Source organism: Flagellimonas halotolerans (assembly GCF_035818535.1).
Taxonomy (GTDB): domain Bacteria; phylum Bacteroidota; class Bacteroidia; order Flavobacteriales; family Flavobacteriaceae; genus Flagellimonas; species Flagellimonas halotolerans.
The window spans coordinates 57,672-115,342 of sequence record NZ_JAYKYV010000005.1; the positions used below are offsets into that span (position 1 = coordinate 57,672).

The window sequence follows — 57,671 nt, forward strand, 5'->3', positions numbered from 1 at the left end:
CCCGTTGATGTAGGTGGTCATGGATTTTGAGGGAATGTCCAGAACCAAGGCAAGATGTACCCACTCGCCAGTTTCTATTTTTGAATCTGGTGAAAGTGCTTCGTATTCTTTCTTGTCTTCTTTGATGATGACCGACTGAAATGCTTCATTTTCCCCAATGCCCGATGGTGCCACAAAAAGATGTGTCCTGTCATCCTTTCCAAAATCAAAAAGTCGTTGTCCGGGTTCCAAGGATTTAAAATTGACCCAAGCAGTGATGCTCAGGGATTCTTCCCCTTCCAAGGATTCACCGGGGACTGAAACGTAAGATTCGCCATCCCCTGGCAAAACAAGTACCTTACCGAACTTTTCATCCTCGGCAAAACTGGCATTGGGACCGTGAATCCTTCCATGCAAATTGTTTCGTGACCAATCCTTGGCATCGCCATCAAAAATGTACCGGGCAATCATTGCGGTCTCACCAATTCCGTCCAAAATCTGATTGCCGCTCTGCGCTTGTACAAAACTTGTACACCAAGCGGAAAAAAACAATATCGTACCAACGAACAACTTACATAACTTCATAATAAATCTTTTCTCCAATATTTATACTAACCTTTGGTTCTATGTGTTTTCAATTTTTCCATTCGTAGATTTCTTCCCAAGACGGGGGATCGACACCCATCAAGTGTTTTACAAAAAAGTCCTTGCGTTTCCGTTCCCCAAATTCCCCACCGGAAGAATGTCCCATCCCGGGAATGGTGATCAACTCAAAATCTTTGTTGGCTTTGATCAAGGCATTGGCAAACTGCATGGTGCTGGCCGGATCTACGTTGTCGTCCACCTCGCCCAAAATGAGCATGAGGTTACCGCCCATTTGGGCCGCATTCTCCACATTGGAACTGGCTGCGTAATGGGGGCCAATGGGATAGCCCATGAACTGTTCATTCCACCAGATCTTGTCCATCCTATTGTCGTGGCACCCACATGAGGAGACCGCTACATCATAAAAATCCGAATTGAAGACCAAGGCTGCCGCCGCGTTCTGTCCACCAGCGGATGTACCAAAAATCCCAACCCTTTCAGCGTCCATATAGGGATACTTTTTGGCCGCTTCCTTGATCCATATCTTCCGATCGGGAAAACCACCATCCTTTAAATTCTGCCAACATACGTCATGAAAAGCCTTGGAACGGTTGGAAGTGCCCATCCCATCTATCTGAACCACAATGAAACCCAATTCGGCCAAGGAGGACATGGACCAGTTGTAGGCCCTGAAATCCTTGGGCACAAAGGAACTGTGGGGTCCAGCGTAAATATATTCAATGACCGGGTATGTCTTGTTGGGGTCGAAAGAGGTCGGCCGGATGATAATGCCCCAGATATCGGTTACGCCGTCCCGGCCCTTTGCCGTAAACACTTCGGGGGCGATCCATCCTTCTTTCAGCAAAGCGGAATGGTCGGCCTTTTGCAACTGCATGATGGCCTTGCCGTTTTGTGATGATTTCAAAAGGGTGATAGGTGGTGCATCGACCCGGGAGTATTGATCTACATAATATGCATAATCCTCGGAAAACGTGACCTCGTGGTTCCCATTTTCCTTGGTGAACCGAGTGAGGTTCTTTCCATCAAAACCAACTTTGAAGTAGTGCTGAAAGTATGGATCCTGATCCTTGTCCAGTCCACTCGCGGTGAAATACACTTCCCTGTTTTTCCCATCCACATGAATGACCTTGCGCACTACCCATTCACCTTTGGTGAGCTGCTTTTTCACCTGTCCGATCGCCCCGTCATAAAGATATATGTGGTTCCAGCCGTCCCGCTCGGAAGTCCATATAATTTCCTTGCCGTCGGCAACATCGTATCGGTATTTTTTACTGCTGTAATCGATGAAGGTCTTGCTGGTCTCATTCACCAACACCTTCACCTTTCCAGTGATGGCATTTACCTCGATCACTTTGTACGCTTGGTGCCCCCTTTGGTTATATTCGAAGGTAAATGCGCGGCTGTCCTCCCTCCATTCCATATTGTTCAGTCCAAATTGATGGTTGAATTCGTCCGTTGGAATCGGGATATGTTTATGGGCATCTACCAAAAATAGTTGTGGGCTTTTGAAGGGAAGTTCATCCCCTGGCTTCAAATAATCCCTGGATTGCAACTTGGGCTGAAATTGGTCCTCTGGGCTGGATTCCACAAAGTAAATTTTACGGTCGTCACCAGGGCGCACCTTGTAGGCCATGATTTTTTTGCCGTCGGGGGACCATTTGATATAAGTGGAATAGAAAAACCCGGGAGCGCCATCATAGCTCAACTGGGTTTCCTCTTTGGTCTTGTTGTCCTTAATGTATAAGTTGTTGTTTTTGATGAATGCGGTCATAGTGGAATCCGGGGAAACCACGGGCGGATTGTTTTTCTCATCAAACCTACTGCCCCAATAGCCTCTGTCCCTGCTTCTATCCTCAACACTCGCTTCAATTACCGTCAGTTTATTGGCATTGGGACGGTAGGAAACCCTTGCCTTGTCAAAAATGAATTTCAACTCTTTCAGGTCCGTATCGAACTCCAACCCACTAATCCCCATGTTCTTTGGATCGACATCCGTATCAAATTCTTCAGAAAGCAATTTGGCCAAGACCTCATGATCAAAACATTTTGCTTGCGTTTTTTTTGCAGGATCGACCCACAGGTACTCTTTTCCCTCAGCAGTATTGTTCACATACCATAACAGGTTATTTTCAAGCCAATGAAAAGTCGAGGGCGAGTTGGTGACCTTGTCCCGGAACAGGGAATCCAACGCTATCGCCTTTTTATATTCCGCTAAAGTTCCTTGGGCAAATGATGTGCTTACCGTTACAAGTATAAAAAATACACTTATTTTTTTGACAAAAGATTCCATAGTTTAAATAAGTCTAAAACTAGAGATAATCTCCCGTTGTACGCCAATCCAAATTATCATATACTTATACTATATTACCCTTAACACCACTTTAAGCACAAAAAGATGCAAGTTTACAGTAATGTAGTCTGGATATTGCGGATTTGGTTATTTGAACCTGTCCGGTGAAAGAGATGCAAGGTTTACCATGGTTTTTGCCTTGGCTATTTCTTGTGCCACCAACTTTCCGGTTACAGGTCCCAAGCTCCACCCCATCATGGCATGACCGGCGGCAATGGTCAAATTTTGGTATTTTGAGGTTTTGCCAATGTAGGGCAACCCATCTGGGGACACAGGCCTGAGCCCGGATGTTGCCCTGTTCAATTCGTCTGGCTGTATTTCAACATCCCGATAGTGGGTCTTGACAGCCTTGGCCAAGGCTTCCACCCTTTCTTTTTTGATGGTATTGTTGTTACCGGAAAACTCCATGGTTCCCGCAAAACGGGTAAAACCATCCATAGGGGTTATGGCCATTCTGGCATCTACCAAAATGGTGGGCAACGTAATATCCGTAGGCCTATGCACATCCGTGCTATATCCCTTTCCACCTTGAATGGGAATATCCAAACCAATGGATGAAACCAGTTTTGAAGTCCAGCTTCCACTGGCCAAAACAAATTCATCGGCCTCAAAAATGGAGTCTTGCGTTTTCAAGGAGACTATTTTTTTCCCCTTAACGGTAAAACCCCCAACCTTTTGGTTGAACTTAAACTCCACACCTTGGGACAGTAGCCAAACCTTTAGTTGCTGCATAAAATGGTTGGGGGTCATGTGGGCATCACATTGGTAATGTACGGCTCCCTTTACCTTATCGGAAAAAACGGGCTGGATTTCTTGCAGCTTTTCCTTGGAAAGTATGGACGCCTCCAGCCCTTCCCTTATGGCCTGTTCGGCTACCTTACGTTCTTCATGTTCGGCTTTGTCAGAGCAATAGGCCATCAGCACACCTTTCCTTTCATAATGAAAATCAAAATCGTGGGAAGCCAATAGCTCTTCGTACAAACCCCTGCTCTTCAGGTTGAGTTCCTTGAGTACCGGAATGGCTTTTTTGACCTTGGAGGTGGTCGCCGATTTTTTAAAAAGCAGGGCCCATTTAAAGAATTCCATATCCCATCTGGGCTTTATATACAAAGGACTGGAACTGTTGAGCATCCATTTAAGGCCTTGGGTAATGATTCCCGGTGCGGCCAATGGAATAAAATGGCTTGGGGTGATGTATCCTGCATTGATAAATGAGGCGCCATTGGTCATATCGGTTTGGTCCAATAGTGTCACTCCATATCCTTCCTTTACCAAATAATAGGCACTACAAAGGCCGGAGATTCCTCCCCCTACAACAATCACTTTCTTCATTTTGGAAAATCGTTTATAAAACCTGGAACCCGTGTGCATAAGGGTCGTCATCATCTATAATGATGTTGTTGTAGCCCGTTATCTGGGCCCACCCTTGAATGCTGGGCACTATGGCTTGTTTGTCCGCCAGTGTGGTTTCCTTTTCCACCCTGCCAATGAATTTGCTGCCAATAAAGCTCTCATGGATGAAAGGTTCACCTATCTTCAGTTTGCCCTTGGCATACAATTGCGCCATTCTTGCAGAGGTTCCCGTACCGCATGGGGAACGGTCTATGGCCTTGTCTCCATAAAAAACGGCGTTCCTCCCTGACGAGTTCGGGTCTATGGGATCTCCTGTCCAGAGCATGTGGCTGACATCCCTGATGGTGCTGTTTTCGGGGTGGATAAAGATATCTGGGTATTTTTCATTGATCCTCCTCCTCACCACTTGGGAATAATGGATGATCTGCCCTGCTGAAAAATTATGCACGCCCTTAAAGTTTTCCTGCGGATCTACAATGGCATAATAGTTTCCTCCGTAGGCAACATCAAAAGTGATTTCACCCAGTTCCGGGCATTCCACCGTCAAATTTTCGGCGGCCAAATAGGATTTTACATTGACCAAACGGACCCAATCCACTTTCTTTCCGGTTTGTTTGTATTCAATTTCCACCAACCCTGCTGGAGCTTCCATCCTAATTTTTCCCGGTGTTTTGGGTACAATCAAGCCTTCTTCCATGGCCACGGTAATGGTTCCGATAGTCCCGTGTCCGCACATGGGCAAACAACCAGAGGTCTCGATAAAGAGAATGGCAAAATCATTTTCGGGTTCATGAGGTGGGAGCAAAATGCTCCCACTCATCATATCATGTCCCCGAGGCTCAAACATTAACCCTTTTCTAATCCAGTCAAATTCCTTTAGGAAATGCTGTCTCTTTTCACTCATGTTGGCCCCTATCAAATTGGGGCCGCCCCCTGCCACAACCCTTACCGGATTCCCGCAGGTATGGGCATCAACACAAAAAAAAGTTTTTCTTGCCACTCGTTGTCTTTAAAACTGACTCATTTATTTTAATAGATCATTGCCTGTGCACCTTATCCATTTAAATGGTCGGGCAACAGATTTTTGGGAAAAGACTGATAGCTTACAGGCCTTACCCATCTTTTAATGGCGTGTGTACCCACGGCAGTAAAACGGGAATCCGTAGATGCCGGATATGGACCGCCGTGCTGCATGGACGGACAAACTTCCACTCCTGTGGGAACTCCATTGTAGATGATTCTACCCACTCGATTCTCAAGGGCGTCCACGATTTCCACTAAATCAAGGGAATCATTTTCTTCCGCAATGAGGGTCCCGGTGAGCTGTCCTTCCAGTCCTTCTATAATCTGCAAAAGCGCTGCTTCGTCCTTGCATTGGACCACCATGGAAAAGGGTCCAAAAACTTCTTGGTGCAATTTGGGGTTGGCCAAAAATTCTGTTCCAGAAACCGTTGCCACTACTGAGGCTGCATAATTGGGCTCCAAGTCTCCTTCAACTTTGCCTACGACCTCAACTCCCAATTGCGAAGTTACATCGCCACCCTTTTTCTCATACCCGCTTTTAATATTGGGGTGCAACATACACTGTGGATCCAAAGCAATGGTCTCTTTTGCCAATTCATTGACAAAATCTTGGGTGTTTTCATCCTTTATCGTCAATAAAAGTCCAGGATTGGTACAGAATTGACCTGTTCCCAAGGTAATGGATCCCGCATAGGTCTTTGCTATTTCATTCCCCCTTTTGGCTATGGCACTTGGAGTTATGATAACCGGGTTGATGCTTCCCATTTCCGCAAATACGGGAATAGGTTCTTCCCTTTTTGCCGCTAGGTCAAACAGTGCTCTTCCTCCTGTGATGCTTCCCGTAAAACCGACCGCTTTTATCTTGGGATGGTTCACCAAATCAACCCCTGCCTGAATACCTCCATTGATACTGGAGAACACTCCTTTTGGCATTCCGGTTTTCCCTGCAGCCCTTACAATGGCAGAGGCCACCAATTCGGATGTACCTGCATGCATGGGGTGCGATTTGACAATTACCGGACAACCTGCGGCCAAAGCACTTGCTGTGTCACCTCCTGCCGTGGAATAGGCCAATGGAAAGTTACTGGCTCCAAAAACGGCCACTGGCCCCAAGGGAATCATTGTTTTTCTCAAATCGTCCTTTGGCAATGGTTTTCGGTCCGGCTGGGCTGCATCAAAGGTGTTTTCCCTCCAATGATCGTTGGAGACCAATTCGGCAAAGGACCTCAATTGGCCCATGGTACGTCCCCTTTCTCCCTTTGCCCTTCCTTCGGGAAGGCCTGACTCTGTAACGTACATATCCACCAACTCTTGGTCCAAGGCCAAAATCTCATCGGCTATGGCATTCAAAAATGCGGCCCTTTGTTTGCCGGGCACATTTCGAAAAATTTTAAAGGCACTCCATGCCGAGGAAACGGCTTCCTCGATTTCCTCTTTTGTGGCTTCCACAAAAGCTGTTGGGTTTTCAATGTTCAATTTGGGATTGGTCGTTTTGAAAACAACACTTCCCTTTGCGCTAAAATCTCCTGCTATACAGTTTTTTCCTGTAATCATACTTCACTTTTTAGGTTTTTATATTCCGGGAGTACCGGTCTGTTTTTCATGGCATCGTCGATAACCTTGATCACCCGCTCCCTTTCTTTACCCTGCAAGGGCAATCTTGGTGCCCTGACATGTTCGGTCCCGATTTCTGTGGCCACTTCGGCCAATTTGATGTTCTGCACCAACTGCGGGCTTATGTCCAACTCCAGCAGGGGCATAAACCAACGGTATATATCCAGGGCTTCGTTGATTTTGCCCGCTTTTACCAATTCATAGATGGCGACGGTCTCCGCTGGATAGGCACAGACCAACCCGGCTACCCAGCCATCCGCTCCTATCACCAAACTCTCTAGACCCAGTGTGTCCACGCCCGTAAAGACCTTCAAACGGTCACCGAAGCGGTTCTTTAATCGGATGACATTGGTGATGTCTCTTGTGGATTCCTTAATGGCCTGAATATTGTCACATTCCAACAACTCCTCCATCATGTCCAAAGTTACCTCAATTTTATAATCCACCGGGTTGTTATAGATCATTATGGGAAGCGAAGTGCTGTTTGCTATGGCCTTAAAATACACTACTGTTTCATGATCGGTTGCCTTATACCTCATGGGAGGCAACACCATAAGTCCTTTAGCACCCAATTTTTCTGCATTTTGTGCCACGGCTATGGCTTCTTTGGTACTCTGCTCTGCAATATTGATAATTACTGGAACCTTATGGCCAACAATTTCCAAAGCAGCCTTGATCAAGGTTTCTTTTTCCTCATTGGCCAGCGTACTTGCTTCACCCAGAGTGCCGCCCAAAATAATTCCGTGTACCCCAGCATCCACTTGAGCCCTAATATTTTTTTCAAACATGGCAAGGTCCAATTCGTCCTCACTTGTAAATTTCGTTGTTACAGCAGGCATAACGCCTTCCCAATGTATCATAATGCTTAGTATTTTGATTACAAAAATAAAATACAACAAGCCAAGAATCGGTCTATTTATTAGCTTGTTATGATACTATATTGACCCAAATTATTGACTGAGGACGATTTTTTAATGATATTTGTATAAAAATGAAAGTTCTCCCGTTCAAAATACCCAAACCTAAAGATGAAGCCTTGGTCTACCAGGTAGACCGGGAACGGGTTTTTTATGACCAGCTTCATCAACATGCGGAAATTCAGATAAGCTATATAGCCAAAGGTGCGGGGTCCTTGATTGTGGGCGACTCTATCAGTGATTACAGGGAAGGGGATATCTTGGTTATTGGAGGGTATGTCCCCCATGCCTTTAAAAGTGATGTCTCCGCATCACCAAAATCCCTTATGTACACCTTGTTTTTTGACATCAATTCTTTTGGCAAGGAATTCTTTCGTATTACAGACCTTTCGTCAACCAAAGAGTTTTTTAAAAAATCGGAGCTTGGAATGCGAGTGATTTCCAATACAGAAATCATCATTGAAGAGTTCAACAAATTAAAGACGCAGAACAAAGTGGAGCAGATAGCCACGCTTTTGATCATTATCAGCCATATAATGCAATCGGAAACTGAGCCTTTGTCTTCCTTTGTATACAGAAAGTCGTTCTCTGATGATGAAGGGAAACGGATGAACGATGTGTTCAAATATGCCATGGACAGGTTTCACGAGCCCATTAACCTTGATGAGGTGGCGGATGTAGCGAATATGAGCAAAAATGCTTTTTGCCGGTATTTTAAAAAGCGAACGAACAAGACTTTTTTCCAATTTTTGATCGAGATACGGATAGAGAATGCCTGTAAGCTTATTTTAAGCAACCCAGAACTTGCCATTTCCATGATTTCCGATCAATGTGGCTTCAACAATATTGCGAATTTTAATAGAAAATTTAAAGAATTGAAGGGCTGTTCCCCCACACAATTTAGGGCCCAGTTTTAATTTGACCCTTATCCCATAAGGAAAAGGAACGTGTGTTTCTTTCAACTTGAAATTCACACAACCCATAAAAATATAAAAGCGGATGGAGACCCATCCGCTTTTTCACTAAACAACAAACTCAAATAATCACTAAATAAGAATATGCTTGAATCGTATTTTTAATTTAATACCCGGGATTCTGACTTAGATTGGTATTGGTATTCAATTCTTCCAAACCTATTGGAAACAATGTGGTATGTTCTCCTTGCGGTGTGTGGTTATACCAATTTTTTGTCTGGTACACACCAAATCGGATCATATCGGATCTTCTTCTTGCCTCTGCGGCAAATTCCCATCCCAACTCATCCAAAAAGCGTCCATAAGGCACTGCTGACTGGTCTCCTGGATCATCAATGGTTCCATCTTCGGCCAAAGTACCGTACTCTACTGTGGTGTCACCTTCCAATTCAGCTCCGGTAACTGTTGCTTGGGCAGGGTCCTCAAAGGAACGCATACGCACTTCGGTTACAATGGCTGCCGCTTCATCGCCCTTATTGGTCCTTAGGAGTGCCTCGGCCTTCATCATCAGGACATCGGTATATCGCAAGAAGGGAAAATCAACACTGAGTCCTCCTGTTGCTCCAGGTTCTATCTCATATTTTCCACATCGGAAACCATCGGTAAAATCACAATCATAAATACTTGGCATTTCCTTTCTCAAGGTCATTACCACACTACCGTCCGATGCATTCAATTGGTCTCCCATTAACCAAGTATCCTCCAAACGGTTGTCGTTTGGATCATAACTATCTATAAACTGTGGGTTACAGCTAGATCCACCCCATGGCTGGGCCTGCATATCAAAAACCAATCGGTGGTCGGGCAAAAGCATTTTCATGTGTGCGTTCCATTGTCCTGCAAAAATTTGATCGTAGGGTATGGCAAACACCATTTCTGGATTGGTTTCATTCTCTGTTTTGAAAATGTCCGAATAACTAGGCGACAATTCAAATGCATTGCTGTTGATGATTTCGTTACAAGCTTCTATGACCTTGCTCCATTGTGGGGTTCCGGTGTACACCTCGGCATTGAGATATACTCTGGCCAATACGTGATAAGCCGCCCACTTGGTCATACGTCCATAGGTAGATTGGTCAACGGTTTCTGTTAAGCTAGGTATAACCTCGGTCAATTCAGATACTATAAAGTTGTATACCTCTGTACGACTGCTCTGTACCGGGAGCTCATCGCTATAACTTGCAATAATTGGCACATTTCCGTGGGTGTCCACCAACATGGAATAGTATAGGGCCCTCAACGCTCTCATTTCGGCAACGATAGAGGCTGCTTGCTCTTCACTTACGGGAAGTTCCCCCGATTCTATCTGCAGTATTACCCTGTTGGCACTATTGATTCCGTTGAAACAGCTAATCCATGTGTTTCTTGGCTGCCATTGGGTCTCTGTCCATTCGTGGAAATGCATCCTTTTGTAGGTACCTCCATCATCCCATCCGTTGGGTCTTGTTGGGGTTACAAACATATCGCCGGGCTCTTCCTGTAGATCAAAGTATCCCTGCCATCCCATTACAAAACGCATGGGTGTGTAGGCCGAGGCCATTACCGAAATTATATCCGACTCGGATGGCGTGAAGGAGGACTCGGTCACTTCCGAGTACACTTCCTCTTCCAGGTCGGTACACCCTATCGGTAGCAGTACTAAGCCGACAAGGAATGTCAATAACTTTATTTTAAGTGAAATCACTTTGTTTATTATATTTTTCATAATCTTATTTTTTTAGAATGTGAAGTTGATACCCAATGTAAATGTCCTGATGGAAGGATATTTATCCCTCTCATCATTACCAGGGGACAATCCATTTCTGTTCACTTCAGGGTCTATCCCCTTATACCCTGTTATGGTGGCAAGGTTAAGACCTGATGCGTAAATGCGGAAGCTCTGGGCAAACTTAATGGCATCTTTTGGCAAGGTGTAGCCCAAGGTAACATTGTCTATCTTCAAGAAGTCCCCATCTTCTACATAATAACTCACAAATCGCTGCACATCTTGCAATACGGCTTTGCCGTAAACCATATCGTAAGCAGAATCCAAGGTATTGTAGCTTATTGTTGGGTTTTCATAGAACATACGGGAGAAATTCAATATCTGGTAGTCCAATGCACCTCTTAAATTGACCATTAAATCCCAGTTCTTGTACCTTACCGTATTGTTCCAACTGTAGTATGCCTTTGGCAGTCCGTTACCCAATACCTGTCTGTCATCATTAGTGGCCTCGGTGGCCGGAACCAAAGATCCATCAGGTCTTTCTATGACCCAAATACCGTCATCGGTAATGTCAACACTTTTAAGTCCATAAAAATTACCGATCGGTTGGCCTTCTTGCACACGGTGTGTACTTATTTGGATAGGTTCTCCGGTGTAGCCTTCATCAAAGAAATCATTGGTCAACTGGAATTCATCATTGGAAAGCGACATGATTTCGTTGGTGTTTGTAGAATATGTCAAGTTAGCGGTCCACTGAAAATTATCTGTTTGGAAAGGAGTTACATTCAATAAAAACTCTAGACCGGTATTCTTGATTTGCGCAACGTTGGCGGCAATGGTACCGAAAAAGTATGGAGGTGTTGGCACACTATAATTGAACAATGCATCCTTTGTGGTTCTGTTATAATAATCAACAGATCCATTGATTCGTCCATCAAGAACACCAAAGTCCAATCCTAGGTTAAACTCTTCCTTTTTCTCCCAACGTAAATTTGGATTGGCATTACGTGAAGGTATCAGTTGCCTTACCCATTGTCCGTTATTCAAGAAATAATCCCCGTAGGTAAGTCCGCTCAATGATTGATAATTGGAACCTGCATTGATTCCTGTAACCCCAAAGCCAGTCCTTAACTTTAGGTTGGAAAGCCAATCCCAATTTTCTGCAAAGGATTCTTGGTTTACACGCCATCCCACTGACACACCTGGGAAATTACCCCATTTATAATCCTCACCAAATCGAGAGGAACCTTCACGGCGCAAACTGGCCATTAACAAATAGCGATCATCATAATTATAAGTGACCCTAGAGAAGAACGCAATCAATTTATCGGAATTCTTGTAGCTGCCCATTCCGGCCTCACCCAATTGAAGTCCTTGTCCGCTACCAAGGTTGTTATAAGTAAAGCCATCTGTTGGAAAACGTCGGTTTGTGGCCCAAAAGCCTTCGTTGGTATTATCTTCATAATTGTAACCTACCAAACCTGTTACCTTGTGTTTTCCGAAACTATTGTCGTAATCCACGGTAAACTGGCCATAATTGCCCACATAATCATCCGTCCCCCTAGAGGCAAATCCCTCTTGTCCGTTTTTTGTGGTCGAAACATGATCCTTGGTTTGGTAAAACCCTCTAATATTTGAATTTCCTTTACGGGTATATAATCCCTTAACGGTAACATGATCTCCAAAATCATAACTCAAGGAAAAGTCAAACCTTGTGTTTCTGTACCTGTTCTGACCTATGGTCTCTTCAATATACGCAACTGGGTTATCGTAAAAATATACATCCCTTTCGTACCATCTCCCATCTTCATTGTATACCGGCTCAGTAGGGTTCCTAATAATGGCCTGTCTGTATATGTATGGATTAAAACTTTCACCGTTACCAAGGGCATTATATGTTTGTTCGCTTAAAATCACCCCAACATTGGCCTTTAATCGGTTATCGAACATCGCGTGGTTTACACTTACTCTGGCCGTGTGTTTTTTATTGTCCGATTTCTGAAAAATACCCTCTATATCTCGATAGTTCAATGAAGCTGTCATATTGGAAGTTGAGTTCCCTCCCCTGAAAATAAGGTTGTGTACTTGGCTAAAGGCATCTCGGGTAATCTCATCAACCCAATCTGTATTTGCACCAAAATCTTGAAGATTGGCCCCATTAAAGGTGTATCCCTCTTCAAATTTTTGTCTTAGTTCACCTGCATCCAAAAAGTTCATTCGGTTGGCTATGGTAGAAAGTGAAGCGTACCCATTATACTCAATGGTCGATTTCATGTCATTTGTCCCTTTCTTTGTCGTGATGATGATCACACCATTGGTGCCCCGGGTACCGTATATTGCAGTAGCGGAACCATCTTTCAACACATCAATGGATTCGATATCCTCGGGTGCCACGGTATTTAAACTCCCCGGAACCCCATCGACCAAAACCAAGGGGTTGGTTCCACCCAAAATTGAAGATGTACCCCTTAAATTGATCTGTGTGCCTTCGGTCGGGTCGCCAGAGGGAGCCGACACCGACAGACCCGCAACTTTACCTTGAATAAGCTGTGCGGCATCCTTTACGTTACCCTGCACAAAGTCTTCACTCTTTACAGTTGCCACAGAACTGGTCACATCGGCACGTTTTTGCGTACCATAACCGATTACCACCACTTCGGAAAGTTGCTCCAAATCCTCCTTAAGCACCACATTTATGGTAGATCTTCCTTGTGCCGGTATTTCTTGGCTCACAAAACCTAAATAAGAAAACACCAATACCGCATTGGATTGCGAGGTGGTAATTTCATAATTTCCATCAAAATCGCTGGCAGTACCATTGGTGGTATTCTTTTCCAATACCGATACACCTGCAATAGGTATCCCCTGCTCATCTGTGATGCTACCCGTAACCGTCTGTTGGGAAAGCCCAGCTTGCGCCATGAAAACGCAGAGCAAGGACAAAACAATCTGTTTTTTTAAACGATTGGTTCCCAGACATTCTTTAAATAAAAAGCTAGCCAATTTCATAATACATTTTAATTTGTTTAGTTAATTCTCCAAGTAAAAAACCATTGCTCAACATCGTTAATGTTTTATTAAAGATTAATAAGCGTTAATTTCACACTTGTAAATGTAAACTTATGTATCAGAAGATTTCTGGAAATATTATCCGGTTTTGATATTATATTGACCAATCAAGGCTATTTTCCTTGTCATAATCGACTTAATCCTATCAATACACCTATATTAAGTATAATTTACACACTTGTTTTTAAGGGATTGTTATTATTAAAAATTGGAAAGCCACCCTTTTTACCTTCCATATAATCCTATCCCAAAAAAGAAACACATCATTCCCCCAACCCAAATTAAGTGCAGATAAAACCCTAACTTTAAAAGCCAATTTTTTAGACTTTGTACACCATAATTGACATAGAAACCACAGGTAACGGAATCAAGGGAAATAAGATCACCGAAATCTCTATTTTTAAATATGATGGTAACCAAGTCGTGGATGAATTCACTTCACTGGTAAACCCTCAATGTCCCATTCCCTATTTTATAACCGGACTCACGGGAATTGACGACCAAATGGTGCAAAATGCACCTACCTTCCCAGAAATTGCAGATACCGTGAAATTCATTACGGAGGGTTGTATTTTTGTGGCCCACTCCGTTAATTTTGATTATGGTGTGATCAAAGAGGAGTTTCGACAAATCGGCATTGATTTTACTCGTAAAAAGCTCTGTACGGTACGTTTATCCCGCAAGTTGATTCCCGGTCTACGTTCTTACAGTCTGGGAAAGTTGTGTTCTGCGGTCCAAATTCCCCTGATGGATCGCCACCGTGCCCGGGGAGATGCACATGCCACAGTGCTTTTGTTTGAAAAGCTTTTGAGAAAACCTGAATCGGAAGTGGTTTTTAAAAAGTTTTTGAATGCCCGAAGTCAAGAAGCCACCCTTCCGCCCCATCTGCCCAAATCCGTTTTTGACAAGATTCCCCAAAAACCCGGTATCTATTATTTTATGGACCAAAAAGGGGAGATTATCTATGTGGGGAAGGCAATCAACCTAAAAAAAAGGGTATTGGGACATTTTTACGACAAGAGCCGCAAAGAAATCCAAATGTGCAGCGAAACGGCCAATATTGACTTTAAGTTGGCCGGCAGCGAATTGGTGGCCCTTTTGATGGAATCCGCAGAAATAAAAAGATTGTTCCCGCCATACAACCGTGCCCAAAAAAGAACGGGACGGCAATACGCTATTTTTGCCTACGAAGACCGAAATGGAATTATGCACCTTGCCTACAATACCATTAAAGGGGTTCCCAACCCATTAAAAGTGATTCATAACCAAACAGAGTGCCGAGCATATTTGGAAGAAGTCTGCAAAAGTTTTTCGCTCTGCCCAAGGTATTGCCATTTACAACAGACCAACGCGGCTTGTTCCCATCATGAGATAAATTCCTGCGGAGGTATTTGTACGGGCGATGAAAATCCTGAAGAGTACAACCAAAAGGTTGAAGAAGCGATTGCGAACATGAAACTATTGACTTCGGAGGTTCGAATCATCAAGGAAAAAGGCAGGGATGAAAACGAAAGTGCCGTGGTTTTGATTGCGGACGGCATTTACAAAGGTTTTGGCTTTATTGACACGGACTTGGAAATATCTACCCTAGAAGACGTGGAAGCTTTTATTACCCCGCAGAAACATACGGTGGAAACCGAAAGTATTCTCACCCAATATTTTCTGAAGCACGACAAGAGTCAAATACTTGTCCATTAAAGCAATCTTAGCCTTAAGCTATGCTTCTGGTTTGAGAATCACTTTAAATTCAGCCGTCTCTTCCAATTTTTGAAATCCCTTATGCAATCGCGTTTGATTTACGGCAGAAGGATAAAATGATATGGGTTCAATGCATACCATATTCCGCACCTCTGTCCAGCACATAAAATTTCCAAAACCCTCGGTTTCAATAGTGATTTGTTTCTCATCCTTTAGTGTTATCGAAGTACAATCCTCCACTTGAAACGCCCGACTCCCTGCTTCCAAAACCTCATCCAACGCAATCGCTTTGTCCTCGGTCACAATCATTGGCGATTTTGAATGTAATTTAAAAGCAGGATGATACCCTAACATAAAAGGCATTCCCTTTTCTCCATAAATTTTAAAATGAATTTCCAATCCATCATCGGTCAACAAAAAGGATTTCTCGAACCTAAAATCGTAAGGCCATGATAAAAGCGCTTCGGTGGATTTTTCCGGAAATTTTGAATTGGGAACTTCGGTTCCCGATCGGTATTGCTTTACAAAAACAGCAGAAGTATCGGTTTGGTGCCCCAACTCGTATGCCATTTGGCGCAAAAGTCCATGTTGGTCTTGAATTGCTTCCCCTTTTGGTGTTTTCACACGAAAATCAGACTCGTTTACCGGACCGATTATAGGGAACATTTCAGTATCGGCGCTGCCCCACCCCGGGCTTCCCTTTTGGTGAATAAATTCGTGTCCCTTTACTTCATAGCCCACAAGTTCCCCCGCATCAATCTTTACTACGGAGGTGTTTGTTTTTAGTGTTACCATTATTTGGCGTTTATCAATCGGTAAATCAAAATGGCAGTACGTTTTGTCAACGCTTCAATGGTATTCAAGTTAACGGTTTCCTGAGGGGTATGTGCGCCGGAGCCCATAGTGCCCAATCCGTCCAAGCCATCCACATAATTGGCAACAAAAGAGATATCGGCAGCACCTCTTTTGCCAGGGTCATAGGCCAATACCTCACCTTGTTTTAAATCCAAACTTACCTCGTTAAGTGTGCTCAACAATGCACGATTTCCTTCTGTAGGCCCCATGGAAGGGTAGCTATCCGTAAAACTAATACTTGCTGAGGTCTGTGGAAGATTATTGGCTGCGATTTCCCTCATTTTGGCTCTAGCTCGTTCTTTTTGCTCTTCGGATATAAATCGAAGTCCACCTTTAACCACAGCTTTTTGAGCAACCACATTGGTTTTACCAAAGGCATCACCCTTGCTGGTCAGTTCATCATAATTCACAAAAGTTCCACCAAGCAGTACACCGGGATTAAAGGTTAACAGATCCTCCCCCTTTACATCAGTGTAGAATTGATGTAGAATCCGAGACATTTCAAAAATGGCACCTGCTCCTGTATTTTCACTAAAAACACCAGAGGAATGTGCACGTTTGCCCTCGACCTCAACGGCCCATCCCGAGGACCCTCTTCTGGCAACAGTGGCATAGTTGAAGCCAGTGGAGGTTTCAAATCCCAAGGCTACATCGCTTCGCTTTGCGGCATCAATCAAATCTTTTCTACTGATGGACAAAGGCTTACCTGTACTCTCTTCGTCCCCAGTAAAGGCTACAATAATCTGTGCATCATCCAACAGACCATTGTCCGATAATGCTTTTAGGGCATACAGTACAATTACATCGCCGCCCTTCATATCGTTGCCACCCGGGGCATGGGCAATACTGTCGTTAACCATTTCAAAAGTTTGAAACGGACTGTCTTCCTCAAAAACGGTATCCAAATGACCAATAAGCAGCAGCTTTTTTCCTTTTGAGCCAGAGGTTTCGGCAAATAAGTGACCTGAGCGGTTCATTTCGGCCGGCATTTCTATCCACTTGGTCTCAAATCCGATATTATCAAAGGCATCTTTAAAAACCATACCCACCTTTTTAACGCCTTCGGCATTAAGGGTACCGCTATTTATGTTCACTACCCTTTCCAAAAAACCAATCGCATCGGAATTATTTTTTTCAATGGTCGAAACAATCTTTTTTTCGGTTCTGGAAAGTTTTTGTGCAGTTATGGATGCAGTTAAAAGCAAAGCAAATAATGTGGAATAATATTTAAATGTCATGGTGGGTTATTTTTTTGACAAGTTATCAATTTAGATTGAAAAGCCCACACGGGAAAACGGCTTCTATTCGAATTGAATGGCTTTTACCGGTGTTATTTTAGTGATGATGTACGATGGCACCAAAAGCATCAATAAACAAAGCAACATCACCCCGATGTTCAAAAGTAAGATGGTCGGCATATCCATGTGCACGGGAATGTAGTCGATGTAATATTCCTCGGGGTTCGGAAATTTGAACATACGGTACTTATTCTGAAGAAAAATGAGTCCCAGACCTATGAGGTTGCCCAAAAAAAGCCCGATGGCGATCAAATAGGCAGCGTTGTACAAAAAGACTTTCCGGATGCTCCAATTGGTGGACCCCAGTGCTTTTAAAATTCCTATCATTTGGGTACGTTCTAGAATCAAGACCAGCAAAGCTGTGATCATGTTGATACCGCCAACAATGATCATAATGCCAATGATCAGGGCAATATTAAAATCAAAAAGGCCTATCCATTCAAAAATTCGGTAATATTTACTTTTGATGTTTTGGGTATCCAAAACGGATACCGTTTTACCGTAGATCTCGTTGCTTTTTTCTTCCAATTGGTCAAAATCATCGAGAAAAACCTCAAAATTGCCAATCTGGTCTTCTTTCCATTTGTTCATCCGTTGGATGTGACGGATATCCACAAAAACATAAGTCTCATCAAACTCCTCAAAACCACTATCATAAATACCGACAATCTTAAACCTCCTATTGTTGGGCATTTTGGAGGCATCGCCATCCCGAAGAAAAAAGGAAAAGAAGGTATCGCCAACTTTTAACCGTAATCTATTGGCCATTAAACTGGATATGAGCACCTCCTCGTTCAGTTTACCGCCATAATCGGGCAATCTGCCCTCGACCAGATATTCTTTAAAGGTGCTCCAATCGTAATCGGTACCCACGCCCTTGGCCAACATGCCCTCAAAAGTATCGGCCGTTCGGATAATTCCACCTTTGGTGGCCACCGCCTGTACGTGCTTTACGCCTTCTACATTCTTAAACTCAGGATAAAAATCTTGATTTATGGAAACCGGTATCAGGGAGACTTCGGAATTGTTGTTGTCGAAATTGGAAATTTGGATATGGCCATTGAATGCGGCGACCTTTTCACGAATTTTATTTTTTAGGCCGACACCCGTTGCAATGGCAATAAGCATCATTACCACACCGATTGCGATTGCAGCGATTGCAATTTTTATTATCGGGGCGGAAATACTAATTTTATGTTCCTTCCCTGTAACAAGGCGTTTGGCAATAAATAACTCTAAATTCAACGAATGCCCATTTTATCTAAAATCAAAAGTACAGTTTTATTGTTGTTTTTGGTCTTTTCATCATGCAAGGGACAACAAAAAGAGAACATTTCAACTTCAGAACCAAAAACCGATTCCCCTGTACCCATCAAAGTGGCAGCTAATCGTACCGAAGTTTATCTCCCGCTTTTAAAGGGTAAGGCAGTAGGTATAGTTGCCAACCCAACAAGTGTTGTTTTCAACGAAAAAGGGCATACGCATTTGGTGGATTCCCTACTTTCCTCTGGTGTTGATGTGAAGCAGGTTTTTGCCCCCGAACACGGTTTTAGGGGTACAGCAGATGCTGGGGAACATGTTAAAGATGGTGTGGACACCCGAACCGGCCTGCCCATAATCTCCCTTTACGGCAAAAACCGTAAACCTTCCAAAGAGCAATTGAGCAATTTGGATGTCGTTGTTTTTGATATTCAGGATGTGGGGGTCCGATTCTACACCTATATTGCCTCGTTGCAACTGGTGATGGAAGCCTGTGCCGAAAATGACATGCCCATTATTGTTTTGGACAGACCCAATCCCAACGGGCACTATGTAGATGGCCCTACCATGATGAAAGAGCATACCAGCTATTTGGGGATGAACACGATTCCGTTGGTCTACGGGATGACGATGGGCGAATACGCAAAAATGCTCAACGGCGAAGGATGGTTGAAAAATGGCAACAAAGCTGATTTAACCGTTGTGGAATTGGAAAACTATACGCACGAATCCGAATATCATTTGCCTATTAGACCTTCACCTAACTTGCCCAACGACACATCAATTACGCTTTACCCTAGCTTGGGCTTGTTTGAAGGCACCAATGTGAATGCGGGACGTGGCACCGAGTTCCAATTTCAACGTTATGGGGCTTCTTTTATGGACAGCACCGCCTATGATTTCAGTTATGTGCCCGAACCCAATTTTGGCTCTAAATATCCAAAAGAGGAGGGCAAGACCTGTTATGGTCGAGACCTGTCCAAAACCCCAAGAATGAACAATGTGACGATGGAATGGATCATTGATGCCTACAACAACACCTTGGACAAGTCCAAATTCTTTTTAACGAGCGGTTTCACCAAACACGCGGGCACTCCCCTACTTCAAAAACAGATTGAGCAAGGTATGACCAACGAAGAAATCAAGGCCACTTGGCAAGCGGATCTGGAAAACTTCAAAAAAATACGAGCGAAGTACTTGATTTATGATTGATTTAGAGTCTGACAAAACTTGCACGAATTAGCACAAATACGGCATCTGTCACATCGAGCGCCCGCCCGCCGGAAGGGCAGGCAGTCGAGATGTCTTAAAAAGCAAAGTTTTCTCAATCGATGCAAAAGCACCTCATTTCGAAATGACCTTTTGATTTTCCGTGGTCGGTCTACGGTATTTGTGAAATGGTTGTTTTAGCAAACCTTTAATGCTGCTGTTTTCCTTTTCATCGGGAAAGGTATCCACTCCGTAAACAATATCTTTTACGTCCATCGACATGTACGTACCAAATAGTCTGTCCCAAATGGAGAAAATGTTTCCGTAGTTGGAATCGGTATAAGGTAACTGATAATGATGGTGCACTTTGTGCATATCAGGGCTTACGATTATCCAGCTGATCGCATTGTCCACCCTTTTTGGCAAACGAATATTAGCGTGATTGAACTGTGAGAACACCACGGATAAACTTTGATACAACATAATGACACCAATGGGCGCGCCTACAAGTATAACACCCGCCAAAGTAAATGCATACCGGATCAAACTTTCCAATGGATGGTGCCTGTTGGCGGTCGTGGTGTCCACATTATGATCGGAATGGTGCACTAAATGAACCATCCACAAAGGTTTTACTTTGTGTTCCACCCAATGGGCCGCATAAGCACCTATCAAATCCAAAAGCATCACCCCGAGCAAAACATAAAGCCACAAAGGCATCTCTGGCAACCAATTAATAATGCCAAATTGGTTTTCCACCGCCCAATCCGACGATTTTAACAATAAAAAGGCCAATGGAAAATTGACCAAGATTGTAGTAAGCGTAAAGAAAAAATTTGGAACGGAATGTTTCCATTTTTTATAGGGGGCATTGAACAAGGGCAAAATCCCCTCCAAAATCCAGAAAAAAGTAATACCACCCACCAAAATAAGGCTGCGGTGCCACGAGGGAATGGTCTCAAAATAAGAAATCAATTGCTCCACTCCTTCAAATATAGCAAATCATTAAAATTTTATGGATTTTTTCATCTCCTCCACAATATTATATGCAGCAGGACAAATTGCCACATTTTTTAAGGTAAGGTTGGTTATCTGTTGGAACCTTTTCCTATCCGTATGCGGAAATTCGCGGCAGGCTTTGGGTCGAACTTCATATATAGAACAGTAATTATCGGCCCCTAAAAAACTACAGGGCACGTTTTGCAGTACATAGTCGTTTTCTTCATCCACCCTTAAATATTCATCTATAAACTGGGAGGGTTTCATTCTAAAATGCTTAGAAATCCTGTTAATATCAACATTGGTGAAAAGTGGGCCCGTAGTTTTACAGCAATTGGCACATGTTAGGCAATCCGTGCGCTCAAATTCCGCATCGTGCAGTTCTTGCATGGTATAATCCAGGTCTTTGGGAGGACGCTTTTTTAACTTGGCAAAAAACTTCTTGTTCCCTGAATGCTTCTCCTTGGCCCTTTGTGGCAAATCCCTAAGTATTTCATCCATAACACAAACTTATCCATTTTAAGGCTTTCCAAACAATTAAAATCCCACCTTTGCAAACTAAACCACTGTTGACTTGAGGTCCAGAGATTGGAAACGACAATGAAGTTGCCGGAATTATTGGGTTATTCGGTTATTTAGCCAATAACTTAATAAGCTATTGAAAGTCTATAGAAACTAAATTAAATGTAGTAAAATTACCAGCCGGCTAAGGCAGGGTTTTAACCTTCAACTTGTTAATAAATGCGAAATATATCCGATGTTTTTGGAAGGGCCCTATTGGATTACCAAAAAGGGGAATATACGGAGGACATTAAAACGTATTCATCTTTGGATGAAGCCGACGTAATTCCTGTTCCCTATTTGTTCCGAGAGTTTGATGAAATGCCCAAAATTGAGCAAAAGGCACTTCAATTAGCTCGTGGAAAAGTATTGGACATTGGTGCCGGTGCGGGAAGTCATGCCCTTTATCTACAAAACAAAGGATTTGATGTCACCGCCTTGGACAATTCCGAAGGATGTATTGCTGTTTGTAAAGAAAGAGGCATCCATTCGACAGTGGTAAGTGATGTTTTGGATTATGCCAATGAACGTTACGATACCTTGCTTCTACTTATGAACGGCATTGGATTGGCAGGCAAACTGAACAATTTAAGCAATTTTCTACAGCATTTGGCCTCATTATTGCAGCCTAATGGACGGATTTTATTGGATTCCAGCGATATTATTTACATGTTTGAACAGGATGAAGATGGCGGATACTGGATTCCCAATAATGGAACCTATTATGGCGAAATAGTTTTTGAAATGGAATACAAAGGTCAAAAAGGCAAACCGTTTGATTGGGTTTATGTAGATTTCGATACCTTGCAAAACGCTTGCGAATCCAATGGATTGGATTGCGAACTTGTAATTTCTGGTGAGCATTTCGACTATTTGGCTAAGCTCACATTAAAGAAATAATAGATTCCGATGCGGAACGTTTTAGTATATATTAGCTAATTATGAAAAAAATTGCGCTTTACGCTTTATGTAGTTTTGGATTACTGATAAGCTGTTCCAAGGATTCGGATATCTCTTCATCGGATTCTACCGTTAACATTGACAAATCTGGAAATCGTCTCTCCACAGGGGCTTCTGCCAGAAACTTGTTGTCCAATGATACTTTTGACAAACTTTTGATTGAGATTGATTATGCCACCGGTTTTGCCCCCACCGCTGGGGCCATTGCCAATTTTGAGGAGTTTTTAATAACGCACACCCACAAAGAAAATATTGAGCTTAAATATACTGCACTGTCCTCTCCGAATGAAGAAACATTGACCCTTGAAGAAGTTGTTGACCTTGAAAATGAGAACAGGGACGAATACAACAATGGCTCTACATTGGCCATTTATATTTACTTTGCCGATGCCCCTGCCGACAGTGATGATGATAGTGAGGGGCTAGTAACCTTGGGAGCTGTGTATCGCAATACCTCCATGGTCATTTATACACCCTCCGTAAAAAAAATAGCCAACAACAGTACATCCGTAAGTACTGAAGAGGTTGAGACGGCCACGCTATTGCACGAGTTCGGACATTTGTTTGGACTTGTCAACCTATCAACCGAATCGGTGAACGATCACGAAGACACCGAATCCGACAACCATTGCAATGTGGATGGTTGTTTAATGCGTTCGGAACTGGAATTTGGGTCTTCCTTGCTTAAACAAATGGAAAAAAATACCTCAAAGGGCTTGGCAACCGTTCCAGATTTGGGCCCCGAATGTATTTTGGATCTTCAAAAATATGGAGGTCGTTAAGCTTTTCGCTTAAGGAATATTCAAATACTTATGGGTCTGTAGGGAAACCTTCCATTTCGGATGCTTCATCACATAATCCACAATTTGGGGAACCATTTTGTCACGAACACTCCATTCGGGTTGTAGGTAGAGTATGCAATCATCACTTACTTGGGCGGCTTGTTCCTCGGCAAAAATAAAATCGTGCTTGTTGTAAATAATTACCTTAAGCTCGTGGGCTTTTTTATAAATATCGCCCACGGGAAGTTTGTTTTTTTTGGGGGATAGACAAATCCAATCCCAAACACCCGTCAATGGATAAGCTCCAGAGGTTTCGATATGAATCTTCATGTTTTTGGCCTTGAGACCTTGGGTCAATGGCCCCATATCCCAAGTAAGCGGCTCACCACCTGTGATAACAATGGTATCCGAATATTTTTCAGCATTGGCCATAATACTATCAATAGGTGTTGGGGGATGGGTTTCGGCATTCCAACTTTCCTTAACATCGCACCAATGGCAACCCACATCGCAGCCACCAATCCTTATAAAATAAGCGGCTGTTCCTTTGTGGTACCCCTCCCCTTGAATGGTATAAAATTCTTCCATCAAAGGGAGTGTTAAGCCCTTTTCCACCAAATCCATCACGTTTTCTTCCATCATGCTGCAAAGATAATCCACTTCTATGGTTTGGCCCTATTTTACGGCAATAACATCAATTTCTATGCTGCCGTTGGCTGCAATGCCCTTCGCTGCAAAGGTGGTTCGAGCTGGTTTTTTAATGAAATATTGGGTATAAATTTCATTAAAGGCCGAAAAATCATCAATATCGGCCAAAATCACGGTGCATTTTACCACATGGTCCAAGGTCATATCATGCTGTGCCAAAACGGCCTCGATGTTTTTAATGGCCTGTTCAGTTTCAGCTTTGACCCCGCCTTGAACCAGTGTGCGAGTCGTATGGTCCATCCCTATCTGGCCAGCCAAAAAGTACATATTGCCAGCCTGTACCACATCACTAAAAGGAGCGCTTTGTTTTTTGGGTTCATGCGACTTATGGAAAATAATCTCGGTGGTTTCTTGTGCATAGGAAGTGGCCATTGCCCCACTGATCAAAATAGACAATATTGCATAGTGGAAAGGTTTCATAATCTCATTTTTAGTTTTGCTTAAAATTACCCTATTTTTATCGGAAATTGAACAGGATGGGCAGCAAAGAAGAATTCTTTGAACACATTGAACAAGGTTACAGCATGAAGGGCGATTACATCACCTTGGGTGCCGGAATGTTGGATGGCGAAACCATGACCAACGCTTACATAAAGGTTCCCTTAAAAATGATGAATCGCCACGGCCTGATTGCAGGGGCAACGGGAACCGGAAAGACAAAATCGCTGCAAGTTCTGGCCGAAAACCTATCCGATAAAGGGATTCCCGTGTTGCTCATGGATCTTAAAGGCGACCTTAGCGGCATTGCACAACCCAGCCCCGGACATCCAAAAATTGATGAGCGCCAAGAAAAAATAGGCCTTCCATTCGAAGCCAAGGGGTTTCCCGTGGAAATCATGTCGCTTTCCGAACAGCACGGTGTCCGCCTGCGGGCCACGGTATCGGAGTTTGGGCCTGTGCTGCTTTCCAGAATCTTGGACCTGAGCGTTACCCAAGAAGGAATTGTTGCCGTAATATTCAAATATTGTGATGACAACAAGCTGCCACTCCTTGACCTCAAGGATTTTAAAAAAGTACTGCAATATGCCACTGGCGAAGGAAAAGAGGAGTTCCAAAAAGAGTACGGTCGTATTTCAACCAGTTCCACAGGAACCATTTTGAGGAAAATCATTGAACTGGAACAGCAAGGTGCCGACCTCTTTTTTGGGGAAAAATCCTTTGATGTGGAAGATTTGGTCAGAATTGACGAAAACGGTCGTGGCTATGTGAACATTATCCGTTTGACAGATATCCAAGACCGTCCAAAACTCTTCTCGACCTTTATGTTGAGTCTTTTGGCTGAAATCTACTCCACTTTTCCGGAACAAGGGGACAGCGACAGACCTGAATTGGTGCTGTTCATAGATGAGGCCCACCTGATTTTTGACAATGCCAGCAAAGCACTTTTGGACCAGATTGAAAGTATTGTGAAACTAATTCGTTCCAAGGGAATCGGACTTTATTTTGTGACCCAAAACCCTACCGATGTACCGGACGACGTTTTGGCGCAGTTGGGCTTGAAAGTTCAGCATGCGCTCCGCGCCTTTACCGCCAAAGACCGAAAGGCGATAAAGCTTACGGCACAGAACTACCCGATTTCCGAATTTTATGATACCGCCCAAGTGCTTACTTCATTGGGGACAGGGGAGGCCTTGGTATCCGCATTGGACGAAAAGGGACGACCAATGCCATTGGCAGCAACAATGATGCGAGCGCCGATGAGCCGCATGGATATTTTGAACGATGATGAGATAAAAGATGTACTGGGCCAGTCCAAATTAATTAAAAAATACAATGAGGAGATGGACCGCGAGAGCGCCTACGAAATCCTCTCCGAAAAGATTGAAAGAGCCGAAATAGAAGCCGAAAAACAGGAGAAACCAACATCCCAAAGGTCTTCCAGCAGAAGAAGCACCCGAATGAATCCCGTGGTTAAAGTTTTAACCAGTGCTACATTCATCAGAGGTGTTTTAGGAGTATTAAAAAAAGTGATTCGATAATATATGAAAAAGACAAGCCGAGCAATTGCCCTGTTTTTCGGGGTTGCATTAATTCATTCTTGCCAAAAGGATACCACATTCTTGATTACGGAAACCAGTGTTGGTCCATTGACCCAGACCACCCAGATCGGTGAATTGGAAAGCACCTTTGTAAAAGATTCCGTTGTTGGAGACACAGCCCGAATCAACTTGGGTACATCCGCCAAAAAAATCGAAGTGTTTGAAAAAGGGGGCAAACACCTCCTGACCCTGACCCCAAATTCTGATAGCATCCCTACTGTTCAGAATGTTAGAATATTGGATCCCAGATATGTATCAGAAAAAGGGATCGGGCTTCAAAGCACTTTTAAGGATATCCAGAACAGATACGATATCAAAAAAATTGTGACGACCTTAAACAGCATCGTGGTCTTTCCAAAAGGTAGCAATCTTTATTTTACCATTGACAAGGGAGAGTTGCCCGAGAGTTTACGCTACTCAACTTCGGATATTGAAGCGGTACAAATACCGGACGATTCCAAAATTAAATATTTGATGTTGGGATGGGAATAGGTTGATTAGGTTAAAGTAAGCCGAATTTTTCGCGATTGGCCAAAACCTTTGGGCTGTTATCGTGCATCCATTCGGCCAACTCCAGAAGTTTTTCCACATAAGACTGTCCAAAATCCGTGAGACTGTACTCTACACGGATAGGTACTTCCGCATACGCCTTACGAGCAATGTAACCGTCTGCTTCAAGAACTTTCAAACGCTGGCTCAATACCTTATTGGATATTCCGTAGACGTATTTCTTGAGTTTGTTGAACCGGAGTAAAGGAAAATATCCCAGCCAAAGAAGAATCAATATACTCCATTGGTCAGAAGCTACGGACATTACATCGCGAACCGGGCATAATTCGGGCGGGTTCTTGTAATCTATATGCCCAAACATTTTTTCTAATTTTTTTACCGTCCTAATTTTCTGATTATCAGCGATAGTTTCCATTTATACACTTAGTTTTCAATCCGTCACTTCTTTTGTTTTCTAAAATGAATATGTACTTTTAGTATCAAATTAAGAGTAAGTTACAAAAAGTAACCTTATGAAAAAACTGCTCAATAAAATACTTCCATTGGCTTACGGGCAATACTATAATGCTTATACACTTATTGCACCCAAAAAAGCAGCCGATAGTGCTTTTCATTTGTTCTGCACAGTCAGAAAAGGTAGGGTTAGACCGGAACAAGCAGCCTATTTGGACGGAGCCAAACTGGCCATTGAAGAGGTTGCCGAGCATAAGATACAATCGTATCATTGGCCTGGGAACAAAGAAACCGTTTTGTTGGTCCATGGTTGGGAGAGCAACACCTTTAGATGGCGCAACCTTGTCAAAAAACTTAGGGAGGCCGACTTCAATATTATTGCTTTTGATGCGCCTTCGCATGGCTATTCTTCCGGAAAGCACTTGTATGTGCCCTTGTATGAGGAAGCCGTAAACTATATGGTGACAAAGTACAGTCCAAAACACCTGATTGGACATTCGGTGGGCGGAATGACCATTATTTACAACCAATATAAAAACCCAAGCACCCATGTTGAAAAAATGGTCACTATTGGCTCTCCGTCGGAATTCCACGAGATTATGGAGCACTTTCAAGATTTGTTAAAGTTCAATAATAGGGTAATGAAACAGTTGGATAAGTACGTATACAACCGCTTTGGATTCCGTATCAATGAGTTTTCCACTTCCAAATTTGCACAATCCATCAGCCAAAAAGGGTTGTTGTTTCATGATAGGCACGACAACATTACACCTTACCATGCATCGGTTGCAGTAAATAAAAATTGGAAAGACAGTACGTTGGTAAGTACCGAGGGCTTGGGACATTCCATGCACCAAGACGATGTGAACGACCAGATCATATCTTTTTTGGAAGCTTGATAAAGTTGTCCTAATTTTCAGAAAAAATAAACCATGCAAAAAATAACCCCTTTTCATGTTGCCGTTCCGGTACACAATTTGGATGAATGTAGAATCTTTTACCGCGATGTGCTCGGGTGTGAAGAAGGTAGAAGTGCCGAACAATGGGTAGACTTTGACTTTTTTGGGCATCAATTCGTGATTCATTATAAGCCAAAGTCCGAAGAAGACACGCACACCAACCCCGTTGATGGAAAAAATGTACCCGTGCCCCATTATGGTGTGGTTTTGCCATGGGACACCTTTCAAACATTTTCCAAAACGCTAATAGAAAAGGGTATCGATTTTGTAATTGAACCTTACATTCGGTTTAAAGGGGAGCCCGGGGAACAGGCGACCATGTTCTTTTTAGACCCTGCCGGAAATGCTTTGGAATTCAAGGCTTTTAAGGATATGGGGCAATTGTTTGCCAAGTAGTTTAAACTAGGTTAAGACCTTTTTTGCGTACCCAAAGTCGGGCAAAAACCATATTGGGCACCCAACAAAGCCAGGCAACTATTTTGTAGGCCAGTAAAAACTCCCCGAATATGATGGTTAGGAGCGGTAGCCAAATACGCAGTGTAACCGCTGCAAAACAAGCCGCGTAGCTGTAGATCATCAAACCTTGGTGCAGGGAAAGATCCTTGTTTTTAACCGCTATATAGGCTCTTAAGGTAGTAAAGAGCCAAATCACCCCAAGACTTATAAACCCCAAGGATGAAACGATGCCGCCCGTGGCGAAAAAACCAAGGTAAACACCGCACAGCCCACTGACCATGGCAGATAAAATATAAATCCTACCCAAATTCCTATGTAGGCCCAAATGTTTGGCCCGGAGCTTTTTTATAAACTGGGGCCATCCCGATAAAAGAGCAATCCCCCCAAAACCAATATGTCCGTAAAAAGCAATTCTCCAGATTATGCTGGACAACACTTCCTTGGATTTGCCCAACAACAGGCCAAACTCCTCGGCAGCAAATAGGTAAATCAAAGGATAAAGACCAATGCCTATGGCTAAAAGCACAAAAACCACCCAAGCTACTTTGTTCCTAACTGTTTGAGCCATATCGACTTATTTACCAAGAAGTAAGTTATCGATATTTTGGATATAAAAACAAGAATATTGATGGCAATTCGTTATAAGTGTACTGATCAGCCTCTTGAGGCAAACCCAAATTGTACTATTATGAAGACAATTTTACTCCTGATTACCCTTATTTTTTCTGCCCTGGCCGTATCCAGTTGTACCAATGACGAAGGTGAGACCGAATTTGAATTTTTGACCCCCGAAGAAGAGCAAAAAGCTGAGCAAGAAACAAACTAAGGTTTTTAAACCTTGTGACGCTCACGGGCCAACAAAGTGTTCTTGAGCAACATGGCAATGGTCATGGGACCTACCCCTCCAGGAACTGGTGTAATGTACGATGCTTTCTTACTTACATTTTCAAAATCCACATCGCCAGTGATGTAATATCCTTTTTCACGCGATTCATCGGGAACCCGGGTAATACCTACATCGATTATGGTTACGCCATCCTTGACCATATCGGCCTTCAAAAATTTTGGCACTCCCAAAGCAGATATCACAATATCCGCCTGAAGTGTCAATTCCTTTAGATTTTTTGTTCTACTATGTGCTAGGGTCACCGTAGCATTTCCGGGATACCCCTTTTGGCTCATTAAAATACTGATGGGCCTGCCCACAATATGGCTCCTGCCAATTACCACGGTATGCTTACCTTCGGTTTCCACCTTATAACGCTTCAACAGTTCCATGATCCCAAATGGAGTGGCAGAGATGAAAGTCTCCATATCCAAGGCCATTTTACCAAAATTTGTGGGGTGGAATCCATCCACATCCTTATCGGGGTCAACGGCCATGAGCACTTTTTCCTCATCAATATGTTTTGGCAAGGGCAATTGAACAATATAGCCGTCGATATCGGGATCGTTGTTCAATTGGTGCACTTGCTTTAGCAGATCTTCCTCGGTGGTTTCTTCTGGAAGATGGATAAGGGTGGACTCGAAGCCTATTTTTTTACAGGAACGCACTTTGCTGCCCACATAGGTTAGACTGGCCCCATCGTTACCAACCAAAACGGCTGCCAAATGAGGGACTTTTTCGCCCCGCTCTTTCATTTGGGCCACCTCAACGGTTATTTCTTCTTTGATTTGGTTCGATACTTTCTTTCCGTCAAGGATTTCCATAGTGATTCTTTAGGTTTTGGCAATTATTCAAGGGGTTTCCGGCTTCCGGCTTCTGGCTTCTGACTTCTGACTTCTGACTAAATTTATTTCATATTCTGCATCATCTGCATCATCTTTTTGCCTCCGCCGCCTTGCATCATCTTCATCATCTTGCTCATTTGATTGAACTGCTTTAGCAATTGGTTTACTTCTTGAATGGATGTTCCACTACCGGCAGCTATGCGCTTTTTGCGGCTTGCATTCAATTTGGCAGGTGTAGACCTTTCCTCGGGGGTCATGGAGTGGATAATGGCCTCAATGTGTTTAAAGGCATCATCATCAATATCCAATCCTTTCAAGGCCTTTCCCGCACCAGGGATCATTCCCATGAGGTCCTTCATACTCCCCATTTTCTTGATTTGCTGAATTTGGCTCAAGAAATCATCAAACCCAAACTTATTTTTGGCAATTTTCTTCTGAATCTTACGTGCTTGCTCTTCATCAAACTGCTCTTGGGCACGCTCCACCAAGGATACCACGTCTCCCATACCAAGGATACGGTCGGCCATTCGGGATGGGTGGAACACATCAATGGCCTCCATTTTTTCGCCCGTACCAATGAATTTGATAGGCTTATCGACCACGGATTTAATGGAAATGGCGGCACCACCTCGGGTATCACCATCGAGTTTGGTCAGGATTACCCCGTCAAAGTTCAAGACATCGTTAAACGCTTTTGCGGTATTAACGGCATCCTGACCTGTCATGGAATCCACCACAAATAAGGTTTCCTGCGGCTTTATGGCCTTATGGATGTCGGAAATCTCATTCATCATCTGTTCATCCACGGCCAAACGACCTGCGGTATCGATGATCACTACATTGCACCCAACACTTTTGGCATGGGCAATACCTGCCTTGGCAATGGCAACGGGATCGTTGTTCCCGCGGTCCGAATATACCTCTACCCCTATTTGGTCACCTACTATATGTAACTGGTCTATCGCTGCTGGACGGTAGACATCGCAGGCTACCAAAAGTGGCTTTTTGGTTCTTTTGTTTTTGAGGAAATTGGCAAGTTTACCGGAAAAGGTGGTTTTACCAGAACCTTGCAGACCGGACATCAAGATTACGGAAGGGTTACCTGAGAGATCTATTCCTTCTGCTTCGCCCCCCATAAGTTCGGTAAGCTCATCTTTAACCAATTTTACCATGAGCTGGCCAGGTTGAAGGGAGGACAGTACATTTTGGCCTAGTGCCTTCTCTTTGACCGTATTGGTAAATTCCTTGGCAATCTTAAAGTTGACGTCGGCATCCAACAAGGCCCTTCGAACTTCCTTAAGGGTCTCTGCTACATTGATTTCCGTAATTTGTCCATGCCCTTTGAGGACGTGAAGTGCCTTATCTAATTTTTCACTTAAATTATCGAACATGTGTTCTTTGTTTTAAAGGAGGGACAAATTTAAGAATAATATAAAAGAAAAAGGACGGCTTTGGGGCGAGCCGTCCTTCTTTTGGAAAAAAAAGATTGGGGAAAAATTCTATGGTTTCTCGAACACCAAGGTATCCAAGGAATCATCATCGCTTTCATCAGTAAGTTCAATTCGTGTGGAAGTGATAGAAACCACCTTCCAATCATTGGTCAACCCTACAAGATCATCTCCTGTATCAAAATTGATATAGAGCTTCAAACCTTCTTCCGAATCTCTCAGTACCCTCCAAAGACCATTGGCCACAGGGTCTGCATTGATCAATACTTCCATCTGGTGCATCGTCGAGAAGTTAAACTCCATTCCTGTGTAGGCAGTTGTCAGTTGTACTGCTCCTTCTTGGTACAGGGCGATATTCCAAGATCCGTCCATGATCATACTCCTAATTTCGGCAACATCGCCATCATCCGCACTATCATCACATACTTGCAGAAGTACCATTTCATTGTCTGACTCATCAATATTAAACTTAAATCGACTATCCGTAAGCTCACTGATGGGCCACTCATAACTCACCTCTGGCTCACCTTCCATAGTAATCATAAGGGATAATTCCAATTGACTATTGAGTCCGATGTCCCAACTACCTTGCGAGACATTTACACCATTGCCAAGGGTAACCGTTCCTCCTGCCTTAAACTGGAATTCATATCCAAGAAGCCTTTTGACCTCATTCCCTTGGTTTATTATCTTTTTTACGATCCATTCACATTCTTGCAACATTGAAATCAAGGTTTCCCTATCTACTTCGGACGGCTCCGCATCACAACGTTCTTTGAGTATTATTTTGTTGCCATTATCCTTATGGAGTTTTATAAAACCATCCTCCAATTCATATACATACCAATCCAAAGTAAAGTCGGCAACAGCTTGAAAATCAACACTCAAGAGCACCCCATTTTCCGCCATGGCAGTAGTCCATGTACCAGTTATACTGGTAGTTGCACTGGCAAGTACCACTGTCCCATCTTGGGAAAAGGTCATCAATTGTTCAAAATATTGTTCTGTGTTATCGACTTCATCACGGATTACTTGTCTAACTTCCAAAGGACAGGCCAGCAAAAGGTCATCAAGCTCCTCTAAAGTGAAATCATCATCGTTATAATTATCATCATCGTCTTCGTCACACTCGTTTTTGGACGTTTCCAAGGCAGCGGCAAGTTCCGTATTGCTCCCGACCGTAATTTGGGTGCCATCATGTTTTTTTAGGGTAACGGGAAACTGTATGCTTATAAGTTCATTGTCGTCATCAAGTTCATCAAAAAACCTTCTCATGCCCAGGTCACTCTTTATCTCTACCTGACCGGATTGTTGGTTATCCACACCAAAGGTGAACAAGGTAACTGGGTAAACAAAGTCGATACACTCTATATCGTCATCGTCGCCCCCTTCAATGCACTCACGAGCCATTGTTTCAAGCTCACCATGGTTTTTAATGCTTATCTCGGTAAAATCGGAAAGGGTAACTGTAATGGGGAAAGCAATGTCCAAAACGTCATTGTCGTCATCCAACTCATCAAAAATTTCTTCAACAATTTCAAGGTCGTTTTTAGAATCGATTGTCACATCGACCCCATTTACATTCACTGTATATGGAAATTGGATGGCAAAACAACTGGCACCATCGACAATATTGTCAAAAGAACCATCATACGAAGACATATTTTTAATTAATATAGCCGTTGTGGAATTGGCTGCAATGGCCTGTCCTTCGCCACCTTGGTCAATCTCTTGGTATTCTTCCTGACAAGAGGACAAACTTAAAACAAGTACAACCAGTACTGTGCGCAACAAGTTGTCAATCAACTTTTTCATAACTTTTGAATTTTGGGGTTATAATTCAATCTTAAAACAACCCTTCTTAAAAAAACCCTACTTTTTCTTAAAAATTTTCAAATATATTTGAACCGATAAACAAACCCCCATCCATGAGCAACGTATGCGAAGACCATGTTTTCAGCAAAGTTTTCAAGACCCACTCCAAAACGGTCTTTAATTATATCTTTTACAAATTCGGGAATGAGGAAAAGGCTCATGACGCCGTTCAGGAAGCATTTGTAAAACTTTGGCAAAACTGTGCAAAGGTAAGTCCGGAAAAAGCAAAATCCTACGTTTACACAATTGCCAATAATCTATATTTGAATGTGATCAAGGCAGAAAAGATTAGATTAAAACATGCTGATAGCCTTATCAAGGACAGGACAAACGAGTCCCCGGAATTTTTGATGGAGGAAAAAGAATACAAGGAAAAATTGGACAATGCCCTAAATGCTTTGCCCGAAAACCAGAGAACTACTTTTTTGCTCAACCGGATCGATGGAAAAAAATATGCGGAAATAGCAGAAATGGAGGGTGTGGGCATAAAAGCCATTGAAAAAAGGATGCATTTGGCACTGAAGAGTTTACGGGAACAAATTGATGGCATTTAAAGTAGAAAAGAGATAGGGGATAGGTGAAGACAGGAGATATTGATCCTGATCTTGGAAGCACGAAGTCAGATGTCAGTTCGCGGTAAGCAGTTGGCAGTAGCCCCAGCCTTTGCCGTTTGGTCTTGATCCATGCATCTATGCTCTTGAACTTGGAATTTGGAAAAGTAGGGTATTTTAAAAGGTAGTTGTTATTATAACGTAAAGCATTAAACCCATGCAAGAAAATTATTTGGCAAAATGGCTCAGTGGAGAGCTTTCGGAAGAGGAACTTAGGGAGTTCGAAAATTCCCGAGAGTTTGCCTCGTATCAAAAGCTCAAGGATGCTTCAAGCAACTTAAAGGCACCCGATTTCGACACGGAAAAAGCCCTACAGCGCTTGAAAGAAGAGTATCTTGACAATGCACCAAAGGTTATTTCCCTCAACCCTTTCAAGAAATTCCTGAGAGTCGCCGCCCTTATTGCCATACTCCTTGCCGGTTCTTATTTTTATATGAACACCTTAACCGAAAAAGTTACCACGGATTACGCTGAGCGTTCCGAGCTTATGCTGCCCGATAATTCCGAAATCTTTTTGAACGCAGATTCACAGGTGTCCTTCAATAAAAAGAATTGGGACAACAAAAGAAATGTTGATTTAAAGGGAGAGGCTTTCTTTAAGGTCGCAAAAGGAAAAAAATTCACGGTTTCCACCAAACACGGAACGGTTGCCGTTTTGGGCACACAATTTAATGTGGAAAATAGAAAAGGTTTTTTTGAGGTGACTTGCTACGAAGGTTTGGTAAGGGTCAACTACAACAACAAAGAAACCAAGTTGCCCGCTGGAACTTCTTTCTTGATGATCAACGGCAAAATTGTCAACATTGGGACACCCAATGGCACACTCCCATCATGGATGAACAACGAAAGTAGTTTTGAGAGCATTCCCTTAAAATATGTTTTTTCCGAGCTTGAAAGACAGTTCAATGTAACGGTATCCTCAAAAAATATTGATACAAATCTATTATTTACAGGTTCTTTCAACAACACAGACCTAAATATGGCGTTAAAAAGTATAAGTACCCCCTCCAAAACACGTTACAAAATAGACGGAGACAACGTACTTTTTTATGCTGGGAACACACAACAATAAGCATTTAGGCCTTGTCCTTGTTTTATTGCTTTTCATACTCTGCGCCGCCAATGCGCAGGAAAGGCAACAATCCCCCATTGGCCTTATTTCCTATATAAAAACGTTGGAAAACCGTTTTAACATCAAGTTTTCCTATCTCAATGAAGATTTGGAAGGACTCACCATTTCTATTCCCGAAAACCTCGACTCATTGGAGGGAATTCTACAATACATTGAAGGTAAGTTTCGTGTAGAGACGAAAAAACTCAATGAACGCTACTATACCCTTACCAAAGAAAACCTTGTAAACCTCTGTGGTGTGGTACTGGATAATTTTGAAGAAAACACGGTTGTAGGTGCAACGGTGGAGGTATTGGGAACCGACATTGCCAAAATCACCGACAGCAATGGCTACTTTACCATGGAAAACATCCCCCGTGATGCCTCACTCAAAATTCGCTACTTGGGCTACATTACCAAATATGTAAAGGTCGAAACCCTATTGCAGCAAGGTGGATGCCCTAAAATACTATTGGCACAGCATTACGAACAATTGGATGAAGTGTTCGTCTACAAATACCTTACCTCTGGAATCATAAAGGAAAAAGATGCCAGTATTACTCTGAAAACTGACGAATTTGGCATCCTTCCAGGATTGATAGAACCGGACATCCTGCAAACCGTACAAGCCCTTCCCGGCATTAAAAGCATTGATGAAACGGTATCGGATATTAATGTACGGGGAGGAACCAACGACCAAAACCTAGTGCTTTGGAACGGCATCAAAATGTATCAATCCGGACATTTTTTTGGTTTGATATCCGCTTTTAATCCCTACCAAACAGATAAGGTAACCATATACAAAAATGGAACCCCGGCAAATTTCGGGGATGGCGTAAGCAGCGTCATTCAAATGGAAACCGGGAATACCATCTCCGAGAGGTGGAAGGGAGGCGGAGGATTCAACTTGATAAGCGGAGACGTTTATGGAGAAATTCCAGTGACCAACAAACTCGGCATTCAATTTTCGGCCAGGCGTTCAACAACCGATTTCCTGAGCACGCCCACCTATAAACAGTTTTTCAATAGGGCCTTTCAAGATAGTGAGATAACGGTTCAAAACAACAATACCATAGACGACGAATTTATCAGGGATGAAGACTTTTTCTTTTACGACTTTTCCGGAAAAATCCTGTACAACCTCAACCCGGACCATAACATCAGGCTGAGTGCCATACGTATCAAAAACAATCTAAATTATGAAGAAACCAATGTCTCCGCAGATGAGACCAACAGCAGTTTATTAAGACAGGATAATATTTCCGTAGGCGGTCAATTACAGAGTACTTGGACCGACCGCTTTTCTTCCCATCTCAACATGTATTACTCCAGATATAATCTGGACGCACAGAATATTTTCGCCAATGAGGTACAGCAATTGTTCCAAAACAACCAAGTGACGGAAAATGCCATAAAACTGGACACAGATTATATCTTGAACGATGCATTCAGTTGGAGCAATGGGTATCAATACATTGAAACGGGGATCATCAATGCCACATTTATCAACGAGCCCGATTTCAACAGTAAGATCAAAGGGGTAATTCGCACACATGCCCCGTACTCACAGGTCAACTACAATTCCCCTGAAAACAAATTCATTGGAAAAATCGGTGCCCGCTTTAACTTTATTGAGAACCTGGACACCTTCAAAAAGCTTTTGATCGAACCAAGAATCAACCTAAATTTTAAATTGGCCAACTATTTAAGAGCGGAGCTTTTGGGTGAGTTTAAAAGCCAGACCACCAACCAGATCATAGATCTGGAACAAAACTTTTTAGGTATTGAAAAGCGACGGTGGATTCTGTCCAACGATAGCACACTTCCTGTTACCAAAAGCAAACAAGGTTCCGTTGGTATCAATTACGAAAAAAACAATTTTTACATTGGGGTTGAAGGCTTTTACAAAAATGTGGACGGGATAAGCACCAGTACACAAGGATTCCAGAACCCGCATCAATTCTCGGGTGAAATAGGGAGCTACGATGTTAAAGGGGCTGAACTGCTCATCAATAAAAAAGGAGATAACTACAGTACATGGTTGAGCTATGCTTACAATAAAAATGATTACACTTTTGATTCGATTGTACCACAGTCGTTTCCCAACAATTTGGACATAAGGCACACGGTTACCTTTGCAAGTACCTACACCTACAAAGACTTGAAATTAAGCATTGGACTAAACTATAGAACGGGAAAACCATTTACAGAGCCTGTTGAAGGCGAAGAAGGTTTGGACCAAGGTTTTTTTCCGCCCAGAATCAATTACCAAGCCCCGAACAATAGCCGGTTGCCAGAATATTTTAGGGCGGATGCCTCGGCCATCTATAATTTTCAGTTAAGTAGAAGCATTCGTGCCAATGCGGGACTCTCCATCCTAAATTTTACGAATAGAAAAAATACGCTCAACAAATATTACCGCGTAAACGAGGATGATGAAATTGAGACCGTGGAAAGCGTTTCGTTGGGCATTACGCCCAATGTAAGTTTTAGGGTGAGTTTTTAAAGATTTTCCCGACTGTGCCCGAAATTGCACAGCAGTAACATTTGTGAAAATTCCAGTAATCCGTGTCAAAGTACAAAAGATTTCCCGCTTACTCCTTCGACTCCACCCAGGACACCAACTAGAAATGACAAAACCCGTCATTCCTGCACAAGCAGGAATCCAAGAAATTAATGCTTTTTTGGCAACAAAAGAACTGAAGAAAATACTTGTCAAGACACAGAGGGATTAATTTACATCCGCTCTGGAACATCTATACCCAACAAGCGGAAAGCGGATTTGATTACCTCTCCCACTTTTTTCGACAACTGCACCCTAAAGTTTCTCTTCTGCTCATCTGTTTCGCCCAAAATGGAGACCTGTTGGTAGAACGAGTTGAACTCCTTAACCAAGTCATAAGTATAATTGGCAATCAAGGCCGGACTAAAGTTTTCCGCCGCCAACTGCACCGTTTCGGGAAACAACTGGATTTGCTTCAACAATTCTTTCTCCTTTTCGTGCAATTCCATGGTCATGTCGAGCGTAGTCGAGACATTGGAATCCGCCTTTCGCAAAATAGATTGAATCCTTGCGTAGGTATACTGGATAAACGGTCCTGTGTTTCCTTGAAAATCTACCGACTCCTCTGGATTAAAAAGGATACGCTTCTTGGGGTCTACCTTTAAAATATAGTATTTAAGAGCGCCCAAACCTATGGTTCGGTACAATTGCGTTTTCTCTTTTTCGGAATAGCCGTCCAATTTGCCCAATTCTTGCGAAATGGACGCTGCGGTATCTTCCATATTTTTAATCAGGTCGTCCGCATCCACTACGGTACCTTCCCTACTCTTCATTTTTCCGCTGGGCAGGTCTACCATACCATAGCTTAAATGGTACAATTGCCCTGCCCAAGAATAACCTAATTTTTTCAGGATAAGAAACAACACCTTAAAATGGTAATCCTGCTCGTTCCCTACGGTATACACCATTCCGTTGATATCCGGAAAATCGGTTACCCGCTGTATGGCCGTACCAATATCTTGCGTCATATACACCGCGGTTCCATCGGAACGCAGTACGATTTTCTCATCCAGTCCTTCCTCGGTAAGGTCGATCCAAACACTTCCATCTTCTTTTTTGAAGAAAACGCCTCGTTCCAGGCCATCTTTTACCACATCACGACCCAACAAATAGGTATCGCTCTCGTAGTACAACGTATCAAAATCAACGCCTAGATTTTTGTAGGTGGTATCAAAACCATCGTACACCCAACCGTTCATCTTTTTCCATAGCGCCACTACTTCTTCATCACCAGCTTCCCACCTTCGGAGCATTTCTTGGGCCTCCAACAAAATCGGGGCTTCTTTTTCCGCCTTATCCTTTGGAGTTCCAGACGCTATCAACCCGGAAATCTGCTCTTTGTACGCTTTATCAAATGCGACATAGTATTTCCCTACCAAGTGGTCGCCCTTCAAACCAGAAGATCCGGGGGTTTCCCCATTACCAAACCTCTGCCAGGCCAACATGCTCTTGCAGATATGGATGCCTCGATCATTTATAATCTGCGTTTTGTACACTTTTTTGCCCGAAGCCTTCAAAATTTCGGCCACGGAATAGCCCAAAAGGTTGTTTCGGATATGCCCCAAGTGCAAAGGCTTGTTGGTATTGGGTGAGGAATACTCCACCATGATCGCATCCTCGGACCGTGATTTCACATAACCAAAATCGGTCTCATCCTTAATGCTGTTGAAGAAATCGAGGTAATGGCTATCCTCAATAACAATATTCAAAAAGCCTTGTACCACATTGCATTTGGATACCTCATCAACATGCTCCTCTAAATATTCCCCAATCTGTCCTCCAATCGCGGCAGGATTTCCCTTCACATAGCGCAACATGGGAAACACCACAACGGTAATGTCACCTTCAAAATCCTTTCGGGTAGGTTGAAATTCCACCGTGGGCAGGTCAACTTGGTACAGTTGTTTTACCGCCTCGATCACTTTTTGGGTCAAATCGTTCTGCAAACTCATCTAAAAGGCTTTTCAGGGCGCAAAACTACGTATTTTTTGGGCTTTTCCCACACCTTTACCCGAACGGTCCGCTTTAATTTGATTAATTTTAAGTATGCTATTGAACGTCTCCTACTCCAACAAAGACATAACCAAAAAAATTGACGAAGCCGTAGGCAAACCCATGCCCATAAAAGAACGTTTTGCCATGGGTGGCATCGGTTCACCCAAATTGCACATTACCGAAGCCAGTATCGACATTTATAACCTGCTCGTTTTGGACAGCAGCACCAATACCTGCAATATTGAAATTCGCCCCAATGGCATCATTGTTCGGTTCCGTTCCCGCTTGGAAACCTATGGTCTTGTTATACCCTATTACAAATTGAATGTTTACAAAGGAGACATTGGCATTTACTCCATGTATATGGATCACTATTTTATTAAAGTACGTTCGGATACCAAGGCCATCCAGCGGTTTTTTCAGAAATTATTGGACCATCGAGCGGACAATCTGCCCACCAATCTTGAAGATTTATGAAAATATTGTTGACAGGGGCCAATGGCTACATTGGGATGCGCTTATTACCCAAACTTTTGGATATGGGCCACCAGATCGTCTGTGCTGTTCGTGATGAAAAAAGATTATCGGTCGATACCAAGACACGTTCCAAAATCGACATTGTGGAAATTGACTTTTTGGACGAGCCCGAAAAACAAAAAGTACCCGCAGATATTGATGCTGCCTACTACTTGATCCATTCCATGACCTCTTCGGTCACAGATTTTGACGAAAAGGAGGCACAAGCAGCCAAAAACTTCAATGCCATTTTGGAGAACACCCAATGTAAACAGGTAATTTACCTCAGCGGTATTGTCAACGACAAAAAACTGTCCAAGCACCTGAGTTCACGAAAAAATGTGGAAGAAATCCTCTATAAAGGCCCTTTTGACCTTACCGTACTGCGCGCCGGCATCATTGTAGGTTCTGGCAGTTCCTCTTTTGAAATCATCCGTGATCTCTGCGAAAAACTGCCCGTAATGATCACGCCAAAATGGGTGCTTACCAAAACACAGCCCATCGCCATTCGTGATGTGATCCAGTTCTTAACCGAAGTTTTGGGCAACAAAGATACTTACGACCAATCTTTTGATATTGGCGGACCGGACATTCTTACCTACAAGGATATGTTGCACGGCTACGCCAAGGTACGCGGTTTTAAAAACTGGATTTTCACCGTTCCTGTTATGACACCCAAACTATCCTCCTATTGGCTCTATTTTGTCACTTCCACTTCTTATAAGTTGGCCATGAACCTCGTGGACAGCATGAAAATGGAGGTCGTGGCCCAAGACAATCGCCTACAAGAAATGTTGGGGATTGAAACCCATACTTATGAAGAGGCCATTGATTTGGCTTTCAAAAAAATTGAGCAAAACCTCGTAATAAGCAGTTGGAAGGACAGTATTGCCAGCGGACAGATAAAAGAAGACCTTGAAAATTACATTCAAGTACCAAAATACGGCGTGCTTCAGGACAAAAAATCCATCCGTATTAAAGATGAAGATGTTGTTTTGGAAAACATTTGGCGCATTGGTGGCGATAATGGTTGGTACTATGGCAATTGGTTATGGAAAATCCGTGGGTTTATGGATAAATTGGTCGGTGGTCCAGGACTGCGCCGTGGACGTACCCATCCCGATAAAATTTTTCCAGGCGACGCATTGGACTTTTGGCGGGTATTGTTGGCCGACAAAAAATCCAAACGCCTGCTTCTTTTTGCCGAAATGCGGACCCCAGGTGAAGCTTGGTTGGAGTTTAAGATAGAGGACGGAGTGCTTTACCAAACCGCAACCTTCCGACCTAAAGGCTTATTGGGGCGATTGTACTGGTATTCCGTCCTGCCCTTCCACCTTTTTATTTTTGGGAACATGATCCGGAATATTGCTAAAGGCTAAGGTTTCCTGTTATTTTTAAACAAATGACACCTGTCACATCGAGCGCAGTCGAGATGTCTTGATTTGTTGGTCATCGTTTCCTGACAAAAGATTTCTCGCTTACCCCTTCAGCTCCACTCAGGACACCAGCTCGAAATGACAATCATACTGACCACAAGGCTGTTAAAATACTATTAAGCCTCGTGTGCGATTCCATTTTTCTTCGCACTTTGTCACAAATTTCCCCAACGTTCGTCTAAATAACAGGCAACCTTTCCTCCCTAAAAGGAGTCTTACTAATGTAACCATACATAAAACCATGTCCGTTAAAAAAACTCTTCTCCTTACCGTATTCACCGTTTTGGTGGGATTTCCCCTAGTTGCACAGACCGTGAGTTCCCGCTTGGTCGACGCCAAGACCCAAAAAGGGATTCCATACGCCACCATCCAGTATGGGGAACGCCAAGGTGTGATCACTAACGAGGAAGGTCGCTTTAGTTTTGTGCTGAAAGAGGGCACTACCCTGCCCGATTCCATCTACGTAACCTCTATGGGGTACGAGAAAAAAGGCTTCACTCTGAGGCAAATGCAAGACAGCTTGGTGGCTTTAAATGCAAAAGCTATTGAACTGAGCGGAGTTTATGTTTTTGACAAGGAACTGGAAGTGGACGACATCATTGAAAAAATGATAGAAAACATTCCCCAGAATGTAAACAAAAACCCTATAAAACAACGGTTTTTCCTTCGGAAATCAGAACTGGCCAATATGCACAAGGTGGATTTTGGCTTTGAAAAATCATCTATAAAAGAACTGAACAAGGAATTGATGGACAGCATTGCTAGCTCCGTTCCAAAAAATGCATCCCATTATACCGAGAGTTTCGGCGACCTCTACAAAACAAACACGGATTACAAAATCAACATCATTAAAGCGGCCGACCTATACGACAAAAGGGAGGTAGGTTCTTTTGAGGACTTGGCCGAGCACATGGAGGAAATCTTCAAACAGAATGTAAAACCTGGCTCCTACCTAAAAATCAAATCCGGCATTTTTAGCGAAAAAATACAAGTAGACTCTATTTTGGACACTATGGATGATGAACGGATAGATCAAGTAAAAAAGGTAAAGGCACAAGTGAAAAAAGATAGCGTTTCGGGCTTGGTGGACAGCCAGCGTTGGCAGTTCAAGGAACTATTGAGCCAACTGTACTATAAAGAAGACACCAAACTGGACTTCGTGGACAAAACCCGTAGATACGAGTTTAAATTAGCGGGTTATGCCGATATTGGCAACGATGGGGTTTACGTAGTGGACTTTTGGCCCAAACGAAGTAGTGCTGATTTTAAAGGGCGCCTTTATATAAATATAGAGGACTTTGCCGTAATGCGACTGGATTTTGCGAACACTCAGCGTTTGCGAAACTTTAGACTATTGGGCATTACCTACCGCGAAACGGTATACAAAGGCACCATGCGTTTTGCCAAATTGCCCAATGGCAAGTACGACCTTCAGTTTATGGATTTGTCCGATGGCAAATATTTTGGGGTGGACCGCCCCCTAAAAGTGGTGGAAAAAAATAAATATGTAAAGGGTCGCCGCAAGCAAAACGAACTGAAGCTGAACATTGATTTTCGTATGAACATGACCAACAAATGGGAACTGGTGGTGTTCAACCAAGATGAAATTTCCGAAAACGAGTTTAAAACCTTTACCGAAGACAAAACGGTTCGGGCCACTTATATGCCCCGATACAACCCCGAATTTTGGAAAGGATATACCATTATGGAACCCAACCAAGCCATCCGCGGGTTTACGGTTGAGGAGGAGGACTAGTTATAAGTTTCTGGTTTCTAGTTCACATCACAAATTTGTGATAAAGGGACTTCCAAGGCTTGACTGATTCGATTTTCTTTTCTACTTGTCATTTATGACATGTACCAGGCGCAGCAAAACGCTTTTCTTGTTCTTGATATGGAAAAAGACAAGTTATTTAGCGAATGGATCATAGACCATTACGGCTCTCCTGAAAAACTGGCCCAAATTTTAGAGTCAGGGATTTTTATGTTGTTCTTTTTAGAACAAGACACCTTCTCCCACAGGGAGGTGCAGGATATGGCAGAAGCAATCAGGGGGATTATGGCTGGGTTGAGGGAGTGAGATGCAAAGCATCGATGGAGAAATCTCAGCTAACCACAGATTTCTCACATCCGTTCGAAATGACAAAAGAAAATTAGTGCAATTCCTGCCCCGGCAGGCGGGCGTGTCAAACTACTACTAAAAAAAATGTCTCAACTGCGCTCGACATGACAACCACTAAAGAGAGAGAGGTTTTTCGCTATGCTGAAAATGACAAATTAGGGTGCTTTATTGTCTGTTAAGAGTTCCAAGATTTTGTCTTCCACTTCCTTGGAATCCCATTTCTCTTCAACATTGGGAAGTTGCATTACTTGCCGCATAATTTTCTCTTGCATATCGCCTATGGCGAGCGCTTCGGCATAGGGCCTATCAGAAAAAGTGACCCGGCTATATACCGGCACCCACTTCTCCGGATGCTTGGCAGCAAAATGTTTTTCAATCTTTTTTTGTAGCAAGAACTTTGCATCGGCTGTTTTGCTGCTCATTTCCACAAAGTTTCTGTAACTCAGTTCGGCAATTGCATCGGCATTGGGCTTACGCTCTTGTTCATATTCGGAAAAGATGGTCTCCCAATCATCCCCATACTTTCCCATTAATTGATTGAGCACGTAGATATCCTCAAAACCGGCATTCATGCCCTGTCCGTAAAATGGCACAATGGCATGGGCCGAATCGCCTACCAAGGCCACTTTGTTCCAATACGTCCAAGGGTAGCATTTCATGGTAACCATGGCACTGGTCGGGTTATTGAAAAAGTCTTTGGTCAAATCCTCAATTTCTTTACGAACGTTGGGAAAGTATTTCTTGAAAAATTCACGGGCCTGATCTTCGGTCTCGATACTTTTAAAAGAGACTTCTCCCTCAAAAGGTAAAAACAGGGTACAGGTAAAACTGCCATCAATATTGGGCATGGCGATGAGCATAAACTCACCTCTTGGCCAAATATGAAACGAGCTATTGTCCAACTTATGGGTACCATCCTCATTGGCAGGTATGGTAAGCTCTTTGTAGCCTACATCAATAAAGTTCTGGGAATAATTGAACCTACTTTGGCGCTGCATTTTGTGGCGTACCCTTGAAAAGGCTCCATCACAACCAAAAATCAGGTCAAAATCATACGCTTTCCATTCGCTTTTCTCGGTTTCCCCTGTATAGATTCTAGCTTCGGGCAGATCAACATCCCAAACTTTTTCATTAAATCGGAACGAGGCACCCTCACCTTCGGCCAAATCAATCATCCGTTTGTTGAGAATCCCCCGTGAAATAGACCAAATGGCCTCCCCATCTTTCCCATATTTCTGAAAATAGACAGGTTTATCGTTCACATGCATCGCACGTTTATCGAGTGGAATTGCTATTTCCTTGATTTTTTTCCCAATGCCCACTTCATCCAGAGAGCGCCACCCCCTATTGCTCATGGCAAGGTTGATGGAACGTCCGGAGAACTTGATGGTCCTTATATCGGGTCTTCTATCGAATACGGTAACCGTATGTCCGATTCTACGTAAATAAATTGCTAAAAGGGAACCCACCAATCCGGAACCGATGATGGCTATATTTTTTGGAGTCTGTGCCATAGATGCCCAATGGGCGAATTCTGATTAAACGGCTAAAATACGGAATTTTAATTTTTTATGTTCGCGCATTTCCCTTCCAAATCTCCTTACTGTGCAGGTTTTGCACTTTTCTGTAAAGATATGGTTTGGACTGTTAAGAATTTTTAACATAAGCGTGTAAACCTTGGCTCCAAATGTTACCGTATATATATAAAATATTCCGCTTCGGCGCCTATATATAAAAAGTCCTTCACAAACCATTGCGAAGGACTTTTCACTTTTATGAAATTGATTATCCTATTTTAGGATTTCATCCACAATACCGTATTCCACAGATTCTTCTGCACCCATCCAATAATCGCGATCAAAATCCTTCATGACCTTTTCAAAAGGTTGCCCGCAGTTTTCCGATAAAATTTGGGCACCAAGTTCTTTCGTTTTAATGATTTCCTTGGCCTGAATTTCAATATTGGAGGCTTGCCCTCTTGCTCCACCGCTAGGTTGGTGGATCATGACACGGGCATGCGGCTGAATAAATCTTCTGCCTTTTTTCCCTACCGATAAAAGTATGGACCCCATAGAGGCAGCCAAACCGGAACAAACCGTGGATACCGGGCTTTTTATCTGTTTAATGGTATCATAAATGGCAAAACCAGAGGTTACGTACCCTCCCGGGCTATTGATAATCAATTGAATTTCTTTATTGTTCAGCATATCCAAATAGAGTAACCTATCTATTACGTGCTTCGCAGAATCATCATCTACTTGGCCCCATAAGAACACTTTGCGGTCCTCTAACAGTTTTTCTTGGATCAACTCTTGAACTTTTCCTTTTTTTGAACTCATTTTTTAGGTGTTGTAAGACTTCAAAAATAATCAAATTCCAAGGAAGTTTCCGCACTTGTCCATCACAATACTCGGATTATGGTTTTATCTCCACTTTTTGTGACACCACATCTTTGATCGGAATCACAAATTTGCTCTTGTGGGTTTCCAAAGTAAGACTGTTATTATCTATGGCCTTAATGGTTCCCTCATCATCACCAATAACTATTTTATCGCCGACCATATAGGTTTTTCGTGTGTAAAAAGACCTAAGCAGGTCTGCAACAATTTCCCTGGAACCCAATCCAACGCCCAAGGCAAATGCCAAAAGAAAAGACCCCAAGACCAATGTTATGTTGTTGGTGATTATGGTTGTATCCACCCCAGCTTGGTTCAATGCCGTGATCGACATAAATATTACAATCACATAAAAAAACAGGTTGCTCACCAGATTGGAACCACCGAATTCGAGGGAGTCAAAAAGTCGCTTAATGGTTTTCTTTACACAGTTGCCAATGTAGAATCCTACCATTAGAAGTGCAAGTGCACTAAAGAATCGAGGTAGGTAATGTAAAAGGTTGCCTATTTCCTGGGATATGATCTTCCAATCCAAAATATCTGCCGCCACAATAAGAAAGACCAGGATCAAAAACCACCGAACAAACCCCAATATTATTTTGGTGAGGTCTATTTTAAGGTCGCCTTTTCCCGTTACGTCCATTCCGTTTATTTTATCGTTCAGTACTTGTATTTTGGCTAGTTTGAGGATTTTCCGGAATAGGAACATTACAATCTTAATAACGATCCAACCTAAAAATAAAATAACAATTGCCCCCAGAATTTTTGGAAAAGCCAATGCTATCTCTTTGCCCATGCCCGACAACGAGTCGAGGGTCACATTTTTCCAATCATTGATAGTCTCCATAGTTGATGTTTATTTATAGTGTTCTGTTAGTTGTTTTCGCCCAAGGTTTTGAATAGTTTACGCAAAGCACCCCCCAAATTGATAGAGAACAATGAAGCCATGTCCATGATCAGCTTTGCCGCAGCAATGTCGTTCATCACTTTTTGCTTCATTTCGGGCGGAGCCTCGTGCAGGGAGGCCTCCAGCTCTTTAAATGGGTTTTTGTGTTTCTTTGCCATCTATTCCAAGGTATTATAGATTTCCAATAGTCGTTCCTTAGCTCTTTTGAGCCTCATCTTCACCGCGCTCTCCCCTATCTCCATTAAACTGACCAGTTCCTTTATGCTGGCGCCATCTTGATATTTCAATAACAAAATGGATTTATCTTCGACCGAGACAAGCTCCAAGCACTTTTTGAGTTTATCCGCTTTCATTTCGTATAAACTCTCATCGGGCACTTCTTCGGTAAGTTTATGTTCGGAAACTTCAACCTGTACGGATTGGTCCTGTATTTTCAGTTGCTTGTTCCGATTTACATAGTTCACACAAAAATTATAGGTAAAAGAATACAGCCATGTAGAGAACTTCGATTTCCCTTTAAAGGTTCGAAGTTTGATAAAAAGTTGGAGGAAAACATCCTGTGTCAAATCCTCCGCCTGGTCAGCAGATTTTGCAAATCCGTAACATTTGTTATAGACCATTTTCGCATAGCGGTCGTACAATTTCCCGAATAGCATAGGGTCATTGTCCGCCACAATCTGTTTCACTAATTCCTCATCAGAAAGATGCACGTATAAGTCTTCCTTTTCCAAAAACGCTTTGTCGGGTTTACTTACAAGTATTAGAAACAGCTTTTTAAAAAAGGTCACTCCAAAAACAGGTTTATTTGGCCAGGCTTTTTAAAATGGGGCGCAAATTAAAAGATTTTCCTAGTATATTTGATTAAAAACCAGATATGAAGACCCATTACATCGTTGGACTGTTCGCCTTTTTATTGATTTCCGCTTGCAAAACAGATTCCAAAAAACCCGAAGCAACTTCCAAACCCTCCGAAACTGAAAAAACCGTTCCCGAACTAATCGCAGAGGCGCACGGTTTTGACAACTGGAAGGATGTTGATAAAATCACTTTTACCTTCAACGTAGATAGGGATTCCATGCATTTTGAGCGTAGCTGGCATTGGGAAACCAAAACCAACACGATTACCTCCATCTCTGGAGCAGATACCTTGACTTATAACCGTGCAAACATGGATAGCATTGCCCTAAAAACCAATGGAGGTTTTATTAACGACAGGTACTGGTTGATGGCTCCCTTTAATTTGATGTGGGATGCCAACAACTATACTTTTGAACACTTCCCGGAAGTAACCGCCCCCATTAGTGAGGAGCCCATGCAAAAATTGACCATTGTATATGCCAACGAAGGTGGCTATACTCCTGGTGATGCATACGATTTTTATTTTAAGGACGACTACATTGTTCGGGAATGGGCCTATCGCAAATCCAACCAAGAAGAGCCGAACTTGGTATCCACTTGGGAAGATTATGTGGATATGGAAGGCATTAAACTTGCCCAACAACACAACCGCCCCGAAGGTGGCACAAGTCTTTATTTTACAGGGCTTTCGGTGAGGAAGGAATAGAATTCTGGTTGTATTGGGTTAACAAGGCTCAAAAAATATTTTTAAGGTTTGCCCACACATAACTGAACGATGGTGTGATGCATCTTTTATATCCGTAATTGAGGGTATAGTGATTAAAATATCGCTGTAAACAAGTTGTGTTTTATTTGCAAAATTAACTTCATTTTCTATTTTTTTATGCTTAAAAAATATTTTTTTGTATAAATAGACAGATTTAATTCTGTTTATTTTACATATTTTTGTTGAATTAAACAGAATTTCTAAAATGGCAAACCTTATTCCAACAGAGAAGATTATTGAGAGGCTTCGCTATGAAAACCCATGGTGGGTAACCAAGGATATTCCTAAGACATATAGTTCAATGTCAAAGAGACTATATTTTGATCTCTTTTACCCCTTTGTTCTTGAAAGGAGTGTAAAAAGAGCTTTGGTTCTGATGGGGCCAAGGAGAGTGGGTAAAACAGTGATGCTATTCCACTGTATTGGAAATCTAATTGAAGAAAGTATAAACCCGCAAAAAATCTTCTTTATAGGAATTGACAATCCCATCTATGTGAATTTAAGTTTAGAGGATATTTTAACGCTCTGTAAGGAGTCTTTGGCTCTTGAAAATCTAAATGGTTGTTTTGTGTTTTTTGATGAAATACAATATCTGAAAGATTGGGAAAGACATTTAAAAGTTTTAGTGGACTCATATCCTGAAACAAAGTTTATTGTATCGGGATCAGCCGCGGCTGCCTTAAAATGGCATAGCACGGAAAGTGGGGCGGGAAGGTTTACTGATTTCCTTTTGCCCCCATTAACATTTCAAGAATATATTCATCTAAAAAAGTTGGATCATTTAATTTATGAAGGTGAGATTCAATACGGAGATAAGGACATACAATATTGCTTAACTCATGACACTAAAGAGCTGAACAAAGAGTTTGTACATTACTTAAATTTTGGAGGATACCCTGAAGTTGTGTTATCAGAAAAAATTCAAAGTGATGTGGGCAGATATGTCAAGAACGATATAGTAGACAAAGTTTTACTACGAGATTTACCGAGTTTATATGGAATTAAAGATGTCCAAGAATTAAATAGATTTTTTACATACATAGCCTATAATACAGGTAATGAGTTTTCGTATGAGACAATGTCAAAGGAAAGTGGTATTCAAAAAGATACTTTAAAAAAGTACCTTGAATATTTGGAAGCAGCTTTTTTAATTAAAGTTTTGAACAATGTTGGAATAAACGCAAAAAGATTAAAAAGAATCACAAGATTCAAAGTTTACCTAACAAACCCATCCCTTAGAACTGCTTTATTTTCCCCAATAACTGAAACTGACCAAGAAATGGGGAACATGGTAGAAACCGCTATCCTTTCCCAATGGATGCATAGAGAGCAATTGGACTTAACATATGCAAGATGGAAAGAAGGTCGAAAAGAAGGAGAAGTAGATCTTGTTTTAGTAGATGACAAAAGCTACAGACCAATTTGGGGTGTTGAAATTAAATGGAGCAACAGATTTTATCACAAACCTCAAGAGTTAAAAAGCCTTATAAGCTTTTGTAAGGAAAATAACTTTGAATCAGCAGTAACAACCTCTATTGATCAATTGGGATCAAAAGAAATTCAAGAATTAAAATTCACATTTATACCTGCATCAATTTATGCCTACAACATTGGTGAGATTACATTAAAATTGAAAACAAAAAATTAAAAAAAGTAAGGACAACAAGGTATCTAGTCCATACCCTCGGGATACCCTCCATACACAAAACCATTATCAAACCCAATAAAAAACAACTCACCTCCCCCTCCTACCCAGAAAAAAAGTAATCCCCAAAACCATAAGGGCCATGCACAACAGCAATACAAAACTATAGTTTAAGGAAGCACTTTCTGCGATAAATCCAAGAATTACTGGCCCTAACAAAAAACCGATATACCCCGAACCTGCGATAAAAGCCACCCCTTGGGAGGAATCCACCCCCTTTACATTACCACCTATTCGGAACAATTCGGGAACAATTACCGAGAATCCCAATCCATTAAAAGCAAAGCCAATAATGGACCAAGTGGTGTCTTGCGTCAGTACCAGAACAAAACCAATGGCAGCGATAAAAGCACCCAGCCCCACTATTTTAATGGGACCTATTTTGGCACTGATGCCATCACCAAGAAATCGCCCTAACGTCATGGTGGTGGAAAATGCCAAAAATCCTGCTCCGATGAGCAACTCTGGGGCCGTGGTCATTTCTTTGAGATAGAGCGCACTCCAGTCGATTATTGCACCTTCACTTCCAAAGGAAACAAACCCGATAATGCCCAAAAGCAATAAAGGTTTAAATAGTTTTAGGCTAAAAGGTTCCTTTTCCACGGGTGCGGCCACTATGTGGACATAATGTTTTTTTAGAAAAAAATTGATGGCAAACACCAAAACCACGGTGACACCCATGTGCAGCACAGGGTTTCCAATCACGGGAATCAAGAAGCTGCCCAGTCCCACCAAAATACCGCCCAGACTAAAAAAGCCGTGGGCTGCGGACATAAAGTTCTGTTTATCCTCCTTTTCAATTTCGGTGACCAAGGTGTTTATGGCGATATCGATAAAACCGTTGCTGGCCCCAAAAAGGTAGAGGCCTGCCATCAACAAATAATAATTGGGTGCCATAAGCGGCAGCATGGCCGTTACAGAAGCAAATAGCACCCCATACCAAGATGCCCTGCCAACCCCGAGTTTGTTTATGATTTTGGAAGCTACCGGAAAAATGGTGAAAACCCCAAGGGACAAACAAAATAGGGCTATACCCAAATCGGCCTTATCTATATCCAATTTTTCCTTTACCGTGGGGATATAAATGGCCCAGGTACCAAACCAAATATTGATGCTGGTAAACACCCATGCCACCCCAAAATATCTCGGTTTGGATAAAATAAGCCATAGGGATTTCATATGCTGGTAGAGTTTGGTTGGTAAATTAATTGGTTATTTGTCCTGTATGCCCGCTTTCAAAATCTGTCCAAAACGGTACATATCCCCATACGAACAATACAGGGGAGCAGGGGCCAACCGGATAACGTTGGGTTCCCTCCAATCGGTAATGACGCCTTTTTTCATTAAATAATCAAAGATGGATTTTCCCTCCCCGTGCAAAAACACGGAAAGTTGGCACCCCCTGGCCGCTGGGGTAATGATTTCGAAGGTGCTGTCCACTTCCTTGTCAATCTCATAAAGCACAAACTCCAAAAAGGCAACAATGGTCTTTTGTTTTTTGATCAGGGCATCCATTCCAACCTCGTCAAATATTTCCAAGGATGCCAAATAGGGGGCAATGGAAAGTATGGGCGGATTGCTCAACTGCCATGCATCTGCAGTTTCTATCGGGTCGAACTCGGGCTTCATTAAAAAGCGGGTCTCTTTTTTGGCACCCCACCATCCTTCAAAACGGGGGATACCTTCCTTTCCCAAATGTCTTTCATGGATAAAGATGCCCGACGCGTTTCCGGGGCCACTGTTCATGTATTTGTAACTGCACCACGCAGCAAAATCAGCGTCCCATTCGTGCAGCCTCAGTTTGATGTTTCCTACCCCGTGGGCCAAATCCCAGCCTACAAAGGCACCTACGTCTTTTCCAGCTTTGGTGATGGCCTTCATATCCAATACCTGGCCATTGTAGTAGTTTACGCCACCCATCAACACCAAGGCAAGCTCATCCCCAACCTCATTGATTTTTTGTATAATGTCCTCTGTACGCCACGCATGTTCCCCATCCCGCTTTTTTACTTCAACAATGGCATCTTTCGGATCCAATCCATGAAAGCGCACCTGACTTTGCAACATATATTGATCGGATGGAAATGCTTTTTCCTCACAAATAATTTTGAAGCGTTTTTCGGTAGGTCTGTAAAAAGATACCATCAACAAATGGAGGTTTACCGTTAGGGTATTCATTACCGAAATTTCTTCAGGTTTGGCACCCACCACTTTGCCTAAGCCTTCAGCAAGTCTTTCGTGATAATCCCACCAAGGTTTATCTGCATAAAAATGCCCTTCTACGGCCAATTCCCGCCAATCTTTCATTACCTCGTCCACAAACTTTTGGGTGCGTTTGGGTTGAAGGCCAAGGGAATTTCCCGTGAAATAGATCACATCCTTTCCATTTACCTGTGGATAGTGAAACTCGTTTCTGTAATGAGCCAATGCATCGGAAGCATCGAGCTCTTTGGCAAATTCAAGCGTATTTTGGAACGTCATTCTTATTTTGGTTTGCTTCAAAAATACGATTTGTGAAAGTAATCCTAGGAAAAGAAAATTACTCCAATCGCATTTCGATGATGTGCTTTTTAAATCCTACTTTTTCATACGCTTTAATGGCCGGTTGGTTTTCATTGTAGACCGTCAATCTAATTTCTTTAAAACCTTGATTGTGCGACCATTTTTTGAGTTCTTCCACAATCATGGCATTGATTCCTTGCCCCCTGAAATCTCCATCGGTGTACATAAAGCCCAGATAGGCGTAAAATTCATGGTCTAAATAATGCCTGGCCTTTTTGGGAATGGCATAGCCCGAGGCCACAATTTTACCACCGACCTCAGCCACCACAACATGGGATTTGGGGTCTTGAACCATCTCCCCAATATCGTAATAACTAATGGGCCCTTCTTTTATGGTATCGTCAAAAGGTCGTTCGGTCTTTATGATCTCCTGTTCAAAATCCAGCAGCACGGGAAGGTCGTCCAATGTTGCTGTACGTATGTTTACCTTTGGTAACGTCATGGAATGCTTTTGCTTTTAGAAATATTCCAATGTAGTTCTTTTCTATATTTTTGCGAAAAATATCTCATGCATTTCCTTTCACCAATTTTGGAGAGTTACATTGCCAATAGTTCGGAGAACGAACCCGAATTGTTACAGGAACTTACCCGTGAAACCCATTTAAAAGTGGTTCAACCCAGAATGATCACGGGGCATTTTCAGGGTCGGGTTTTGAGTATGCTGTCCAAAATCATCAATCCCAAATATATCTTGGAGATAGGCACTTATACGGGATATTCTGCTCTTTGTTTGGCCGAAGGGCTTCAAAAAAAGGGCGAACTGCATACCATTGAGGTAAACGAAGAGCTCCATCAAATACAGCGAAAGTATTTTGATAAAAGTGGGGTCGGGCCTCAAATCAAACAACATATTGGAGATGCTTTGGAAATTGTTCCCAAACTGAACCAGACCTTCGACCTTGTTTTTATTGATGCGCAAAAGGTGAACTACGATGCTTATTTTGAGGCGGCGATTCAAAAAACAAATCCGGGCAGTGTGATTCTATCGGACAATGTACTGTGGTCCGGAAAAGTGGTCGAACCCATACAGAAATCGGACAAGGCCACTGCCGCACTATTGGAATACAATCAAAAATTAAAAAATGACCCGAGAGTGGAAACGGTTTTACTTCCAATTAGGGATGGACTGACATTGAGTAGGGTGCTATAAAACGTTGGTACAGCCAATAAAAGAGCCAACCGGACAACAAGCCCACTACCATGCCCACCAAAATATCGATTGGGAAATGTACCCCCACATAAATTCGGCTCAGGGCAAAGAGTATGGGCCAAATAAAAAAAAGTATGGTCCATTTCACTTTTTTTCTCAAAAACAGAAACACCAACATGGTTATGGAAAACGAGCTGGAGGCATGGCCCGAAAAAAAGCTATAATCCGTTGGGGTCTTTAGAATACGTATTAGGGTGTTGATTTCCTCGGTATTGTTGGGACGCAATCTAGCTACTGATATTTTGGTGACATGTGTGATAAGGGTAATAAAAACAGCTAAGCCCAACACAGTCAAAAATTTATGTAAGGCTTCCTTTTTGGGGAATTTTATAAAAAACAATACTACGAAAAGGATAAAAAGGGGTATCCAAGTAGTGATATTGGTCACGGTGGACCAAAACAGATCGTATTTCTCTATGCCCAGACCATTGAGATAAACAAAAGCGTCCCTATCCCATTTGAGCAATTTTTCCAACATAGGAACCTATTTCTTGTTGAGGTCTCGTTTGATGGAGCCGGAAACATCGTTCACGTTGTTTTTCACATCATCGATTTCCTTACGGATATTTTTGGTGAAGTCCGTGTCCACATCAGTGGTCTTTTGGATTTCACGCTTAATATCGTCCGTGGCGTCCTTGAGTTGACGCATTCCTTTACCGAGCCCCTTGGCTATGCCAGGAATCTTATCTGCTCCAAATACCATCACCACGATGAATAGGATGAAAAAAATCTCAGCTCCGCTAATGAATAGAAATTGCATGCCACAAATATAATCAGAACTTGGTTTCAAAATAAAAAAAGCCTCGTTATTTAACGAGGCTCTTAACATAGTTTATTTTACTTATCTCCTTTGATATTTTCCTTGAATTTATCAAAGTCTGATTTTTCCTCTTTCTTGGGCCAAGCATTGTTGGTAGTATCAATATCCGCGGTTTCCAATTTTGGATCTACTACAATTCCCACCAATTCTTTCTCGGTAGCCATCACTCTTTTTACCTCGGCATCGTTCTTTCTCCAAATTTCTGGAGGATACGTAACATTCTCCGTGGTACCATCCGCGTAGGTGTACTCCACGATCAATGGCATAGGAATACCTCCTGGCTTATCAAAAGTGATCTCATAAAAATACTTTGGCTCTTTAACCTGGGCTCTTTCGGCCTCGGTCATGTTGTCCATCATAAATTCCTTAAGGTTCTGGGAAGTCTCGGTCGGGGATTTTCCTTTTAGCTCTGGGGAAAAATCCTCGCTGTCCTCTTCGGCCAAGTATACCAATGGTGGAAGGTCGGCCTCGGTAAGGTTCCTGTCGGCCATGTATTTTTCCATTTCCTTGGTGGGCTTGTTGGACACGTAGTATTTTTTAACGCCCTTTACGCCTATGTCAACATAGTCAGTGGTGTAGAACCATCCTCTCCAATACCAATCCAAATCCACAGCTGAAGCGTCTTCCATGGTACGGAAGAAATCCTCTGGGGTCGGGTGCTTGAACATCCAACGTTGTGCGTAGGTTTTGAAGGCATGATCGAACAATTCCTCGCCCATAACAGTTTCCCTAAGAATGTTTAGGGCTGTTGCTGGTTTACCATAGGCATTTGGACCTAGTTGATACACGTTTTCCGGGTTTGACATGATGGGCGAAATATAACTTTGATCACCGGCCATGTAAGGAACTATTTTAGCTGCTTCCCCTCTTCTTGAAGGGTATTTTTCGTTGGGAGCGATAACATCTGGGTTGTTTTTCCCAAATTCCTGCTCTGCCAAATACTGCATAAAGGTATCCAAACCTTCATCCATCCATCCCCACTGACGCTCATCGGAGTTTACGATCATTGGGAAGAAGTTGTGACCAACTTCATGGATGATCACACTGATCATTCCGTATTTTACCCTATCGGAATACGTACCATCCTCGTTTGGACGTCCGTAGTTCCAGCAGATCATTGGGTATTCCATACCTTGGTTTTTGGCATGTACGGAGATGGCCTTGTGGTAAGGGTAATCAAATGTGTGTTTTGAGTATGTTTTCAAGGTTTGTGCAACAGCTTTGGTTGACTGTTCCTCCCAAAGTGGGTTACCTTCTTTAGGGTAAAGCGATACGGCCATTACATCTTTGCTTCCGATTTTAACGGCTTGCATGTCCCAGATAAACTTTCTGGATGTTGCAAAAGCGTAATCCCTAACATTGGTTGCCTTGAACTTCCAAGTTTTGGTGTCGGTAGCGAAACCTTTTTCGGCAGCTTCCGCTTCTTCTTGGGTTACAATTAGTACTGGCTTGTCGTACGATTTTTTGGCCTGCTTGTAGCGCTTCATCATTTCTTTGGAGAAAACCTCGTCACGGTTTTGAAGCTCACCTGTAGCATCCAAAATATGGTCTGCAGGAACGGTAATGCTCACATCATAATTACCAAATGGCAGTGCGAATTCTCCACTTCCCCAGAACTGATGGTTTTGCCATCCTTCCACATCGCTGTACACCGCCATTCTTGGAAAGAATTGCGCAATTACGTAGGCACGGTTTCCATCTTCTGGAAAGTACTCGTATCCCGAGCGTGCCCTGTTTACGGTATGGTCGGGAATATTGTACCACCACTTTATGGAGAAAGAGATTTTTTCTCCGCTTTTGAGCGGTTGGGGTATATTGATACGCATCATGGTCTGGTTGATGGTATAGGACAACGGTTTTCCGCTATCATCGGTAACCGATTCAATATTAAAACCGCCATCGAATGGCTCGCTGATGTAGGTTTGCGCGAAGTTGTCCGCCGTGTAGGCAATGTTCACGCCGTTACCATCGCGTAAGGGTGATTTAGAATCTTTGGCACGTACATTTTGATCTAATTGCACCCAAAGATATTCCAAATCGTCCGGGGAATTGTTATGGTACGTAATGGTCTCCTCACCGCTGATCTTTGCATTTTTATCATCCAGGTGAATGTCCATTACATAATCCGCCTGCTGCTGATAATAATCGGGGCCGGGCGCACCTGAAGCGGACCGGTATGTGTTTGGAGTTGAAAACTCCTCGTACAATTGTTTAAATTTACTTTGGTTGTAATGTCCGGGCTCCCGTTCTTCTTTAACGTCTGCCTCTTCTTGTGCCATGACCACGGCTCCAAAAAGGAACAACACGGAAGCTAAGCAATACTTGAATCTGTTCATTTTCTATCTGATTTTATAGCTGCGAAAAATAACATATTTTAACCAATTGTTAAGAATACGTCATAAGTTTAACATTCCTTTATTCTTCTCCCTGATGAGTACAAAGCTTTTTTTGTTGTTTTTCCACTTCACATGGACCACGTTTTTCTGTTCGTCGAACAAATCCGTAAGCAGCTCGTTCTGAACGGACATGGTTTTTACGTTGGATAAATCAACATTGGTAATTTCCAAATAACAGATGACCACATCGGTATCGTACCTTTTTCCCAAAAAATTATAGGGAACGGGCTCTCCATCGAACTCCACTACAAACTTTGATCGGAAATATTTTTCGATATATTCATCGGCTATCTTGGATTCTTTCGG

The 57,671-nt window shown here is 42.6% G+C and carries 53 protein-coding genes (2 of these 53 cut by a window edge); 20 read left to right on the top strand and 33 right to left on the bottom strand.

Annotated features, from left to right (window positions below):
- The 6 genes from VM932_RS07525 to VM932_RS07550 form a co-directional block, all read right to left on the bottom strand.
- Positions 1–564, bottom strand: partial view of a beta-L-arabinofuranosidase domain-containing protein gene (locus VM932_RS07525; RefSeq protein ID WP_326278177.1) — the start only. It extends 2,487 nt beyond the left edge of the window; 564 of the gene's 3,051 nt are visible here — the first part of the coding sequence; it begins with the start codon at positions 562–564; its stop codon lies off the left edge, out of view.
- A gap of 49 nt (positions 565–613) precedes the next feature.
- The gene (locus VM932_RS07530) at positions 614–2,875 is read right to left on the bottom strand and encodes a S9 family peptidase (protein WP_326278179.1); all 2,262 of its coding nucleotides are present in this window, start codon (positions 2,873–2,875) and stop codon (positions 614–616) included.
- Between the two features lie 147 nt (positions 2,876–3,022).
- The gene (locus VM932_RS07535) at positions 3,023–4,267 is read right to left on the bottom strand and encodes an NAD(P)/FAD-dependent oxidoreductase (RefSeq protein ID WP_326278180.1); all 1,245 of its coding nucleotides are present in this window, start codon (positions 4,265–4,267) and stop codon (positions 3,023–3,025) included.
- Positions 4,268–4,280: 13 nt separating this feature from the next.
- Positions 4,281–5,288: a 4-hydroxyproline epimerase gene (locus tag VM932_RS07540; protein WP_326278181.1), complete on the bottom strand. Its 1,008-nt coding sequence runs from the start codon at positions 5,286–5,288 to the stop codon at positions 4,281–4,283.
- 53 nt (positions 5,289–5,341) lie between these two features.
- Positions 5,342–6,865 (bottom strand): aldehyde dehydrogenase (NADP(+)), encoded by a 1,524-nt coding sequence (locus tag VM932_RS07545; RefSeq protein ID WP_326278183.1) that lies wholly within the window; start codon positions 6,863–6,865, stop codon positions 5,342–5,344.
- Positions 6,862–7,785, bottom strand: coding sequence for a dihydrodipicolinate synthase family protein (locus tag VM932_RS07550; protein ID WP_326278184.1), 924 nt, complete (start codon positions 7,783–7,785; stop codon positions 6,862–6,864). The genes VM932_RS07545 and VM932_RS07550 overlap by 4 nt, the downstream gene beginning before the upstream one ends.
- A 131-nt stretch (positions 7,786–7,916) precedes the next feature.
- On the opposite strand from VM932_RS07550, the gene VM932_RS07555 reads away from it, so the two are divergent.
- Positions 7,917–8,759 carry an AraC family transcriptional regulator gene (locus VM932_RS07555; protein ID WP_326278185.1) on the top strand — a complete coding sequence of 281 codons (843 nt, stop codon included), beginning with the start codon at positions 7,917–7,919 and terminating at the stop codon, positions 8,757–8,759.
- Between the two features lie 163 nt (positions 8,760–8,922).
- Here the strand turns inward: VM932_RS07555 and VM932_RS07560 are convergent, their stop codons facing one another.
- On the bottom strand, positions 8,923–10,521 hold the full coding sequence (locus VM932_RS07560) for a RagB/SusD family nutrient uptake outer membrane protein (RefSeq protein WP_326278186.1): 1,599 nt from the start codon (positions 10,519–10,521) through the stop codon (positions 8,923–8,925).
- 12 nt (positions 10,522–10,533) lie between these two features.
- Complete coding sequence (locus VM932_RS07565; RefSeq protein WP_326278187.1) at positions 10,534–13,530, bottom strand: SusC/RagA family TonB-linked outer membrane protein; 2,997 nt, start codon at positions 13,528–13,530, stop codon at positions 10,534–10,536.
- A gap of 387 nt (positions 13,531–13,917) precedes the next feature.
- Between VM932_RS07565 and VM932_RS07570 the strand changes: the two genes are divergently transcribed.
- On the top strand, positions 13,918–15,288 hold the full coding sequence (locus VM932_RS07570) for an exonuclease domain-containing protein (RefSeq protein WP_326278188.1): 1,371 nt from the start codon (positions 13,918–13,920) through the stop codon (positions 15,286–15,288).
- A gap of 18 nt (positions 15,289–15,306) precedes the next feature.
- On the opposite strand, the gene VM932_RS07575 is transcribed toward VM932_RS07570, so the two are convergent.
- The 3 genes from VM932_RS07575 to VM932_RS07585 all read right to left on the bottom strand — a co-directional run bounded on the left by VM932_RS07575 (position 15,307) and on the right by VM932_RS07585 (position 18,686).
- Entirely contained in the window at positions 15,307–16,083 is a 777-nt protein-coding gene (locus tag VM932_RS07575; protein WP_326278189.1) for an aldose epimerase family protein, read from the bottom strand.
- Positions 16,083–17,381, bottom strand: a complete 1,299-nt coding sequence (locus VM932_RS07580) for a M20/M25/M40 family metallo-hydrolase (RefSeq protein ID WP_326278190.1) — start codon at positions 17,379–17,381, stop codon at positions 16,083–16,085. The genes VM932_RS07575 and VM932_RS07580 overlap by 1 nt, the downstream gene beginning before the upstream one ends.
- Positions 17,382–17,444: 63 nt before the next feature.
- Positions 17,445–18,686, bottom strand: coding sequence for an ABC transporter permease (locus VM932_RS07585; RefSeq protein ID WP_326278191.1), 1,242 nt, complete (start codon positions 18,684–18,686; stop codon positions 17,445–17,447).
- Between the two features lie 3 nt (positions 18,687–18,689).
- On the opposite strand from VM932_RS07585, the gene VM932_RS07590 reads away from it, so the two are divergent.
- On the top strand, positions 18,690–19,913 hold the full coding sequence (locus tag VM932_RS07590) for an exo-beta-N-acetylmuramidase NamZ family protein (protein WP_326278192.1): 1,224 nt from the start codon (positions 18,690–18,692) through the stop codon (positions 19,911–19,913).
- A gap of 132 nt (positions 19,914–20,045) precedes the next feature.
- Here VM932_RS07590 and VM932_RS07595 read toward each other — a convergent pair whose 3' ends face one another.
- Together VM932_RS07595 and VM932_RS07600 are read right to left on the bottom strand one after the other, a co-directional pair.
- On the bottom strand, positions 20,046–20,894 hold the full coding sequence (locus tag VM932_RS07595) for a sterol desaturase family protein (RefSeq protein ID WP_326278193.1): 849 nt from the start codon (positions 20,892–20,894) through the stop codon (positions 20,046–20,048).
- A gap of 21 nt (positions 20,895–20,915) precedes the next feature.
- On the bottom strand, positions 20,916–21,410 hold the full coding sequence (locus tag VM932_RS07600) for a YkgJ family cysteine cluster protein (protein WP_326278194.1): 495 nt from the start codon (positions 21,408–21,410) through the stop codon (positions 20,916–20,918).
- Positions 21,411–21,659: 249 nt separating this feature from the next.
- Between VM932_RS07600 and VM932_RS07605 the strand changes: the two genes are divergently transcribed.
- A complete protein-coding gene (locus VM932_RS07605; protein WP_326278375.1) occupies positions 21,660–22,370 on the top strand; it encodes a class I SAM-dependent methyltransferase in 711 nt (236 codons plus the stop codon).
- A 41-nt stretch (positions 22,371–22,411) separates the two neighbouring features.
- Positions 22,412–23,212 carry a hypothetical protein gene (locus VM932_RS07610; RefSeq protein ID WP_326278196.1) on the top strand — a complete coding sequence of 267 codons (801 nt, stop codon included), beginning with the start codon at positions 22,412–22,414 and terminating at the stop codon, positions 23,210–23,212.
- Between the two features lie 9 nt (positions 23,213–23,221).
- Here VM932_RS07610 and VM932_RS07615 read toward each other — a convergent pair whose 3' ends face one another.
- Entirely contained in the window at positions 23,222–23,854 is a 633-nt protein-coding gene (locus tag VM932_RS07615; RefSeq protein WP_326278376.1) for a 7-carboxy-7-deazaguanine synthase QueE, read from the bottom strand.
- A gap of 33 nt (positions 23,855–23,887) precedes the next feature.
- On the bottom strand, positions 23,888–24,340 hold the full coding sequence (locus VM932_RS07620; RefSeq protein ID WP_326278197.1) for a RidA family protein: 453 nt from the start codon (positions 24,338–24,340) through the stop codon (positions 23,888–23,890).
- Between the two features lie 56 nt (positions 24,341–24,396).
- Between VM932_RS07620 and VM932_RS07625 the strand changes: the two genes are divergently transcribed.
- Positions 24,397–25,899 (top strand): helicase HerA-like domain-containing protein, encoded by a 1,503-nt coding sequence (locus VM932_RS07625; RefSeq protein WP_326278198.1) that lies wholly within the window; start codon positions 24,397–24,399, stop codon positions 25,897–25,899.
- A gap of 3 nt (positions 25,900–25,902) precedes the next feature.
- The gene (locus VM932_RS07630; RefSeq protein WP_326278199.1) at positions 25,903–26,451 is read left to right on the top strand and encodes a hypothetical protein; all 549 of its coding nucleotides are present in this window, start codon (positions 25,903–25,905) and stop codon (positions 26,449–26,451) included.
- Positions 26,452–26,461: 10 nt separating this feature from the next.
- Here the strand turns inward: VM932_RS07630 and VM932_RS07635 are convergent, their stop codons facing one another.
- Positions 26,462–26,830: a winged helix-turn-helix transcriptional regulator gene (locus VM932_RS07635; protein ID WP_326278200.1), complete on the bottom strand. Its 369-nt coding sequence runs from the start codon at positions 26,828–26,830 to the stop codon at positions 26,462–26,464.
- A gap of 151 nt (positions 26,831–26,981) precedes the next feature.
- Here VM932_RS07635 and VM932_RS07640 point away from each other — a divergent pair, with 151 nt between their 5' ends.
- Positions 26,982–27,821 (top strand): alpha/beta hydrolase, encoded by an 840-nt coding sequence (locus VM932_RS07640; RefSeq protein WP_326278201.1) that lies wholly within the window; start codon positions 26,982–26,984, stop codon positions 27,819–27,821.
- A 33-nt stretch (positions 27,822–27,854) separates the two neighbouring features.
- A complete protein-coding gene (locus tag VM932_RS07645) occupies positions 27,855–28,277 on the top strand; it encodes a VOC family protein (RefSeq protein ID WP_326278203.1) in 423 nt (140 codons plus the stop codon).
- Between the two features lies 1 nt (position 28,278).
- Here VM932_RS07645 and VM932_RS07650 read toward each other — a convergent pair whose 3' ends face one another.
- Complete coding sequence (locus VM932_RS07650; protein ID WP_326278204.1) at positions 28,279–28,905, bottom strand: DUF2306 domain-containing protein; 627 nt, start codon at positions 28,903–28,905, stop codon at positions 28,279–28,281.
- A 120-nt stretch (positions 28,906–29,025) separates the two neighbouring features.
- Between VM932_RS07650 and VM932_RS07655 the strand changes: the two genes are divergently transcribed.
- Positions 29,026–29,163, top strand: coding sequence for a hypothetical protein (locus VM932_RS07655; RefSeq protein WP_326278205.1), 138 nt, complete (start codon positions 29,026–29,028; stop codon positions 29,161–29,163).
- A gap of 5 nt (positions 29,164–29,168) precedes the next feature.
- On the opposite strand, the gene folD is transcribed toward VM932_RS07655, so the two are convergent.
- The 3 genes from folD to VM932_RS07670 all read right to left on the bottom strand — a co-directional run bounded on the left by folD (position 29,169) and on the right by VM932_RS07670 (position 33,331).
- Positions 29,169–30,047 carry a bifunctional methylenetetrahydrofolate dehydrogenase/methenyltetrahydrofolate cyclohydrolase FolD gene (gene folD, locus VM932_RS07660; RefSeq protein WP_326278206.1) on the bottom strand — a complete coding sequence of 293 codons (879 nt, stop codon included), beginning with the start codon at positions 30,045–30,047 and terminating at the stop codon, positions 29,169–29,171.
- 83 nt (positions 30,048–30,130) lie between these two features.
- Positions 30,131–31,459: a signal recognition particle protein gene (gene ffh / locus VM932_RS07665; protein WP_326278207.1), complete on the bottom strand. Its 1,329-nt coding sequence runs from the start codon at positions 31,457–31,459 to the stop codon at positions 30,131–30,133.
- Between the two features lie 108 nt (positions 31,460–31,567).
- Positions 31,568–33,331, bottom strand: coding sequence for a hypothetical protein (locus tag VM932_RS07670; protein ID WP_326278209.1), 1,764 nt, complete (start codon positions 33,329–33,331; stop codon positions 31,568–31,570).
- A 113-nt stretch (positions 33,332–33,444) separates the two neighbouring features.
- On the opposite strand from VM932_RS07670, the gene VM932_RS07675 reads away from it, so the two are divergent.
- The 3 genes from VM932_RS07675 to VM932_RS07685 all read left to right on the top strand — a co-directional run bounded on the left by VM932_RS07675 (position 33,445) and on the right by VM932_RS07685 (position 37,619).
- Positions 33,445–33,945 (top strand): RNA polymerase sigma factor, encoded by a 501-nt coding sequence (locus VM932_RS07675; protein WP_326278210.1) that lies wholly within the window; start codon positions 33,445–33,447, stop codon positions 33,943–33,945.
- Between the two features lie 214 nt (positions 33,946–34,159).
- Entirely contained in the window at positions 34,160–35,074 is a 915-nt protein-coding gene (locus VM932_RS07680; RefSeq protein WP_326278212.1) for a FecR family protein, read from the top strand.
- Positions 35,052–37,619, top strand: a complete 2,568-nt coding sequence (locus VM932_RS07685; protein ID WP_326278213.1) for a TonB-dependent receptor — start codon at positions 35,052–35,054, stop codon at positions 37,617–37,619. Before VM932_RS07680 ends, VM932_RS07685 begins: the two co-directional genes overlap by 23 nt.
- A 230-nt stretch (positions 37,620–37,849) precedes the next feature.
- On the opposite strand, the gene argS is transcribed toward VM932_RS07685, so the two are convergent.
- Positions 37,850–39,628 carry an arginine--tRNA ligase gene (gene argS / locus VM932_RS07690; protein WP_326278215.1) on the bottom strand — a complete coding sequence of 593 codons (1,779 nt, stop codon included), beginning with the start codon at positions 39,626–39,628 and terminating at the stop codon, positions 37,850–37,852.
- A 94-nt stretch (positions 39,629–39,722) separates the two neighbouring features.
- Here argS and VM932_RS07695 point away from each other — a divergent pair, with 94 nt between their 5' ends.
- The 4 genes from VM932_RS07695 to VM932_RS07710 all read left to right on the top strand — a co-directional run bounded on the left by VM932_RS07695 (position 39,723) and on the right by VM932_RS07710 (position 43,703).
- Positions 39,723–40,148, top strand: coding sequence for a hypothetical protein (locus VM932_RS07695; protein WP_326278216.1), 426 nt, complete (start codon positions 39,723–39,725; stop codon positions 40,146–40,148).
- A complete protein-coding gene (locus VM932_RS07700) occupies positions 40,145–41,566 on the top strand; it encodes an SDR family oxidoreductase (protein WP_326278218.1) in 1,422 nt (473 codons plus the stop codon). The genes VM932_RS07695 and VM932_RS07700 overlap by 4 nt, the downstream gene beginning before the upstream one ends.
- A 298-nt stretch (positions 41,567–41,864) precedes the next feature.
- Positions 41,865–43,379: a peptidase associated/transthyretin-like domain-containing protein gene (locus VM932_RS07705; RefSeq protein WP_326278219.1), complete on the top strand. Its 1,515-nt coding sequence runs from the start codon at positions 41,865–41,867 to the stop codon at positions 43,377–43,379.
- A gap of 138 nt (positions 43,380–43,517) precedes the next feature.
- The gene (locus VM932_RS07710) at positions 43,518–43,703 is read left to right on the top strand and encodes a hypothetical protein (protein WP_326278220.1); all 186 of its coding nucleotides are present in this window, start codon (positions 43,518–43,520) and stop codon (positions 43,701–43,703) included.
- 197 nt (positions 43,704–43,900) lie between these two features.
- Here the strand turns inward: VM932_RS07710 and VM932_RS07715 are convergent, their stop codons facing one another.
- The 5 genes from VM932_RS07715 to VM932_RS07735 all read right to left on the bottom strand — a co-directional run bounded on the left by VM932_RS07715 (position 43,901) and on the right by VM932_RS07735 (position 47,836).
- The gene (locus tag VM932_RS07715; protein WP_326278221.1) at positions 43,901–45,259 is read right to left on the bottom strand and encodes an FAD-dependent oxidoreductase; all 1,359 of its coding nucleotides are present in this window, start codon (positions 45,257–45,259) and stop codon (positions 43,901–43,903) included.
- A gap of 276 nt (positions 45,260–45,535) precedes the next feature.
- Positions 45,536–46,084 (bottom strand): ClpP family protease, encoded by a 549-nt coding sequence (locus VM932_RS07720; protein ID WP_014033409.1) that lies wholly within the window; start codon positions 46,082–46,084, stop codon positions 45,536–45,538.
- 76 nt (positions 46,085–46,160) lie between these two features.
- Complete coding sequence (locus VM932_RS07725) at positions 46,161–46,988, bottom strand: mechanosensitive ion channel family protein (protein ID WP_326278222.1); 828 nt, start codon at positions 46,986–46,988, stop codon at positions 46,161–46,163.
- A gap of 26 nt (positions 46,989–47,014) precedes the next feature.
- Positions 47,015–47,206 (bottom strand): hypothetical protein, encoded by a 192-nt coding sequence (locus VM932_RS07730; protein WP_293167584.1) that lies wholly within the window; start codon positions 47,204–47,206, stop codon positions 47,015–47,017.
- Positions 47,207–47,836 (bottom strand): RNA polymerase sigma factor, encoded by a 630-nt coding sequence (locus VM932_RS07735; protein ID WP_326278223.1) that lies wholly within the window; start codon positions 47,834–47,836, stop codon positions 47,207–47,209.
- Between the two features lie 86 nt (positions 47,837–47,922).
- On the opposite strand from VM932_RS07735, the gene VM932_RS07740 reads away from it, so the two are divergent.
- Complete coding sequence (locus VM932_RS07740; protein ID WP_326278224.1) at positions 47,923–48,612, top strand: hypothetical protein; 690 nt, start codon at positions 47,923–47,925, stop codon at positions 48,610–48,612.
- Positions 48,613–48,877: 265 nt separating this feature from the next.
- Positions 48,878–50,320 (top strand): ATP-binding protein, encoded by a 1,443-nt coding sequence (locus tag VM932_RS07745; protein ID WP_326278225.1) that lies wholly within the window; start codon positions 48,878–48,880, stop codon positions 50,318–50,320.
- 87 nt (positions 50,321–50,407) lie between these two features.
- Here the strand turns inward: VM932_RS07745 and VM932_RS07750 are convergent, their stop codons facing one another.
- From VM932_RS07750 to VM932_RS07760, 3 genes are read right to left on the bottom strand one after another with little or no spacing between them, the layout of a single operon-like run.
- Positions 50,408–51,556 (bottom strand): MFS transporter, encoded by a 1,149-nt coding sequence (locus VM932_RS07750; protein WP_326278226.1) that lies wholly within the window; start codon positions 51,554–51,556, stop codon positions 50,408–50,410.
- Positions 51,557–51,589: 33 nt separating this feature from the next.
- Positions 51,590–52,858: a kynureninase gene (gene kynU, locus VM932_RS07755; RefSeq protein WP_326278227.1), complete on the bottom strand. Its 1,269-nt coding sequence runs from the start codon at positions 52,856–52,858 to the stop codon at positions 51,590–51,592.
- A 58-nt stretch (positions 52,859–52,916) separates the two neighbouring features.
- Complete coding sequence (locus tag VM932_RS07760; protein WP_326278228.1) at positions 52,917–53,381, bottom strand: GNAT family N-acetyltransferase; 465 nt, start codon at positions 53,379–53,381, stop codon at positions 52,917–52,919.
- 66 nt (positions 53,382–53,447) lie between these two features.
- Here VM932_RS07760 and VM932_RS07765 point away from each other — a divergent pair, with 66 nt between their 5' ends.
- Positions 53,448–54,089 carry an O-methyltransferase gene (locus VM932_RS07765; RefSeq protein WP_326278229.1) on the top strand — a complete coding sequence of 214 codons (642 nt, stop codon included), beginning with the start codon at positions 53,448–53,450 and terminating at the stop codon, positions 54,087–54,089.
- Here the strand turns inward: VM932_RS07765 and VM932_RS07770 are convergent.
- The 4 genes from VM932_RS07770 to VM932_RS07785 form a co-directional block, all read right to left on the bottom strand.
- Positions 54,055–54,627 (bottom strand): phosphatase PAP2 family protein, encoded by a 573-nt coding sequence (locus tag VM932_RS07770; RefSeq protein ID WP_326278230.1) that lies wholly within the window; start codon positions 54,625–54,627, stop codon positions 54,055–54,057. The two genes, VM932_RS07765 and VM932_RS07770, sit on opposite strands and share 35 nt — an antisense overlap.
- A gap of 6 nt (positions 54,628–54,633) precedes the next feature.
- Complete coding sequence (locus VM932_RS07775; RefSeq protein WP_326278232.1) at positions 54,634–54,909, bottom strand: Sec-independent protein translocase subunit TatA/TatB; 276 nt, start codon at positions 54,907–54,909, stop codon at positions 54,634–54,636.
- A 77-nt stretch (positions 54,910–54,986) separates the two neighbouring features.
- On the bottom strand, positions 54,987–57,305 hold the full coding sequence (locus tag VM932_RS07780) for a M1 family metallopeptidase (protein WP_326278233.1): 2,319 nt from the start codon (positions 57,303–57,305) through the stop codon (positions 54,987–54,989).
- 60 nt (positions 57,306–57,365) lie between these two features.
- On the bottom strand, positions 57,366–57,671 hold the 3' portion of the coding sequence (locus tag VM932_RS07785; RefSeq protein WP_326278235.1) for a DUF6702 family protein. 213 nt of this gene lie beyond the right edge of the window; 306 of the gene's 519 nt are visible here — the last part of the coding sequence; the start codon falls outside the window, past its right edge; its stop codon occupies positions 57,366–57,368.

Bases quoted from the DNA above. Each gene is read 5' to 3' on its own strand.
- VM932_RS07530 (WP_326278179.1), bottom strand. From the start codon at position 2,875: ATGGAATCTTTTGTCAAAAAAATAAGTGTATTTTTTATACTTGTAACG.
- VM932_RS07535 (WP_326278180.1), bottom strand. From the start codon at position 4,267: ATGAAGAAAGTGATTGTTGTAGGGGGAGGAATCTCCGGCCTTTGTAGT.
- VM932_RS07545 (WP_326278183.1), bottom strand. From the start codon at position 6,865: ATGATTACAGGAAAAAACTGTATAGCAGGAGATTTTAGCGCAAAGGGA.
- VM932_RS07550 (WP_326278184.1), bottom strand. From the start codon at position 7,785: ATGATACATTGGGAAGGCGTTATGCCTGCTGTAACAACGAAATTTACA.
- VM932_RS07555 (WP_326278185.1), top strand. From the start codon at position 7,917: ATGAAAGTTCTCCCGTTCAAAATACCCAAACCTAAAGATGAAGCCTTG.
- VM932_RS07560 (WP_326278186.1), bottom strand. From the start codon at position 10,521: ATGAAAAATATAATAAACAAAGTGATTTCACTTAAAATAAAGTTATTG.
- VM932_RS07565 (WP_326278187.1), bottom strand. From the start codon at position 13,530: ATGAAATTGGCTAGCTTTTTATTTAAAGAATGTCTGGGAACCAATCGT.
- VM932_RS07575 (WP_326278189.1), bottom strand. From the start codon at position 16,083: ATGGTAACACTAAAAACAAACACCTCCGTAGTAAAGATTGATGCGGGG.
- VM932_RS07580 (WP_326278190.1), bottom strand. From the start codon at position 17,381: ATGACATTTAAATATTATTCCACATTATTTGCTTTGCTTTTAACTGCA.
- VM932_RS07590 (WP_326278192.1), top strand. From the start codon at position 18,690: ATGCCCATTTTATCTAAAATCAAAAGTACAGTTTTATTGTTGTTTTTG.
- VM932_RS07600 (WP_326278194.1), bottom strand. From the start codon at position 21,410: ATGGATGAAATACTTAGGGATTTGCCACAAAGGGCCAAGGAGAAGCAT.
- VM932_RS07610 (WP_326278196.1), top strand. From the start codon at position 22,412: ATGAAAAAAATTGCGCTTTACGCTTTATGTAGTTTTGGATTACTGATA.
- VM932_RS07615 (WP_326278376.1), bottom strand. From the start codon at position 23,854: ATGATGGAAGAAAACGTGATGGATTTGGTGGAAAAGGGCTTAACACTC.
- VM932_RS07620 (WP_326278197.1), bottom strand. From the start codon at position 24,340: ATGAAACCTTTCCACTATGCAATATTGTCTATTTTGATCAGTGGGGCA.
- VM932_RS07625 (WP_326278198.1), top strand. From the start codon at position 24,397: ATGGGCAGCAAAGAAGAATTCTTTGAACACATTGAACAAGGTTACAGC.
- VM932_RS07630 (WP_326278199.1), top strand. From the start codon at position 25,903: ATGAAAAAGACAAGCCGAGCAATTGCCCTGTTTTTCGGGGTTGCATTA.
- VM932_RS07635 (WP_326278200.1), bottom strand. From the start codon at position 26,830: ATGTTTGGGCATATAGATTACAAGAACCCGCCCGAATTATGCCCGGTT.
- VM932_RS07640 (WP_326278201.1), top strand. From the start codon at position 26,982: ATGAAAAAACTGCTCAATAAAATACTTCCATTGGCTTACGGGCAATAC.
- VM932_RS07645 (WP_326278203.1), top strand. From the start codon at position 27,855: ATGCAAAAAATAACCCCTTTTCATGTTGCCGTTCCGGTACACAATTTG.
- VM932_RS07650 (WP_326278204.1), bottom strand. From the start codon at position 28,905: ATGGCTCAAACAGTTAGGAACAAAGTAGCTTGGGTGGTTTTTGTGCTT.
- VM932_RS07655 (WP_326278205.1), top strand. From the start codon at position 29,026: ATGAAGACAATTTTACTCCTGATTACCCTTATTTTTTCTGCCCTGGCC.
- folD (WP_326278206.1), bottom strand. From the start codon at position 30,047: ATGGAAATCCTTGACGGAAAGAAAGTATCGAACCAAATCAAAGAAGAA.
- ffh (WP_326278207.1), bottom strand. From the start codon at position 31,459: ATGTTCGATAATTTAAGTGAAAAATTAGATAAGGCACTTCACGTCCTC.
- VM932_RS07670 (WP_326278209.1), bottom strand. From the start codon at position 33,331: ATGAAAAAGTTGATTGACAACTTGTTGCGCACAGTACTGGTTGTACTT.
- VM932_RS07675 (WP_326278210.1), top strand. From the start codon at position 33,445: ATGAGCAACGTATGCGAAGACCATGTTTTCAGCAAAGTTTTCAAGACC.
- VM932_RS07680 (WP_326278212.1), top strand. From the start codon at position 34,160: ATGCAAGAAAATTATTTGGCAAAATGGCTCAGTGGAGAGCTTTCGGAA.
- VM932_RS07685 (WP_326278213.1), top strand. From the start codon at position 35,052: ATGCTGGGAACACACAACAATAAGCATTTAGGCCTTGTCCTTGTTTTA.
- argS (WP_326278215.1), bottom strand. From the start codon at position 39,628: ATGAGTTTGCAGAACGATTTGACCCAAAAAGTGATCGAGGCGGTAAAA.
- VM932_RS07695 (WP_326278216.1), top strand. From the start codon at position 39,723: ATGCTATTGAACGTCTCCTACTCCAACAAAGACATAACCAAAAAAATT.
- VM932_RS07700 (WP_326278218.1), top strand. From the start codon at position 40,145: ATGAAAATATTGTTGACAGGGGCCAATGGCTACATTGGGATGCGCTTA.
- VM932_RS07705 (WP_326278219.1), top strand. From the start codon at position 41,865: ATGTCCGTTAAAAAAACTCTTCTCCTTACCGTATTCACCGTTTTGGTG.
- VM932_RS07710 (WP_326278220.1), top strand. From the start codon at position 43,518: ATGGAAAAAGACAAGTTATTTAGCGAATGGATCATAGACCATTACGGC.
- VM932_RS07715 (WP_326278221.1), bottom strand. From the start codon at position 45,259: ATGGCACAGACTCCAAAAAATATAGCCATCATCGGTTCCGGATTGGTG.
- VM932_RS07720 (WP_014033409.1), bottom strand. From the start codon at position 46,084: ATGAGTTCAAAAAAAGGAAAAGTTCAAGAGTTGATCCAAGAAAAACTG.
- VM932_RS07725 (WP_326278222.1), bottom strand. From the start codon at position 46,988: ATGGAGACTATCAATGATTGGAAAAATGTGACCCTCGACTCGTTGTCG.
- VM932_RS07730 (WP_293167584.1), bottom strand. From the start codon at position 47,206: ATGGCAAAGAAACACAAAAACCCATTTAAAGAGCTGGAGGCCTCCCTG.
- VM932_RS07740 (WP_326278224.1), top strand. From the start codon at position 47,923: ATGAAGACCCATTACATCGTTGGACTGTTCGCCTTTTTATTGATTTCC.
- VM932_RS07745 (WP_326278225.1), top strand. From the start codon at position 48,878: ATGGCAAACCTTATTCCAACAGAGAAGATTATTGAGAGGCTTCGCTAT.
- VM932_RS07750 (WP_326278226.1), bottom strand. From the start codon at position 51,556: ATGAAATCCCTATGGCTTATTTTATCCAAACCGAGATATTTTGGGGTG.
- kynU (WP_326278227.1), bottom strand. From the start codon at position 52,858: ATGACGTTCCAAAATACGCTTGAATTTGCCAAAGAGCTCGATGCTTCC.
- VM932_RS07760 (WP_326278228.1), bottom strand. From the start codon at position 53,381: ATGACGTTACCAAAGGTAAACATACGTACAGCAACATTGGACGACCTT.
- VM932_RS07765 (WP_326278229.1), top strand. From the start codon at position 53,448: ATGCATTTCCTTTCACCAATTTTGGAGAGTTACATTGCCAATAGTTCG.
- VM932_RS07770 (WP_326278230.1), bottom strand. From the start codon at position 54,627: ATGTTGGAAAAATTGCTCAAATGGGATAGGGACGCTTTTGTTTATCTC.
- VM932_RS07775 (WP_326278232.1), bottom strand. From the start codon at position 54,909: ATGCAATTTCTATTCATTAGCGGAGCTGAGATTTTTTTCATCCTATTC.
- VM932_RS07780 (WP_326278233.1), bottom strand. From the start codon at position 57,305: ATGAACAGATTCAAGTATTGCTTAGCTTCCGTGTTGTTCCTTTTTGGA.